This is a genomic window from Streptomyces sp. NPDC050315 (assembly GCF_040655775.1).
Taxonomy (GTDB): Bacteria; Actinomycetota; Actinomycetes; order Streptomycetales; family Streptomycetaceae; genus Streptomyces.
On sequence record NZ_JBFAKN010000005.1, the window covers coordinates 170,907 to 228,577 of the forward strand.

Below are 57,671 nucleotides of genomic sequence, written 5' to 3' on the forward strand. Positions count from 1 at the left end.
TGGCTCGCCGCCCCCTTCGAACAGGCCGACCCGCAGCGCGTCGTCTGCCGCTTCGACGTCAGCTCCGTCTTCGACGAAGAACTGGACTTCGTGGACGAGTCGGAGGAGGACGAGTCGGACGAGGACGTCGAGGATGTAGCGGACGACGAGGACGACGAAGACGTGGCGGACGTCGAGGACGACGAGGACGTGGACGCGGAGGGGGGCAAGGGCGCGAACGGAGCCCGGCGGGGCAACGGGAACGGCCGGGGCGGGAGCGCGGCCGACCCCGAGCTGGAGGTCATGGACCGGGAGCGCTGAGGGCCGCGGGCCGGGCCCCGGGACCGGACCGGGACCGGCCTGAGACCAGCAGTCCTGTGCGCCCTGGAGCGGGCCGGGCCCCGGGCCGGGCTCAAGACCGGCAGTCCTGTGTGCCCTGGAGCCTCGCCGCGACGGGGCTCCAGGGCGGCGGGCTCACTACCCCTCTGCCTGCCACTCGGCCTGCTGCACGTTGAGCAGGGTGCGCAGGCGGGTCGTGCGCTCCTTGGCCGGGATTTCGGCGACCGCGCGGGGGAGTGCCTGGTCGGCGCCCTGGACCACGGACAGATGGCGCTCGCCGCGTCCGAAGGCGGTGTAGACCCAGGCGCGGGTCAGTCCCGGGGCCGCGTCGCCCGGCACCACGACCACGGCCGCGGGCCAGCGCATTCCCGCGGCCTGGTGGGCGGTGAGCGCCCAGCCGTGCCGCAGCGCGCCGCCCGCCACCTCGTCACGGGGCACGACGACAGGGGCGCCGCCGCAGTCCAGGTGCAGCCCGTCCGCGTCCGCGCCGGTGACCTGCCCCGGCACCGTACGGCCGGGAGCCGGGCTGTACGCCACCCGGTCGCCGGGGTCGAAGCCGCCGAACCGGCCCGGGCCGGGGTTGAGCCGCTCCTTGAGCGCGGCGTTGAGCGCGCGGGTGCCCGCGGCGCCGCCGTGCCCCACGGTGATGACCTGCGTTTCCGCCGTCGGTACGCCGATCGCGCGCGGTACCGAATCGGCGACCAGCTGGACCGTACGGTGCACCGCCTCGCCGGCGTCCCGCACCGGCACTATCACGACCTCCTTCTCCGGCGCCTCGACCTCCGTCAGCTCGCCGATGCCGATGCCGGAGACCAGCTCGCCGATGGGGCCGAAGTCGGGCGTACGGGAGGCCACCTGCGGGCAGCAGCGGGCGGCGAGCAGGTCGGCGAAGAGCCGGCCGGGGCCGGCGGACCACAGCACGCCGGGGTCGCCGCTGAGCACGAGGCGGGTGCCGTCGGCCAGCGACTCGATGAGCAGCGCGGCGGTCTCCAGGTCCAGCTGCGGCGCGTCGAGCACGACGAGCAGGTCGAGGGCGAGGGAGCCGTCCGCGTCCCGGCCGGGGCCTTCGCGACCGGCCAGCAGCCCGCCGAGCGTGACGGCGGCGGGGTGCCCGGGGGTGGGCTGGCCGGTGGCTGCGGTGGGGCCGGGCTGCCCGGCGGCTGCCGCGGGGGTGGGCGCCGTCGGCACGCCGGAGGTGTCGTAGTGCGCGGTGGCTTCGGCGACCAGGTCGGCGAGCCGGCGGCGGCCGTCCGCGGTATGCGTGGCGCCGACGGCCCGCAGGCCGAGCGCGCGGGCGGCGGCGATCAGTGCGGCGGGCTCGGCGCGGGCGGCCTCGCCGCCGGTGTGCGCGACCAGGCCGCTGTGCGCGGCGGCCCGGATCAGCTCCCCGGCGGAGGACGAGGGCGCGGCCGCGGCGATGGCCTCCCAGCGGGCGGCCGAGACCTGCGGCGGGCGGGGGGCGATGGGGGCCGTGGTGTCAGGAGCGGTGTCGGGAGCGGTGGTGTCCGTGGTGGCGGCATCCGTGTCGGTACCGGCTTCCGCGGTGTCGGTACCGGCTTCCGCTGTCAGGTCCACGTCCACCTCGGCGGCTGCCTCTGCGTCCCCCTCCGGGGGCGCTTCGGCGTCGGCGGATGCGGGCGCGTCCGGGCCCTCCGCGGGGGACCCGCCGGCCGCTTCCGCGTCCGTCTCCGGGACCGGCTCGAAGGTGTTGAGCAGGCGGGAGAGACCGTCCGCGACGCTCTCCTCGGCCATCGCGAAGCGGTCGAGGCCGAACAGGAGCCGGACGGGCCGCTCCTCGTCGTCCTCGGCGTCCGCCGGGCGCGGCGGTGCCGACGGGTCGTCCAGGGCGTCCTGGAACACCAGCACCTCGCCCTCGGCGATCGCCGTCTGCAGGGCCTCGTCCGGGTCCGGAACGGCCCGGGCCGCCAGCGCGGCGCGCAGGGCACCGGCCTCCAGCGCCGAGTGGCCCGCCAGCGCCGCCTGCTCCAGCAGCCAGCCGATCAGGGCCTGGCCACGGCGCTCGTCGCCCGGGCCGCACTCGGGGCCGAGCAGGGCGCGGGCGAACGTGTCGGCCTGCTCCAGCCGCACGCCCGCGACGGCCAGAAGCCGCCAGGGGTCCTCGCGCAGCGTCTCACCGGCCTGCTCGCCGAGCGCCCGTACGGCCTTCTCGGCCAGCGCCTCGGGAGCGCCGCCCGCCGCGAGGACCTGGCGCGCCCCGCCGATACCGGGGGCGAGCGGCCCGCTCAGCGCCTCCCGCCCCGCGGTGGCCTGCGGGCTGGGAGCCTGCGCCCCAGGCCCCTGCGGACCGGGGCCCTGCGCACTGGGGCCCTGCTGGCCGCCCGGCCGCGCCCCCTGCGGGCCGCCGCTCGGCCCGTGCCCGCCGCCAGAAGCCGCGCCGGGACCGTACGCGCCACCCGCCGGCCCGCCGTCCGCGCGTGCCGGTCCGTCGGCGCCCCGTACGGCTCCAGGCCCGGCAGCCGCACCCGCACCCGCAGCCGTACCGGGGCTCTGCCCGGCCGGTGGCGTTGCGCCGGCCGCCGCCGGGCGGCCCCCAGGAGCGGCACCGGACTGTCCGCCCCTAGCCGCCGCTGCGGCTCCACCGGCCGGAGCGCCGGGTGCCCCCGAGGCACCCGGAGCCGCCGTGCCCGCCGCGTCCCGGGGCGTCGGAGCCGGGCCGCGCGGTGTCTCGTTGAAGAAGGACGCCGCCGACCGCTCGCCGCTCTCCACGGCCCGCACGGCGGCCGCCAGCGCGGCAGCCGAGGCCCTGCCCCCGGCCGCACCGCCACCGGCCGCACCGGCCCCGGCACCGGCGCCCGCACCGGCCTCAGCACCCGCCGCACTACCGCCCGTACCGGCCGCACCACCAGCGGACGCCGGACCCGCACCACCAGCGGACGCCGGACCCACGTCCTCGCCCTCGGGCCGCAAGCCGCCATCCCCCGCCGGACCCATTGGCTCCGGGGCCTCGGTAGGGGCGGGGGCGCCGGTGGGGTGGTCGGTGTTCACAGGGTGCTCCAGTCGTGGTCGGGGTAGCGGTGCACGGGCGCGGAGACGTCGTCCAGTGCACGCCGGATCTCGTCAGGAAGACTAAGGGTCTCCACTGACAATGCCGCTCTGAGCTGCTGCGCCGTGCGTGCGCCGACGATCGGCGCGGTCACGCCGGGGCGGTCCCGGAGCCAGCACAGCGCGACCTGGAGCGGGGTGACGGCGAGGCCGTCCGCCGCCGTGGCGACCGCGTCGACGATGCGCCCTGCGGCGTCGTCGAGATACGGCGCGACGAACGGCGCCAGATGCTCGGACGCGCCGCGCGAGTCCGGCGGTGTGGCATGCCGGTACTTGCCCGTGAGGACGCCGCGGCCGAGCGGGGAGGAGGGCAGCAGGCCGAGGCCCAGGTCGAGCGCCGCGGGCAGCACCTCGCGCTCGACGCCGCGCTGGAGGAGGGAGTACTCCATCTGCGCGCTCGCCAGCCGGGCGCGCACGGCCGGCGCGGCCAGCTGCCACGTGGCGGCCTTGGCGAGCTGCCAGCCGGAGAAGTTCGTGACGCCGACATAGCGCGCGCGGCCGCTGCTGACGGCGGTGTCCAGGGCCTGGAGCGTCTCTTCCAGCGGGGTGTGCGGGTCGAACGCGTGGACCTGCCAGAGGTCGACGTAGTCGGTGCCGAGGCGCTCCAGGGAGTCGTCGAGCGCGGCGAGCAGGTGGCGGCGCGAGCCGTCGACCCTGCGGTCCGCCTCCAGGACGCTGCCGGCCTTGGTCGCGATGACCAGATCGCGGCGCGGCACCATGCCCTCCACGAGGCGGCCCAGGAGGTACTCGGCGCCGCCGTCGGCATAGACGTCGGCGGTGTCGACGAGGGTGCCGCCCGCCTCCCAGAACGTCTTGAGCTGGTCGGCGGCGTCGCGGTCGTCCGTGTCGCGCGCCCAGGTCAGCGTGCCCAGGCCGAGACGGGACACGCGCAGGCCGGTGCGGCCGAGGTGCCTTTGCTCCATGGACCTTGAGATTACTGGCCCGTCCCGGACTTGCGGGGACCTGTGGACAACGCCGTGCGGGGACCTGTGGACAACCGGCAGCGCGGCGGCGGCCGGTGGACGTCTTACGCCGGGCGCGGAGCCCGCGTTACAGTCCCCGAGCAGCATCATTACCGATGAGTAATTCGAGTGAGGGAGCCGCATGAAGCTCGGGATCAACCTCGGCTACTGGGGTGCCGGCATGGACGGGGACAACCTCGCCGTGGCGCAGGAGGCCGACCGGCTCGGGTACGCGGTCTGCTGGGCGGCGGAGGCGTACGGCTCTGACGGGCCGACCGTGCTCTCCTGGGTCGCCGCGCAGACGGAGCGGATCGACGTCGGGTCGGCGATCTTCCAGATCCCGGCGCGTACGCCCGCCATGACGGCCATGACCGCCGCGACGCTGGACTCGCTCTCCAACGGCCGCTTCCGGCTCGGGCTCGGCGTCTCGGGGCCGCAGGTCTCCGAAGGCTGGTACGGCGTGAAGTTCGACAAGCCGCTGGCGCGTACCCGGGAGTACGTGGAGATCGTACGGAAGGCGATGTCCCGGGAGCGGCTGTCCTACGAGGGGCAGCACTGGACGCTGCCGCTGCCCGGCGGACCGGGCAAGCCGATCAAGCTCACGGTGCACCCGAAGCGCGAGCGCGTCCCGCTCTACATCGCGGCGATCGGCCCGAAGAACCTGGAGCAGACGGGCGAGATCGCCGACGGCGCGCTGCTCATCTTCCCGGCCGCCGAGCACCTCCAGGACACGGCGATCTCGCACCTCCGGGCGGGCCGGGAGAAGGCCGGGCTCACGATGGAGGGCTTCGACGTCTGCCCGACGCTGCCGATCGCCGTCGGCGAGGACAAGGACGTGCCGGCGCTCGCCGACACCTTCCGCCCGTACACCGCGCTCTACGTGGGCGGCATGGGCAGTCGCAAGCAGAACTTCTACAACCAGCTGGCGCGGCGGATGGGCTACGAGCAGGCGGCCGCCGACATTCAGGAGAAGTACCTGGCCGGTGAGAAGGACGCGGCGGCGGCCGCCGTCCCGCACGAGCTCATCGACTCCACCACCCTGCTCGGCTCGGTGGAGCGGATCGCGGACCGCATGCAGGCGTACGCGGCGGCCGGCGTGACCACGCTGACGCTGTCGCCCGCGGGCTTCACGCTGGAGGAGCGGATCGCCGCGCTGCGGGCCGGCACCGAGGCCCTGGAGCGGGCCGGGCTGGCCTGACACGAACGGCCCTGGGGCGGGGGTGGCCCCAGGGCCGGAGATCTGCGGCCGTGGTGGGGGCTCGGGGGTCTTCCCCGCCACGGCCGTCACACAGCACAACGCGCTGACGCCTGGGGTGGTTACGCCCCGCGCACCGCTCGCTGGTCCATCGTTCGGGCGAGTTCAGCGTCCTTCGTGTTGCCGGAGAGAGCGCAGCGCACTTGACTTTTCCTTTGCGGGTGTCCTGTTCGAGGTGGCGTCCTGGAGGTCCGTCGATGCTCACGGCGAAGAGTCTGTTCCAAGAAATCCTGGACCACGACGAGTCCTTCCGGCTGTTCTGTTCCATCGCCGCGAGCGGCGAGTCGCAGGGCGGCTGGGAGAACGGGCGGATCGCCGCGCTGGTCCCCGAGAGCCAGCGCGCGATGGCCCCGAAGGTGGCCCGGCACGGTGCGGACGAGGAGAAGCACGGCCGGATCTTCAACGCCCTGCTGCGCCGCCGCGGGCTGCAGGCCGTCGCGGTCCCCGCGGCCGCCGACTACACGATGCTCCTGGAGCGCCGCGGCATCGGGCTCGCGCACGAGAAGCTGCAGCGCGACGAGCCGCTGACGGAGCCCGACATCGTCGCCTACCTGGCGCACAGCCGGGTCACCGAGCAGCGGGCCGCCGAGCAGATGGCGATGCTCAAGAAGTACTTCGGCGACCACCCGGAGGTCGGCAAGGCCGTCCGGATGATCGCCAAGGACGAGGACAACCACCTCGCGTACTGCCACGAGGAGCTGCTGCGGCTGGCCGGTGCCGGGCACGCCGAAGAGATCCGGCGGATCCTGCGGGAGAGCGTGCGGGCCGAGATCGCCGTCTACCGTGACGTCAGCCTGGCCGTGATGGAGCGGATGGGGCACATCCTGCGCTGGCCCCGTGCGAAGCGGGCGCTGCTCACGGCCGGGATCCACGCCATGTACGCCTACGAGCGCGCGTACGGCTGGCGGCGCATGGTGAGCCTGCGGATGCCCGAGAGGCTGGACGCGCTGGGCGGCCCGGCCTCCTCGGCCCCCGAGTTCGCCTGACGGGCCCCTACAGCCACTCGCGGCGTTTGAAGAGGCGGTACAGCGACACTTCGATGGCGGCCATGACCAGCAGGCACGCCGGATAGCCGAAGGTCCATTTCAGCTCCGGCATGTGCTCGAAGTTCATGCCGTAGATGCCCGCGATCATGGTCGGTACGGCGGCCAGCGCGGCCCATGCCGAGATCTTGCGCATGTCGTCGTTCTGCCGCACGCCCATCTGCGCCAGGTGGGCCGAGAGGATGTCCGACAGCAGCCGGTCCATGCCCTCCACGGACTCGTTGGCCCGCGTGAGGTGGTCGTCCACGTCGCGGAAGAAGGGCCGGGCCTGGTCGTGCACGAACGGTACGCCCGGGTTCTGCAGGCGGGCCATCGGCTCGGCCAACGGGCCCGTGGCGCGCCGGAATTCCAGTACCTCGCGCTTGAAGGCGTAGATGCTCTGTGCGGTGCTCCGGGTGCTCCCGCCGCCCTTGGTGTCCGGGCCGACCGGCGCGAAGACGGATGCCTCCAACTCCTCCAGGTCGAGCTGGAGTTCCGCGGCCACGTCGATGTAGTGGTCGACCACCGCGTCGCTGACCGCGTACAGGACCGCCGTCGGGCCCTGTTTGAGGACGTCGGGGTCGTGTTCCAGGCGCGCGCGTACGGAGGCCAGCGGGCTTCCCTCGCCGTGCCGTACGGAGACGACGAAGGAGTCCCCTATGAAGAGCATCAGCTCGCCCGAGTCGATGCTGCCGTCGGAGTCGTCGTACACGATGGGCTTCAGCACCATGAAAAGGGAGTCGTCGTACACCTCCAGCTTCGGCCGCTGATGGGCCTTGAGCGCGTCCTCCACGGCCAGCGGGTGGAGCCCGAACTCCTCGCTGACCTGCTCGAACTCCTCCTCGGTCGGCTCATGCATGCCGAGCCACAGAAAGGAGTGCCCCTCCGCTCGGGCTTCGTCGAGCGCGGTGGAGTATCCCGCCGGCTTCTCGATCCGCCGGCCGTTCCGGTAGATGGCACAATCCACGATCACATGGGGCATTCTCGCTGCCGGGCGCCGCGCGTGCCAGGGAGGCCACCGTACGGCCCGCCTTCCGCTCGCTTCCGTAGAACGTAGGGTGGCTGCCATGCCCACGCTGCTCCTCGTACGGCACGGCCGCTCCACCGCCAACACGTCCGGCATTCTCGCGGGGCGCACGCCCGGCGTCGCCCTGGACGAGCGAGGCGCCGCGCAGGCCGCCGCGCTGCCCGGCCGGCTCGCCGCAGTGCCGCTCGTCGCGGCGGTGTCCAGCCCCCTCCAGCGCTGCCAGGAGACGCTGGCCCCGTTGCTGGCGGCCCGCCCGGGGCTGCCGCTGCACACGGAGGACGGCATCAACGAGTGCGACTACGGCGACTGGTCGGGGCGCAAGCTCGCCGAGCTGACCGACGAGCCGCTGATGCAGACCGTCCAGCAGCACCCGTCCGCGGCCGGCTTCCCCGGCGGCGAGACCATGCGCACCATGCAGAACCGTGCCGTCGACGCGGTCCGCGCCTGGAACGCGCGCATCGAGGACGAGCACGGCCCCGAGGCGGTGTACGTGATGTGCTCGCACGGGGACATCATCAAGTCCCTCGTGGCGGACGCCCTCGGCATGCATCTCGATCTCTTCCAGCGGGTGTCCGTCGAGCCCTGCTCGGTGACGGCCGTCCGCTACACGCCGCTGCGTCCGTACCTGATCCGGCTCGGCGACACAGGTGACCTCGGCTCGCTGGCGCCCAAGGAGGAAGGTTCCGGCGCGGTCCCGGAGCGCGACGCGGCGATCGGAGGTGGCGCGGGAGCATCGTGATCAGCAGGCGCAGTAGGGTGGTGCGACGGCGCTGCCCACCACGCCAATCCTGTGATCCGTTTCCCGTGACCACAGACCCCCGCAGTCGAGCAATCGGAGCAGGACCTTGTCCCGTCAGGTGTTCTTCTACGACGCGCCGGACCGCTTCGTGGCCGGCACGGTCGGGCTGCCTGGCCGTCGCAGCTTCTACCTCCAGGCCACGGCGGCCGGCCGCACCACCAGCGTCGCGCTGGAGAAGACGCAGGTCGCCGCGCTCGCCGAGCGCATGGACGAGCTGCTGGACGAGGTGGTGCGCCGCAGCGGCGGCAACGCCCCGGTCCCGGCCGTCGCCCCGTCGGAGATCTCCGACACCGCGCCGCTGGAGAGCCCGGTGGAGGAGGAGTTCCGCGTCGGCACCATGGCGCTGGCCTGGGACGGCGACGAGGAACGCATGATCGTCGAGGCCCAGGCGCTGGTCGAGCTGGACGCCGACAACGACGAGGACCTCGCCGAGGCCGAGGAGCGGCTGCTCCAGGACGACGAGAACGGCCCCCCGATGCTGCGCGTCCGGCTCACCGGCACCATGGCCCGCGCCTTCGCCAAGCGCGCCCTGGAGGTCGTGAACGCCGGCCGTCCGCCGTGCCCGCTGTGCAGCCTGCCGCTCGACCCGGAGGGACACGTATGTCCGCGCCAGAACGGATACCGGCGAGACGCCTGAGCCCCGCCGAGCTGGAGGAGCACCTCCGGCACGGCGAGCTCACCGTGCGCGGCCGGGTCCGCGAGGCGTCCAACGCCGTCCTGTACTGCACCGTCGAGCACGACGGCTGGTCCGGCGCGTGCGTCTACAAGCCGGTCGCGGGGGAGCGCCCGCTGTGGGACTTCCCCGACGGCACGCTCGCCGAGCGCGAGGTCGCCGCGTACGAGATCTCCCGGGCCACCGGCTGGGACCTGATCCCGCCCACCGTGCTGCGCGACGGCCCGTACGGGCGCGGCATGGTCCAGGAGTGGATAGAAGCGTCCGACGAGGACGACAGCCCCGAGCTGCTGGCGCTGATCGAGGACGAGGAGCCGGGGCCCGGCTGGAAGGCCGTCGGCTTCGCGGAGGTCGGCGAGGGGCGTACCGCACTCCTGGTGCACGCCGACGATCCGCGGCTGCGCCGGCTCGCCGTCCTGGACGCGGTGATCAACAACGGCGACCGCAAGGGCGGCCATCTGCTGCCCACCGCCGACGGTCGGGTGTATGCCATCGACCACGGCGTCACCTTCCACGCGGAGGACCGGCTGCGCACCCTCCTGTGGGGCTGGGCGGGCGAGCCGCTGACCGAGGAGGCCCTCGCGGTCCTGAAGCGGCTGGCCGCGGAGACCGCCGAGGGAGAGCCGCTCGCCGCCCGACTGGCCGAATGCCTCACCGGTACGGAGATCGCCGCACTGCGCGAACGGATCGCCGGAATGCTGCGCTCCGGCGTACATCCGCAGCCCAGCGGGGAGTGGCCGCCGATTCCCTGGCCGCCGGTGTGACCAGAACGACCCCGGAATGCACGGCCGGGCCGAAGACACAAGAGGGCCTTTCCGGCCAAGACCCACACTCCGGTTCGTATCCGGAACCTGCGTCCGGTTACGCTGCATGGCATGCATGCATGGCCCGCTTCTGAGGTCCCCGCCCTGCCCGGTCAGGGCCGCGACCTGAGGATCCACGACACCGCGACCGGCGGACGGGTGACCCTCGCCCCCGGTCCCGTCGCCCGAATCTACGTCTGCGGCATCACGCCGTACGACGCGACCCACATGGGGCACGCGGCGACCTACAACGCGTTCGACCTCGTTCAGCGCGTGTGGCTCGACACGAAGCGACAGGTCCACTACGTGCAGAACGTCACGGACATCGACGATCCGCTGCTGGAGCGGGCCGTGGCCACCGGCGACGACTGGACCGCGCTCGCCGAGCGGGAGACCGCCCTCTTCCGCGAGGACATGACCGCCCTGCGGATGCTGCCCCCGCAGCACTACATCGGCGCCGTCGAGGCCATACCGGGCATCGTGCCGCTGGTGGAGCGCCTCCGCGACGCGGGCGCCGCGTACGAGCTCGACGGCGACGTGTACTTCTCCGTCGAGTCCGACCCGCACTTCGGCGAGGTCTCGAACCTCGACGCCGAGGCGATGCGGCTGCTGTCCGCCGAGCGCGGCGGCGACCCGGAGCGCCCGGGCAAGAAGAACCCGCTGGACCCGATGCTGTGGATGGCGGCGCGCGACGGCGAGCCCAGCTGGGATGGCGGCTCGCTCGGCCGGGGCCGCCCCGGCTGGCACATCGAGTGCGTCGCCATCGCCCTGGACCACCTGGGCATGGGCTTCGACGTGCAGGGCGGCGGGTCCGACCTGGCCTTCCCGCACCACGAGATGGGCGCCTCGCACGCGCAGGCGCTGACCGGTGAGCACCCCTTCGCCAAGGCGTACGTGCACGCCGGAATGGTCGCCCTGCACGGCGAGAAGATGTCCAAGTCCAAGGGCAACCTCGTCTTCGTCTCCAAGGTGCGCCAGGACGGCACCGACCCGGCCGCCATCCGGCTCGCCCTGCTGGCCCACCACTACCGTGCCGACTGGGAGTGGACCGACCAGGTCCTGCCGGACGCGGTGGACCGGCTCGCCCGCTGGCGCGCCGCGGTCTCCCGCCCCGACGGCCCGTCCGCCGACGCGCTCGTCGAGGAGGTCCGCGAGGCGCTCGCCGACGACCTGGACTCGCCGGCCGCGCTCGCCGCTGTCGACCGCTGGGCCGAGCGGCAGCAGGCCGAAGGCGGCACGGACGAGGGCGCGCCCGGCCTGGTCTCCCGGACCGTGGACGCGCTGCTCGGCGTCGCACTGTAAGGCACCGACCGCCCATACGTAACGGGGCGCTTCCTCCGAGGAGGAAGCGCCCCGCTTGGTTCTCACACCGGGGTGACCGTCAGCCGGTCACCCGGTGCTCACCCGCTCCGAAGGTCAGACCTTGCGGATCTGGATGCTGCGCAGGATGTGCGGGGTCTGGCTGTCCCAGACACCGATGACCTGGAAGCCGCTGCGGAACGCCTCGGAGACCTGGTCGAAGGTGGTGTCGTTGGGGTTGTTGAGCACGCGGAACTGGTTCTCGATCTGCAGGAAGATCTGGCGGGGCTGACCCGGGATCGGCTGCGGGATCGCGACGAACGCGGTCGCCCGGCCGGCCCGCAGGACCTGCTGCTGAACCTGCTGCTGGACCTGCTGCACGGCCTGCTGCGTCACCTGGTGCAGGTGCTGCAGGACCTGCTGCTCCTGCTGCTGCTCCTGCTGCTGCATCTGGCCGCCGCCCTGCTGCCCGAACTGCTGCAGCAGCTGCTGGAAGGGCTGCTGCTGGCCGAGCTGCTGGAGCTGCTCCAGCATGCCGCCCTGCTGCTGCGGCTGCTGCATCTGGCCGTAGGGCTGCTGACCGTACTGCTGCTGGCCGTAGGGCTGCTGCTGCCCCATGCCCTGCTGGCCGAACGGGGACGTGCTCGGGCCCTGCTGGCCGAGCTGACCGAGCTGACCGAGGGGGCTCATCTGAGTGGTCATTAGGTGCTACCTTCCCTGACTTGTTGGTGTGTTTCAGCCGGTGACGACCAGCTCGTCAGCCTGTGATGACCAGACCCACGACCTCGTCGTCGGAGTACCACACACGTACGTCGGGCCGTCCCCCCGCGAAGGCGGAGTGCACCGCCTGGCGCACCTCGGGCGCCGGCCGGTTCAGGTTGCGCCACGCACCGGCCACGAAGAGCCGGAGCCGCGGGGGGAGTTCTCGGGGGTAGGGGAGCAGTTCGTCCCAGTACCGCTCGGCCTGGCCGGAGCCGACCGAGGAGGGCACCAGGTGCGTCACTGCCGCCCTGATGTCGGGCCGGTTGCCGATCCGTTGGGAGGCCGGCCGGCCCGGCGCGTCCTGCTGCGGGGACCCGGTGGTCCGCAGCACCTCACGCGCCTGCTCGGGATTCATCGGGGCCGCGCCCGCGGCCTTGAGCATGCCCTGCAGCGACGCCAGCGCGCCGACCACAAGGGGGGAGGCCGATGAGGTTCCCGAGAAGCTGTCGGTGTACCAGGCGATCTCCTCCGTACCGCCCTGCAGGTCGCCGGGCCGGTCCCAGAAGCCACCGGTGGTGGTGACCTCGCGGCCCCAGCCCTGGGCGTCCAGCCGCATACCGTAGTTGGAGAATCCCAGCCGCGACCGGTCCGGGCCGTGATCACGGCCGTGGGTGCCGGGCGGCGGGGCGCCCGCGCCGACCAGGATCGCGCCGGACGCCTGGTTGGAGGGGTTGAAGGGGTTGCGCCACCACTGCGGGAAGCGGTCGGGACGGCGTTCGTACAGCGCGTCGTCCAGGCTCTCCGCGCCGTTGCCGGCCGCCTCCACCACGACGACGCCCTTCGCGGTCGCCCAGCGGATCGCCGCGAAGTCGTCCGGCCACCACTCCAGCGCGATGTAGCCGCGCTGGTCGTCCCGGTGCTCGTAGTCGAACCGGGGCCCGGGCCGGTGGAGTTCGATCAGCAGGATGTCACCGCGCGAGAGCCGCTCGGCCGCCGCGTGGATCGCCGCCGCCGAACCGATGCCCTGGATGGAGGCCGCGGCGGTCACCGCGCCGGGCGCGACGCCCACCACTCCCCGGTCGTTGCGGTCGCCCCCGATGACACCGAGGACGGCCGTGCCGTGGTTGCGCCAGGCCAGGTCCTGGACCGGAGTGCCGACCACGATGCCGGCCAGCCGCTCCGCCAGGTCCTCGTGGCCCAGCTGCCAGGCGCCCTCGACGTCGACGATGGTGACGCCCTCGCCGTCACCGCCCTGCCGCTGCCACGCCCATACGGCGTTCACGCCCTCGGGCGCGGCGCCCAGGTGGCCCTGGCGGCCCGTGAAGTCGGGCGTCGCGGGCGCGCCCTCCTTCCGCCCCTGCTCCTCCGGGCCGCGCGCGGCCGAAGTGGCGGGCACGGCACCGGGCTTGAGGTACGCCGTCTCGATCTCCGGGAGGGCGGAGAGCCGGGCGGTCAGCTCCACGGCCCGGGTGTCACCGCCCCGTACCCGGTAGAAGAGCGAGAGGTCCGGGAGCGTGCCGGCGCCCGCCGACGGCTCCTGCGGCATGGCGGCGCGTATCCGCTCCTCGCTGCCGAACAACGGCTCCAGAGAGAGCTGCTGGTCGCTGAGGAACATCTCCAGCGCGGAGATGTCCGCTCCGGACGCCGACCGTATGCCGTCCGCGCCGGCGCGGAGGCCGGGCTCGGCCCGCGCGACGACGATCAGCTCCGGTTCGGCTCCTTGGTAGGTAAATCCCGCTCCGTCGGGTCCGGGGCCCGCCATGCCGGGGCCCGTACCGGGAGGTGCCTGGTCGGTCATCGCTGGGACCGCTCCCTTCGGGGGTGCTGCGCCGTGCCCTGCCGCCTGTGAGCACCGTTCCGTGCAACAGCGGTGTGTACCGGATGTTGCGGTTCGGTGTCGCCTGGCTCCGGGGCGTCACCCTGCTACCTCCGCTCGCCCCCGTCCAGCCCGTCGGCACCCCCTACGTTTGGGATTCGGTCGAATGGGAAGCGTGGTCAAATCGACCGGAAAGCGATGACACACCGTCAAGCGGTCAAACGCTACCGAGACGTATGCGCGGTGGCGGGGTGGAAGTGCCCGCGGACAGCCCGCCCGGCGGCGGAAACAACGGAGCGGGGCGGTGCTTCAGCACCGCCCCGCTCCGTTTCGGTCAGTCCTCCGAGGAATCGCCGTCCGGGGGATCCGTCTGCTCGTCCCCCTGCGCGCGCTCCTGGCCGTCCTGCTGCTTCGCGGGGCCGCCCTCCGTCTTCGGCGGCTTGGGCGGGCGGGTCCGGCCGCTGGGGGAGTCGCGCAGGTAGGAGCCGTCGCGGCCGTCGGCGACCCCGCCGTCGGTCGCCAGGCCCGGCCCGGCCTGCGGGTCCCGCCGCCGCAGGTAGCGCTCGAATTCCCGCGCAATGGCCTCGCCCGACGCCTCCGGCAGCTCAGCGGTGTCCCGGGCCTCCTCCAGCGACTGGACGTACTCGGCGACCTCGCTGTCCTCGGCCGCCAGCTGGTCCACGCCCAGCTGCCACGCCCGCGCGTCCTCGCTCAGCTCGCCGAGCGGGATGCGCAGGTCCAGCAGGTCCTCCAGGCGGTTCAGCAGGGCCAGCGTCGCCTTGGGGTTCGGCGGCTGCGAGACGTAGTGCGGCACGGCCGCCCACAGGCTCACCGCGGGCACCCCGGCGTGCGTGCACGCCTCCTGGAGGATGCCGACGATGCCCGTGGGGCCCTCGTACTTGCTCTCCTCCAGGTCCAGCGTGCGCGCCAGGTCCGCGTCGGAGGTGACGCCGCTGACCGGGACGGGGCGGGTGTGCGGGGTGTCGCCGAGCAGTGCGCCCAGTACCACCAGCATCTCCACGCCCAGCTCGTGCGCGAAGCCCAGGATCTCGTTGCAGAAGGACCGCCAGCGCATGCTGGGCTCGATGCCGCGGACCAGCACCAGGTCGCGGGGCTTGTCGCCGCCCACCCGGACGACGGACAGCCGGGTCGTGGGCCAGGTGATCTTGCGGACGCCGCCCTCCAGGAAGACGGTGGGCCGGTTCACCTGGAAGTCGTAGTAGTCCTCGGCGTCCAGCGCGGCGAAGACCTCGCCCTTCCACTCCCGGTCCAGGTGCGCGACCGCGGCGGAGGCGGCGTCGCCGGCGTCGTTCCAGCCTTCGAACGCGGCCACCATGACCGGATCGATCAGCTCGGGCACCCCCTCCAGCTCGATCACCCAGCGCCTCCTTCCGGCCGGTCGGCCCCTCGTCGGCGGCCGCCGGTTGCAGTTCCCGTTCCGTGCGCTCCCAGCCTACGGCGTCCGTGGTACCCGAACGCAGCCCCTCTGCACTAACGAGTACTCATTCATCCGATCTGTCCCTGTCAACTACCGGGCGCGACCTGCGGGATGGCGGGGGAGCGGGGTCCATACATCGGAGTGCGGGACAGATCGGATGTCCCTCCGTGCCACCGCCCGGAGCGGCCTCGTGGGAGGCCGGGCGGCGTTGCCCGGCCGCCCGGCACGACGTCCGGTTTCCGCAGCTTACGGACCGGCCCCGCCGCGGCCCGCCGGCCCCACCGGGCCACGGCCGTCACAGCGACGCCCGCAGCCACTGCTCCACGCCGGCGATGTGGACCGTCGCCCAGGCGCGCGCCGCCTCCGCGTCCCGGGCCCGCAGCGCGCCGAGGATCGCGCGGTGCTCGGTCAGGGTGCGGGCCACCGCGTCCTTCTGGGTCAGCCCGCGCCAGATGCGGGCCCGCGTGGTCGGCCCGGAGAGGCCGTCCAGCAGCGAGCAGAGCACGGAGTTGCCGGACGCGGCCGCGATGGCGCGGTGGAACTCCAGGTCGCAGGCGACCAGCTCCTCCACCGCGGGCGCGGTCCCGAGCGCGTCCAGCTGCGCGTCCAGCGCGTCCAGTTGCGCCGCGCCGATCCGGGCCGTGGCCATCGCCGTGGCGGGCGGCTCCAGGATGCGGCGGACGGCCAGGAACTCCAGGACGGTGTCGTCGCGGTGGAAGTCCACCACGAAGCTCACCGCCTCCAGGAGCAGCTGCGGGTCCAGGCTCGTGACGTACGTGCCGTCGCCCTGGCGCACGTCCAGGATGCGGATCAGGGCCAGCGCGCGGACCGCCTCGCGCAGGGAGTTGCGGGACAGGCCCAGCTCGGCGGCGAGTTCGCTCTCCTTGGGCAGCCGGTCACCGGGGCGCAGCGCGCCGGAGACGATCATTCCCTTGATCTTCTCGATGGCCTCGTCCGTGACCGCCATGGCCGACCTCCCCGCTTCGGAACGCTGAAAGCCCGAAAACCGTCCACAGACATCGGATGTCTGGAGTGCGGCCATTATGGCGTGCGAACGCCGAGGGGCGGGACTCCGATACCCCGGAATCCCGCCCCTGTACCGGCCGGCGGGATCCGCCGGCCGCCGGGCTCAGCTCTTGCGTGCCGACAGCACGTCCTCGACCTTCGCGCGGACGTCGTCCGTGGCCAGGCCGCGGATGGTCAGCGTCGTACGGCGGCGCAGCACGTCGTCCGCGGTCTCGGCCCACTCGTGGTCCCGCGCGTACACCACCTGCGCCCAGATCTCGGGGGCATCGGGGTGGATGCGCTCGGCCAGCGCCGGGTCCTCGTTCGCCAGCCGCGCGATGTCGAAGGACAGCGAGCCGTAGTGGGTGGCGAGGTGCCGGGCGGTGTCGGCGGACATCCGCGGGCCCGGCGTACCGCCGTCGACCAGCAGCCGGTGCGCGACCGCCTGCGGGTTGGCGATGCCCGGCAGCGGCAGCTTCTTCGGCAGCTCGGAGATCGGCTCCAGGTTCTCGCCGAGCGGGTGCCCGGGCAGCGCGGCGAGCTTGTTCATGACCGTACGTCCGATGTGCCGGAACGTCGTCCACTTGCCTCCGGCCACCGACAGCATGCCCCCGGAGCCCTCGGTCACGACCGTCTCGCGCTTGGCCTTGGAGGTGTCGCCGGGGCCGCCCGGCAGCACCCGCAGGCCCGCGAAGGAGTACGTGATCAGGTCGCGGGACAGCTGCTGGTCGCGGACCGAGAACGCGGCCTCGTCCAGGATCTGCTTGACGTCCTTCTCGGTGACCGACACATCCGCCGGGTCGCCCTCGTACTCCTCGTCGGTGGTGCCCAGCAGCAGCTGGTCCTCCCACGGCAGCGCGAAGGTGATGCGGTACTTGTCGATCGGGGTCGCCAGCGCGGCCTTCCAGGGGGAGGTGCGCTTGAGGACCAGGTGCGCGCCCTTGGAGAGGCGGATGGAGGGGGCCGCGTTCGGGTCCTCCATCTTGCGCAGGTGGTCGACCCACGGGCCGGTGGCGTTCAGTACGAGACGCGCGTTGACGCCGAACTCGGTGCCGTCGGTGCGGTCCTTCAGGTCCGCGCCGGTGACCCGGCCCTGCGTGAAGCGCAGCCCGGTGACCTCGGCGTGGTTCAGTACGGTCGCGCCCGCCGCGGCGGCCGCGCGGACCGTCATCAGCGCCATCCGCGCGTCGTTCATCTGGTCGTCGCCGTACACGGCCACGGCCTTGAGGTTCTCCGTGCGCAGCTCGGGCACGTCGCGCTGGGCCTTGGCCGGGCTGATCACGTGGCCGACGCCGTCGCCGAAGGCGGAGAGCGCGGAGTAGGCGAAGACGCCCGCGCCGAGCTTGGCCGCGCCGTGCGGGCCGCCCTTGTAGACCGGCAGGTAGAAGGTCAGCGGGTTCGACAGGTGCGGGGCGACCTGGCGGGAGACGGCGCGGCGCTCGAAGTGGTTCTCCGCCACCAGCTTCACCGCGCCGGTCTGCAGGTAGCGCAGGCCGCCGTGGAGCAGCTTGGAGGAGGCGGAGGAGGTGGCGCCGGCGAAGTCGCCGGCGTCCACCAGCGCAACCCGCAGCCCCGACTGCGCGGCGTGCCAGGCGGTGGAGATGCCCAGGATGCCGCCGCCGATCACCAGGAGGTCGTACGTCGCCTTGTCGAGCCGCTCCCGGGTCTCGGCGCGGCTCGGGAGTGAACCGTCGGCCGGGTGCGTCCCGAGTGCCGGGACGCTCTGCAGGGTGCTCATGTCTTACTCCTCGTCCTCGATCCAGCCCATGGTCCGCTCGACGGCCTTGAGCCAGCTCTTGTACTCGCGGTCACGGGTGGCCGCGTCCATGCGGGGGGTCCATTCGGCGGCCCGCCGCCAGTTGGCGCGCAGCTCGTCGGTGCCGGACCAGAAGCCCACGGCCAGGCCGGCCGCGTAGGCAGCGCCGAGGCAGGTGGTCTCGGCGACCATCGGGCGCACCACGGGCGCGTCCAGGAAGTCCGAGATCGTCTGCATCAGCAGGTTGTTGGAGGTCATGCCGCCGTCGACCTTCAGTGCGGTCAGCTCGACGCCGGAGTCCTTCGTCATGGCGTCGGTGATCTCGCGGGTCTGCCAGGCGGTGGCCTCGAGAACGGCGCGGGCGATGTGCGCCTTGGTGACATAGCGGGTCAGGCCCGCGATGACACCGCGCGCGTCCGAGCGCCAGTAGGGGGCGAACAGGCCGGAGAAGGCCGGTACGAAGTACGCGCCGCCGTTGTCCTCGACCGTGGAGGCCAGGGTCTCGATCTCGGCGGCGGAGTTGATCAGGCCCATCTGGTCGCGCATCCACTGCACCAGGGAGCCGGTGACGGCGATGGAGCCTTCCAGGGCGTAGACCGGGGTCTCGTTGCCGATGCGGTAGCCGACGGTGGTCAGCAGGCCGTTGTAGGAGTTGACCGGCTCGCCGCCGGTGTTCATCAGCATGAAGGTGCCGGTGCCGTACGTGGACTTGGCCTCGCCGCTGGCGAAGCAGGTCTGGCCGAAGAGGGCCGCCTGCTGGTCGCCGAGCGCGGAGGCGACCGGTACTCCTGCGAGCACACCGGAGGCGGTCTCGCCGTACACCTCGGCGGAGGACTTGATCTCCGGCAGTACGGCCTCGGGGATGCCCATCGAGCTGAGGATCTTGGGCTCCCACTGGAGGGTGCGCAGGTTCATCAGCATCGTGCGGGAGGCGTTGGTGACGTCGGTGACGTGCTTGCCGCCGTTGACGCCGCCGGTGAGGTTCCAGATGACCCAGGAGTCCATCGTGCCGAAGAGGATGTCGCCGGCCTCGGCGCGCTCGCGCAGGCCCTCGACGTTGTCCAGCAGCCAGCGGATCTTCGGCCCGGCGAAGTAGGAGGCGAGGGGGAGGCCGGTCTCGCGGCGGAAGCGGTCCTGGCCGACGTTGCGGCCCAGCTCCTTGCAGAGCGCGTCGGTGCGGGTGTCCTGCCACACGATGGCGTTGTGGACCGGCTCGCCCGTGTGCTTGTCCCAGAGCAGCGTGGTCTCGCGCTGGTTGGTGATGCCGATGGCCTTGACGTCGGCGGAGGTGATGCCGGCCTTCTCGATCGCGCCGGCCACGACCTGCTGGACGTTGGTCCAGATCTCGGTGGCGTCGTGTTCGACCCAGCCGGGCTTGGGGAAGATCTGCTCGTGTTCCTTCTGGTCGACCGAGACGATGCGGCCGTCGCGGTCGAAGACGATGCAGCGGCTGGAGGTCGTGCCCTGGTCGATGGCCGCGATGAACGGGCCGGTGGTGTGGGTGTCGCTCATGGTGTGTGCTCCAGGAGGTGCGGTGGGGGAGTGCGGCTCTTGCGTCTCGTACGGCTGCGGCTTCGGCTCCGTCGGCTGCGGCTCAGGCGAACGCGAGCTGGTAGATGCCGCCCGCGATGGCGCCGCCGATCAGCGGCCCGGCGACGGGGATCCAGGCGTAGCCCCAGTCCGAACCGCCCTTGTTGGGCAGCGGCAGCAGCGCGTGCACGATGCGCGGGCCGAGGTCGCGGACCGGGTTGATGGCGTAACCGGTCGGGCCGCCCAGCGAGAGGCCGATGCCGACGACCACGAAGGCGACCAGCAGGCTGCCGATCGGGCCGACGCCCTTGCCGTCGTCGCTCAGGCCCAGGGTCAGGATCGCCAGCACGAGCACGACGGTGGCGATGATCTCGGTGACGAGGTTCTGCCACGCGTTACGGATCTCCGGGCCCGTGGAGAAGATGCCGAGCACCGGGCCGGCCTTCGGGGCCTGGGCCTGGTCGACGAGACCCTCCTCACCCTTCGGGGGAGTGATGACCTCGGGGTCGGTGAGGTGCGCCTGGAACTGGCCGTAGTAGACGAGCCACACGCAGACCGCGCCGATCATCGCGCCGAGCAGCTCACCGGCGAAGTACACCGGGACCTGGCTCCACTCGATGCCGCCCTGGATGGCCAGGCCGACCGTGACGGCGGGGTTCAGGTGCGCGCCGGATTTGGCGGCGATGTACGCGCCGGTGAGGACGGCGAACCCCCACCCGAAGGCGATGGCCACCCAACCGGCCTCGTACGCCTTCGAGCGCTTGAAAGTGACGGCGGCGCACACGCCACCGCCCAGCAGGATCAGCACAGCGGTACCGATGGTCTCGCTGATGAAGATGTCGGAGCTGGACACCCGCGACTCCTTTGTCCTTCGTCCAGATGGACACCGAGATGCGCCGTACCCCGGGTCCCTCCGGTGGTGCGCGCCCTCGGTGAGGGCGTTTGTCGGCGATCCGGCACTGCCCACCATACGACAATCGTCGTACTGCGTTCGACAATGCCGACCGACGAACGGCAGTTTTGTTTACGCCCAGTAGCCCGTCAAGGGTTCTGTGAGGGAAAACCTAAGCGGAAAGAGCGGACAAAACGGTTAGAAGCGCTGAGCGCCCAGGTCCCTGGACACGGCGCGTGCGCAGTCCCGCACGGCGGCGACGATCTCCGGGCGCAGCTCCCCGTCCCGCCGCACCCGCTCCACGGCGCCGGTGATGCCCACCGCGCCCACCGGCATCCGCCGCCGGTCATGAATGGGCGCGGCCACCGACGCCACGCCCTCCCAGGTCTCCTCCACGTCCGCGGCCCAGCCCCGGGCGCGGGTGAGATCCAGCACGCCCTCGAAGTCCTCCAGGTCCGTGAGCGTGTGCACGGTGAACGCCTCCCGGGGCGCCTCCACCGCCTCGCTGTGCGCCACCGGGTCGTACGCGGAGAGGACCTTGCCCAGCGCCGTACTGTGCAGCGGCTGCATGGCCCCCACCTCCAGCACCTGCCGGCTGTCGTCGGGCCGGAAGACGTGGTGGACGATCAGTACGCCCTGCTGGTGCAGCACGCCCAGATAGGCGCTCTCGCCGGTGGAGCGGGCCAGGTCGTCGGTCCATACGAGGGCCCGAGCGCGCAGCTCGTGCACGTCCAGGTAGCTGTTGCCCAGTCGGAGCAGCTCCGCGCCCAGCTGGTACCGGCCCGAGGCCGCGTCCTGCTCCACGAAGCCCTCCTGCTGGAGGGTGCGCAGGATGCCGTGGGCCGTGCCCTTCGCCAGGTCCAGCGCCGAGGCGATGTCGGACAGCCCCAGGCGCCGTTCGCCGCCGGCCAGCAGCCGCAGCATGGCCGCGGCGCGCTCCAGCGACTGAATGGTCCGTGCCATGGAGCAACCTCCGGGAAGAGCGGTTCGACAATGCCAAACGATATCGGTCGATGCCGACCCCCAGAGAGAGGGTCGCGCACGACACCATGATCACCGCCTACCGGGCCGTACGAGTGCCACGGCCGTCCCACGCCGTGGGACGGCCGTCGCCGGAAGGTGTCCGGCGGTTACGCTGACCCGGTGCGCCCTCGTACCGGAAGGCGCAAAGCCGACAGCCGTCGCAACCACGGGAGCAGCTCCATGGCCTCGCATACGCCCACGACCACACCCTCAGCCCGCATCGACGCCTTCCGTGAGGCCCTCGCCTCGCGCGTCGTGGTCGCCGACGGAGCCATGGGCACCATGCTCCAGGCCCAGGACCCCACCCTGGACGATTTCCAGCAGCTCGAGGGCTGCAACGAGATCCTCAACATCACCCGCCCGGACATCGTCCGCTCCGTGCACGCGGAGTACTTCGCGGTGGGCGTCGACTGCGTCGAGACCAACACCTTCGGCGCCAACCACGCGGCGCTCGGCGAGTACGACATCCCCGAGCGGGTCTACGAGCTGTCCGAGTCCGGCGCCCGCATCGCCCGCGAGGTCGCCGACGAGTTCACCGCGTCCACCGGCCAGCAGCGCTGGGTCCTGGGCTCCATGGGCCCCGGCACCAAGCTGCCCACCCTCGGCCACGCCCCGTACCGCACCCTGCGTGACGCCTACCAGCAGAACGCCGAGGGCATGATCGCCGGCGGCGCCGACGCGCTCCTGGTGGAGACCACCCAGGACCTGCTGCAGACCAAGGCCGCCATCCTCGGCGCCCGCCGCGCCCTGGACGCCACCGGCACGAACCTGCCGGTCATCTGCTCCGTGACCGTCGAGACCACCGGCACCATGCTGCTGGGTTCCGAGATCGGCGCGGCGCTCACGGCCCTGGAGCCGCTGGGCATCGACATGATCGGCCTGAACTGCGCGACCGGCCCGGCCGAGATGAGCGAGCACCTGCGCTACCTCGCCCGCCACTCCCGCGTCCCGATCTCCTGCATGCCCAACGCCGGCCTGCCGGTCCTGGGCAAGGACGGCGCGCACTACCCGCTCACCCCCGGCGAGCTGGCCGACGCGCAGGAGACCTTCGTCGGCGAGTACGGCCTGTCCCTGGTCGGCGGCTGCTGCGGTACGACGCCCGAGCACCTGCGCCAGGTCGTGGAGCGGGTCCGCGGCGCTGCCCCCACCGCGCGCGAGCCGCGCCCCGAGCCGGGCGCCGCCTCGCTCTACCAGACCGTCCCCTTCCGCCAGGACACCTCCTACCTGGCGATCGGTGAGCGCACCAACGCGAACGGTTCGAAGAAGTTCCGTGAGGCCATGCTGGACGGCCGCTGGGACGACTGCGTGGAGATGGCGCGGGACCAGATCCGCGAGGGTGCGCACATGCTGGACCTGTGCGTGGACTACGTGGGCCGGGACGGCGTCGCGGACATGGAGGAGCTGGCGGGCCGCTTCGCCACCGCCTCGACCCTGCCGATCGTGCTGGACTCCACCGAGGTGCCCGTCATCGAGGCCGGCCTGGAGAAGCTGGGCGGCCGCGCGGTCATCAACTCGGTGAACTACGAGGACGGCGACGGCCCGGAGTCCCGCTTCGCCAAGGTCACCGCGCTGGCCAAGGAGCACGGGGCGGCGCTGATCGCGCTGACCATTGATGAGGAGGGCCAGGCCCGCACGCCGGAGAAGAAGGTGGAGATTGCCGAGCGGATCATCGCCGATCTGACCACCAATTGGGGCATCCGGGAGTCGGACATCCTCATCGACACCCTGACCTTCACCATCTGTACCGGTCAGGAGGAGTCCCGCAAGGACGGCATCGCGACGATCGAGGCGATCCGGGAGCTGAAGAAGCGCCACCCGGACGTGCAGACCACGCTGGGCCTGTCCAACATCTCCTTCGGCCTGAACCCGGCCGCGCGCATCGTCCTGAACTCGGTGTTCCTGGACGAGTGCGTCAAGGCGGGCCTGGACTCCGCGATCGTGCACGCGTCGAAGATCCTGCCGATCGCGCGCTTCGACGAGGAGCAGGTCAAGGTCGCGCTGGACCTGATCTACGACCGCCGCAGTGAGGGCTATGACCCGCTGCAGAGGCTGATGGAGCTCTTCGAGGGCGCCACGGCCAAGTCGCTGAAGGCCGGCGCGGCCGAGGAGCTGGCGCAGCTGCCGCTGGAGGAGCGCCTGCAGCGCCGCATCATCGACGGCGAGAAGAACGGCCTGGAGGAGGACCTGGACGCGGCCCTCCAGGACCGCCCCGCGCTGGACATCGTCAACGACACCCTGCTCGCGGGCATGAAGGTGGTCGGCGAGCTGTTCGGCTCCGGCCAGATGCAGCTGCCGTTCGTGCTCCAGTCCGCCGAGGTCATGAAGACCGCGGTGGCCTACCTGGAGCCGCACATGGAGAAGGTGGAGGGCGACGAGGGCAAGGGAACGATCGTGCTGGCCACCGTCCGTGGCGACGTCCACGACATCGGCAAGAACCTCGTCGACATCATCCTCTCCAACAACGGCTACAACGTCGTCAACCTCGGCATCAAGCAGCCGGTCTCCGCGATCCTGGAGGCCGCCGAGGAGCACAAGGCCGATGTCATCGGCATGTCCGGGCTGCTGGTGAAGTCCACGGTGATCATGAAGGAGAACCTGGAGGAGCTGAACCAGCGCAAGCTGGCGGCCGACTTCCCCGTCATCCTCGGCGGCGCCGCGCTGACCCGCGCGTACGTGGAGCAGGACCTGCACGAGATCTATGAGGGCGAGGTCCGCTACGCCCGCGACGCGTTCGAGGGCCTGCGCCTGATGGACGCCCTGATCGCGGTCAAGCGCGGAGTGCCGGGCGCGACCCTGCCGGAGCTCAAGCAGCGCCGCGTGCCCAAGCGCGACACCGCCGTACTGGAGGTCGAGGAGCCGGAGGGCTCGGTCCGCTCCGACGTGGCCACCGACAACCCGGTCCCGACCCCGCCCTTCTGGGGCACCCGCGTGGTGAAGGGCATTCAGCTCGCCGACTACGCCTCCTGGCTGGACGAGGGCGCGCTGTTCAAGGGCCAGTGGGGCCTGAAGCAGGCCCGTACGGGTGACGGCCCGACGTACGAGGAGCTGGTGGAGACCGAGGGCCGGCCGCGGCTGCGCGGCTGGCTGGACAAGCTGCAGACCGGGAACCTCCTCGAAGCGGCCGTGGTCCACGGGTACTTCCCCTGCCACTCCAAGGGCGACGACCTCATCCTGCTGAACGAGGACGGCACCGAGCGCACCCGCTTCACCTTCCCCCGGCAGCGGCGCGGCCGCCGGCTGTGCCTCGCGGACTTCTTCCGCCCGGAGGAGTCCGGCGAGACCGACGTGGTCGGCCTGCAGGTCGTCACCGTCGGCTCGAAGATCGGCGAGGAGACCGCGAAGTTGTTCGCGGCCGACTCCTACCGCGACTACCTGGAGCTGCACGGCCTCTCCGTCCAGCTCGCCGAGGCGCTCGCCGAGTACTGGCACGCCCGGGTCCGCGCCGAACTGGGCTTCCAGGGCGAGGACCCCGCCGAGATGGAGGACATGTTCGCGCTGAAGTACCGCGGCGCGCGCTTCTCCCTCGGGTACGGCGCCTGCCCGGACCTGGAGGACCGCGCGAAGATCGCGGACCTGCTGCAGCCCGAGCGGATCGGTGTACAGCTCTCGGAGGAGTTCCAGCTCCACCCCGAGCAGTCCACGGACGCCATCGTCATCCACCACCCGGAGGCGAAGTACTTCAACGCTCGCTGAGACCTCGCTTGGGGCCCGAAGCCGGGCTTCCGGTCGAGGACGAGAGCGTACGGACCGGCACAGTCGTACACTTATCGGTCCGGTAGCGGCCGGTCGTCTTCCCCGCAGGGGAGGCGGCCGGCCCTTTTGTCCCTCCGGGGACCCCTGCAACGGAGGTGTACGGATGACCAGCAGCATCCCCGCCGTCGGCACCCGAACGGCCGAAGGCTCCACCCTCCAGGCCGTCTTTCTCGATCTGGACGGCACCCTCGTCGACACCGAGAACTTCTGGTGGGAGGCAGAGGCCGAGGTCTTCGCCGACCTGGGATACGTACTGGACGAGGCGCACCGCCAAGTGGTGGTCGGCGGGCCGATGTCCCGCAGCGCCTCGTACCTGATCCAGGCCACCGGCGCGACGATCGCGCTCGCCGAGCTGACCGTGCTGCTCAACGCCCGCTTCACCGAGCGGATCGCGCGCGGCGTGCCGCTGATGCCGGGCGCCCGCCGGCTGCTGGCCGAGCTGGCGGCCCATCAGGTGCCGACCGCGCTGGTCTCCGCCTCGCACCGCGACATCATCGACCGCATGCTCGACTCGCTCGGCGCGGAGAACTTCCATCTCACGCTGGCCGGCGACGATCTGGCGCGCACCAAGCCGCACCCGGACCCGTATCTGACCGCCGCCGCCCGGCTCGGGGTGGACCCGGCGCGCTGCGCGGTCGTGGAGGACACCGTGACGGGCGTGACGGCGGCCGAGGCGGCCGGCTGCCGGGTGGTCGCCGTGCCGTCGGTACTGCCGATCGAGCCGGCCCCGACGCGGACGGTCGTCCCATCGCTGGAAGAGGTCGATCTGCCTTTTCTGCGGGCCCTCATCACGGAAAAACGATGACCGTGCACTGAGCGTTGTGGTGAGAAAGGCCGAACGGGGTCGGAAGGGACGCTGAGGAGTGGTCCGCTCATTTTCCGTGACGAATACCGGTGCTGAATTCCCATGTCACCGGTTGCATGGAAATCCGTGACGTTTGTCACGCGCCGACCCATCGACAAGTGGGGCGAAAGGTGTTCCATGAGGGTGGTGAGGGGGGCCGGGCGGGGGTAAGTGTCCGCATTGGTCAATCGGCGTACGAATCGTTCCAGTGTCCGGATATCGGTCACCCCAGGAGTGTTATCTGGGCGTGATATGCGCTCAACTCTGCTGTGTCACGGACCCCCAGACCGTTCCTACTAATGTCGACGCGAGCAACACCTCTGCGCTGATAAGGAACCTGCCGACGATGAATCGCACGACCTTGGTGCTGCCGGTCCTGGCCGGTCTGCTCGTCCCCGCACTGGCCGCCTGCGGAAGCGGCGACAGCGCGGACGGGGACGGTGAGGCGATCGTCGTGGGGACCACCGACACCATCGAGGCGTCGAAGGCGGCCCCGGCCCCCTTCGACCCCGTGCAGACCTACGACGTCGGCGCCTGGAACGTGCTGCGCGGCACCTTCCAGACCCTGATGCGGCTGCCCCGTACCGGTAACGCACCGGTTCCCGAGGCGGCCCGCTCCTGCGGCTTCCGCGACACCCAGAACGAGCAGTACCGCTGCACCCTGCGGGACGGCCTGAAGTTCAGCAACGGCGACTCCCTCACCGCCACCGACGTGAAGTTCTCCGTCGAGCGGATGCTGCGGATCAACTACGCCAACGGCCCGGTGTCGCTGATGGACAACATCGACACCGTCGAGACGGCAGGGAAGCACGAGGTGGTCTTCCACCTCAAGAAGCCCGACGCCACCTTCCCGCAGAAGCTCGCCACCCCCGCCGCCGCGATCGTCGACCACAAGGTCTACCCCCGCAACGCCCTCTACAAGGGCTTCGACCTGGTCGGCTCCGGCCCGTACCAGCTCGAGGCCGAGCACAGCGGCAACCGCGTCACCAAGGCCGTCTTCACCCGCAACCCCGACTACAAGGGGGGCATCGAGCCGCAGAACGACAAGGTCGAGATGCGGTTCTTCAAGGACTCCGATGCCATGGAGAAGGCGCTGCGCAAGGGCGACATCGACCTGATGAACCGCAGCCTGTCGCCGCATCAAGTGCAGGGCCTGGAGAACGCCCGGAGCTCCCACGTCGCCCTCCAGGAGATGCCCGGCCAGGAGATCCGCTACCTCGCCTTCAACACCGACGCGCCCGCCGTCCGCAACAAGGCGGTGCGCCAGGCCATGGCGCAGATGGTCGACCGTTCGGCGCTGGTCCGCGATGTGTACGCGCACACCGGCGACCCGCTGTACTCCCTGGTGCCGCCCGGCACCACCGGCCACGTCAACTCCTTCTTCAGCAAGTACGGCAACCCCGACCCCGCCGAGGCCAAGCGCATCCTGCAGCGCGCCGGCATCGACACCCCGGTAAAGCTCACCCTCGCCTACACCACGAACCACTACGGCTCGATCACCGAGGACGAGTTCAAGGAGCTGCAGAAGCAGTTGAACAAGGACGGCGTCTTCGACGTGACCCTCAAGGGCGTGGACAACTGGCAGACGTTCCGCGAGGACTCCGCCAAGGGTGAGTACCCGGTCTGGGGCATGGGCTGGTACGCCGACATCCCGGACGCCGACAACTACCTCGCGCCGTTCATAGGGAAGGGCAACTTCCTCGGCTCCCCGTACCGGAACCACCGGATCGAGGACCAGCTGATTCCGGCCACGCGTCAGCAGACCGACCGCAATGCCGCCGCCGGCAGCTTCAAGCAGGCGCAGAATATTGTGGCCGACGACGTTCCCGTCCTGCCCCTGTGGCAGGGCAAGCAGTACGTCGCCGCGCGCGACGACATCACCGGCGTGGAGTGGGCGCTCAACTCCTCCTCCGCGCTGCAGATCTGGGAACTGGGCCGCGGCGTCGCCGACTGACGCCCGAGCAACGGCCGGCCGGCGCCCGCACCACGGGCTCCGGCCGGCCGGCCCGCAGAGCGGGTTCCCCGCTCATCGGCCGACGGCCTCGTCGGCAGGCAACCGCGACACCAACTGTGAGGAACGCGCACGTGAGGAAACGTGACCAGCTGCTCGCCGCCCCCTTGTGTGCGGGGCTGGCCGCAGCCCTGCTGGCAGGCTGCGGCTCGGGCGACGACGAGGGTGCCGGGGTCGGTGAACCCGTGGTCATGGGCATGACGGACAAGATTCAGTCGATCGACCCGGCGGCCGGCTACGACCCCGGCTCCTGGCTGCTGTTCAACAATGTCTTCCAGTCCCTGATCAGCTTCCCCAAGGGCGGCACCACCCCCCAGCCGGAAGCCGCCAAGAGCTGCACCTTCACCGACACCAGCAGCAAGGTCTACCGCTGCAAGCTCAAGGACGGCCTGAAGTTCAGCAACGGGGACGCCCTCACGTCCAAGGACGTGAAGCACTCCTTCGACCGCACCCTGCGGATCAACGACAAGAACGGCCCCGCCGTCATGCTCGCCGGGCTCGACAAGATCGACACGCCCGACGACAAGACCGTCGTCTTCCACCTCAAGACGCCCGACGCGACCTTCCCCATGAAGATCGCATCCGGCGCCGGCTCCATCGTCGACCGCAAGGAATACCCGGCCGACAAGCTCCGCACCGACGGCGAGGCCATCGGCTCCGGCGTCTACAAGCTCGACAGCTACGGCAAGAAGCAGGCCGTCTTCTCCGTCAACGGCTCCTACAAGGGCCCCGCCAAGGTCAAGAACTCCGGCATGACCATGAAGTTCTTCGACTCCCAGACGGAACTGAAGCACGCCGTCCAGGACGGGAAGGTCGACGTGGCCTACCGCGGCCTCGCCAACAAGGACATCGCCGACCTGGACCACGCCGTCGACAGCGGCCGCACCCAGGTCGTCGAGGGCGACAGCGCCGAGGTCATGCACCTGGTCTTCAACATGAAGGACCCGGTCGCCGGCGAGCTCGGCGTCCGCAAGGCCATGGCGTACACCATCGACCGCGCCTCTCTCGTCCGCGACGTCTACCAGCGCACCGTCGAACCACTCTTCTCCATCGTCCCGGCCGGCATCACCGGCCACACCACGGCCTTCTTCGACACCTACGGCTCCCGCCCGCAGCCCGACAAGGCCGAGGAGGCGCTGCGCTCCGCCGGCGTCCAGGGCAAGGCGAAGGTCACGCTCTGGTCCACCCCGACCCGCTACGGCCCCGACACCGACGCGGCGGTCCAGGAACTCGCCCAGCAGCTCAACGCCAGTGGCCTCTTCGACGCCAAGGTCAAGAGCGTGCCGTTCGAGGAGTACGAGAAGGGCGTCGCCGACGGCAAGTACGGCGTGTACGTCAAGGGCTGGGTCCCGGACTACCCGGACCCGGACAACTTCACCCAGCCGTTCTTCGGCAAGGGCAACGTCCTGAACAACGGCTACGACTCGAAGCGCATCACCGAGAGCCTGCTGCCGAGGACCGCCGCCGAGCCCGACCGCGGCGCCACCAAGAAGGACTACCGCGAGGTGCAGCAGACCGTCGCCGACGAGCTGCCGCTCCTTCCGCTGTGGCAGGGCAAGCAGTACGCCGTCGCCCGGGACACCGTCTCCGGCCTGGAGTGGACGCTGGACTCCTCGACGGTCTTCCGCTTCTGGGAGATCAGCAAGAGCGCGGAGGAGTAACCGGACCGCGGCCGTCGGCCGCAACGACACGGGGAAGGCCCGGCGCGATCACTCGCGCCGGGCCTTCCCCATGCGTCCGGGGCGTGCGCGCCGGGCCTTTCCGCGTGTGCGGGGTTACTGCGCGCCCGGGCGCACCAGCCCGCTCTCGTACGCGTACACCGCGGCCTGCACCCGGTCCCGCAGGCCCAGCTTCGTCAGCACATGGCCCACATGCGTCTTCACCGTCGTCTCGCTCACGAACAGGTCCGCCGCGATCTCCGCGTTCGACAGGCCCCGCGCGACCAGCTTCAGGACCTCCACCTCGCGCTCGGTGAGCGTGCCGAGCGCGTCCGGCACCGGCTCCTCGCCCGACGGCAGATGCGTCGCGTACTTGTCCAGCAGCCGGCGCGTGATGCTCGGCGCGAGCATCGCCTCGCCCGCCGCCACCACCCGGATGGCCTGCACCAGCTCGTTCGCCGGGGCGTCCTTGAGCAGGAAGCCGCTGGCGCCGGCCCGCAGCGCCTCCACGACGTACTCGTCCAGATCGAACGTCGTCAGCACCAGGACCTTCGCCGGGCCGTCCTTCGCCGGACCCGTGATCCGGCGGGTCGCCTCCACCCCGTCCATCCGCGGCATACGGATGTCCATCAGCACCACGTCGGGCTGCAGCGCCCGCACCTGATCCAGCGCCTGCACGCCGTCACCGGCCTCGCCGACGACCGCGAGGTCCTGCTCGGCCTCCAGGATCATCCGGAAGCCCGTACGCAGCAGGGGCTGGTCGTCGACCAGCAGGACGCGGATAGTCACGAACTCTCCTTCGATTGGCCTGCTGCCCCATTCTGCCCTGCCGCGTCCGGTCCGGGCGGCGGTCCCGGGATCACCGGCAGCGTCCCTGCTGCGGCCTCCGCGCCCGGCCCCAGCGGATACGGCGGGGGAGTGCCGCCGAACTCCGGACACACCGCCTGGTGGTCGCACCAGTTGCACAGCTTCGTCGGCCGCGGCCGCCAGTCGCCCGAGTCCGTCGCCTTCTGGATCGCGTCCCACAGCGCCAGCAGCTTGCGCTCCACGGCCAGCAGATCCGCCTCGGACGGGTCGTACGTCAGCACATCGCCGCCGCCCCCCAGATACACCAGCTGCAGCCGCCGCGGCAGCACGCCCTTCAGCCGCCACACCACCAGCGCGTAGAACTTCATCTGGAAGAGCGCGCCCTCGCTGTACTCCGGGCGCGGGGCCTTGCCCGTCTTGTAGTCGACGATCCGGACCTCGCCCGTCGGCGCCACGTCCACCCGGTCGATGAAGCCGCGCAGCTGCAGCCCTGATTCGAGCACCGTCTCCACGTACAGCTCGCGCTCCGCCGGCTCCAGGCGCGTCGGGTCCTCCAGCGTGAACCAGCGCTCCACCAGCCCCTCGGCCTCCGCCAGCCAGCGCGCGAGCCGCTCGCCCTCCGGATCGTCCGCGAACAGCTCAGCGAGCTCCGGACGCTTCTCCAGCAGCTTCTGCCACTCGCCCGGCACCATGGACCGCGCGCTCGGCGCCGTACGCTCCGCCGCGGGCGCGTCGAAGAGCCGCTCCAGGACCGCGTGCACCACCGTGCCCCGGGTCGCCGCCTCGCTGGGCTTCTCCGGCAGCTTGTCGATCACCCGGAAGCGGTACAGCAGGGGGCACTGCATGAAGTCGCTCGCGCGGGAGGGCGACAGCGCCACCGGGCGCGCCGGAGCAGGCGCGGCCCGTACGGCCTTCTCGGTGCTCGTGTCCATAGCCCTAGACCCTACGGCCCGCCACTGACAACCCTCCGCATACCATCGACGGCGGACCGCTTCGCCCTGCATGATCGTGGTATCGGGCCGGACAGACCGGTCAGGAGCGAAGGCCGTACACCGACGAGGGGACGCCGTGGACGAGAGCGGGAAGCCGCAGGGCCCGCAGGACGCCCAGGAGTCCGCCACCGCACCGGACACCGCCAAGGAGGCGGGGCCGGAGGCCGGCAAGGGCCTGCCCGAACGGACGCCGGACGAGCCGAGCGGCACCGATACCGGTACTGCTGGGGAGAACGCGTCCGGTACCGGTACTGCTGCGGAGAGCGCGTCCGGGAAGTCGCGGCGCGGCGCCACGCCCGGCTCCGTCGACGGCGCCGCCAACGGACGCCGCGGCATCGGCGGCGGCATCCTCATGGGCAAGCCCTTCGGCGTGCCCGTGTACGTCGCCCCCAGCTGGTTCCTCGTCGCGGCCCTCATCACCTGGGTCTTCGGCGGCCAGCTGGAACGCGTACTGCCCGAGCTCGGCGGCGCCCGTTACCTCGTCTCCCTCTTCTTCGCCGTCGCCTTCTACGCCTCCGTCCTGGTGCACGAGCTGGCGCACACCGTTGCCGCGCTCCGCTTCAAGCTCCCCGTGCGCCGCATCCAGCTCCAGTTCTTCGGCGGCGTCTCGGAGATCGAGAAGGAGTCCGAGACCCCCGGCCGCGAATTCATCCTCGCCTTCGTGGGCCCGCTGCTCTCCCTCGTGCTCGCCGGCGTCTTCTACGGCGCGATGTACCTCGTCGAGCCCGGCACCGTCCCCGGCGTCCTGATCGCCGGCCTGATGATCTCCAACCTCATCGTCGCGATCTTCAATCTGCTGCCCGGGCTCCCGCTTGACGGCGGCCGGATGCTCCGCGCCGTCGTCTGGGCCGTCACGGGCAAGCCGATGACCGGCACCGTCGCCGCCGCCTGGGTCGGCCGCGCACTGGCCGTCGCCGTCCTCATCGGACTGCCGCTGCTCACCCACACCGGGGCGCTGGGCAACGAACGCCCCGACATCGGCGGCGTCGACTCCCTCACCGACGCCCTGCTCGCCGCGATCCTCGCCGCGATCATCTGGACCGGCGCCGGCAACAGCCTGCGCATGGCCCGGCTCCGCGCACACCTCCCGGACCTCCGCGCCCGTACGCTCACCCGGCGCGCCGTCCCCGTGGAGTCGCACACGCCGCTCTCCGAGGCGCTGCGCCGGGCCAACGACGCGGGCGCCCGCGCGCTGGTCGTCGTCGACGGACACGGCACACCCACCGCCGTCGTCCGCGAGGCCGCCATCGTCGGCATCCCCGAACACCGCCGCCCCTGGGTCGCGGTCAGCGGCCTCGCCCAGGACCTCAAGGAGGGCATGCGGGTCCCGGCCGAGCTGGCCGGCGAGGACCTGCTGGACCACCTCCGCGCCACCCCGGCGACCGAGTACCTCGTCGTGGAGGACACCGGCGAGATCTACGGCGTCCTCTCCACCGCCGACGTCGAAAAGGCCTTCGTGGCAGCGATGGCCCGCCCGTCCTGACCCGACCCGGGGCGCACCGTCGCACACTCCGCTTCCGCCCGCCCCCCTCCCGGGTAACCCCCAGCCGGGGGGCCGCGCCTGTTCGACCCGCCCCGTATGCGCCGCGCCCGCCCCGGCCCGCCCTGTAAGCCCCGCCCCCCGCCCCGCCCTGGTACGGAGCGCTCCCCACGCCCGGTAGGCTGGTCACATGTCCGAACCGACCGGTGCCGCCCGCCGTCGCGGGCCCTTCAAGGTCGGGGACCAGGTCCAGCTCACCGATCCCAAGGGTCGCCACTACACGTTCACGCTCGAAGCGGGGAAGAGCTTCCACACCCACAAGGGAGCCTTCCCCCACGACGAGCTGATCGGCGCCCCCGAGGGCAGTGTTGTCCGTACCACCGGGAACGTCGCCTACCTCGCGCTGCGCCCCCTGCTCCCCGACTACGTCCTGTCCATGCCCCGCGGTGCCGCCGTGGTCTACCCCAAGGACGCGGGGCAGATCCTGGCGATGGCCGACATCTTCCCCGGCGCCCGCGTCGTCGAGGCGGGAGTGGGATCCGGGTCGCTCAGCAGCTTCCTGCTGCGCGCCATCGGCGACCAGGGCATGCTGCACAGCTACGAGCGGCGCGCCGACTTCGCCGAGATCGCCACCCAGAACGTCGAGCGGTACTTCGGGGGCCCGCACCCCGCCTGGACGCTCACCGTCGGTGACCTCCAGGACAACCTCTCCGACACCGACGTCGACCGCGTCATCCTGGACATGCTCGCCCCCTGGGAGTGCCTGGACGCCGTATCCAAGGCGCTCGTCCCCGGCGGCATCCTGTGCGCGTACGTCGCGACGACCACGCAGCTGGCCCGCACCGTCGAGGCCATCCGCGACCACGGCACCTTCAACGAGCCGTCGGCCTGGGAGACCATGGTCCGCACCTGGCACGTCGAGGGCCTGGCCGTCCGCCCCGACCACCGCATGATCGGCCACACCGGCTTCCTGCTCACCGCCCGCCGCCTCGCGGACGGCGTCGAGCCGCCGCTGCGCCGCCGCCGGCCCGCCAAGGGCGCGTACGGCGAGGACTACACCGGCCCCGGTGGCCAGTCCGCGCCCGCCGAGGAGCAGCCGGTGCACAAGAGCCCGGCCCAGAAGCTCCGCGAGAAGAAGGAACGCGAGCAGCGGGAGCAGCAGGCCGCCCAGGACGCCGCCGAGAGCTGACGCGCTCGCGGCCGTACTGAGCCGCCGAGAGCTGAGGCACTCGCGGCCGTACTGAACCGAACCGCACGGCGCCGCCGGTGAGTTCCCCCAGGGAACCCCGGCGGCGCCGACGCGTTTCCCGATATGGCCGTGTTTCTGGAGATGTGGGAACTACCGCTGTGGGCCCCGCGTTCCAAGGGCAAGGACCGAGTTCCTCAAGTTTTCTTCTTGGTCCGGACTTGTTGGTTCCGTGACGGGGCGTCGTGTGGAACGATGCCGGGCAACCCCCACCGCCACAGCTCTTCCCAGGAGTTATTCCGCGTGCAGTCCTTGGCAGGCCCGGACCTTCCGCACACCGGCACGACCCCCATGCAGTGGCTCGCCACCGCGACCGCCGTCGCCGGTGTGGTGGCCCTGGCCTCCTTCGTCCAGCCCGCCGGCGCCGCGGTCCCCACCGCCTCCGCCGCGACCTCGGCCGCCGGCCGCCCCGCCCCCGCGGCCACAGCCCCGGACGCCGGCGCCGCCCATTACCCGCTCGACTGCGGACCGAACAAGGTCGATGTGGCCGACGAGCTCTCCGGCGATCTCGACGGCGACGGCGGCCCCGAGACCGTCGCCGTGGTCCGCTGCCACGCCGAGATGGGCACCCCGCCCAGCGGCGTGTACGTCCTCGCCGCACCGTCCGTGAAAGGCGCCGCGCCGCGCGTCGTGGCCACTCTCGTCGACCCCGCCGACAAGCTGAGCGTGCGGGACCTCACACTGACCGGCCGCGCGCTGAGCGCCACGCTCTCGGGATACTCCAGCACCGACGTGCCGCGCTGCTGCCCCGATGTCCACAAGGCCGCCAAGTGGCAATGGCAGAACGGCAAGTTCGTCCAGAGCGAACTTTCCGCCGGGGAGGACGCGGAGGGCGGGCTTCCGGCCGCCCGGGGAGTCTGATCGCGCCACTGCGTGACCGCGGCATCACCGCGCGTCCGGCCGTCGGTTTCCGGCCGGACGCGCTTCGTTGCTCTCTGTTGCCGGGCCGCCCGTCCGGTTACCCGGCGTCCCGCTGCCCGGCGGCCGGTTACTCGGCGTCCGGCCCGTACACCTCGGCCTTGTCCGACACGCGGCGCACGTGAATGCAGTCGCCTGGGCACTCCTTCGCGGAGTCCCGCACGTCGTTGAGCAGCGGCAACGGGACCGGCGTGGTGGCGCCCTTGTCCTGCAGCAGCTCGTCGTCGGCGCTCTTCACGTACGCCAGCCCGTCGATGTCGAGCTCGAAGACCTCCGGCGCGTACTGCGCGCAGATGCCGTCCCCGGTGCAGAGGTCCTGGTCGATCCAGACCTCGAGCTCGGTGGCTTCTTCCTGGGCGCTCATCTCGCCTGCCGTTCCTGCGTACGTTTAACCGATGTTGTCTAAGTAGTGCCAGCACTGACGGGTGTTGACCGTGTCGACGATACAACCGGTCGCTTTCCGATGTTGTCGGGTGGGTATCACCCCAGGGTGAGGACGTGCGCAAGGGTGAAGATCGGACACACCCCGACAGTCTTTTCGATCTAGGGGTTTCAACCTGCACCGGCCCAGGTAGGGTCAGGAAGCGTCCAGCTCCCCTTGGAGGAGGTGAGGACCGTGGCAGCCCACGACGACGACATCAACCGCGGCATCCGGCCGGGGCGGGGGTCTGAAGACCCTGCCGGCCAGGTTGCCTATCTCGAGCAGGAGATCGCCGTCCTGCGACGCAAGCTCGCCGACTCTCCGCGTCACACGAGGATTCTCGAAGAGCGGATCGTCGAGCTGCAGACCAACCTGGCCGGCGTATCGGCTCAGAACGAGCGACTCGCCAACACTCTCCGTGAGGCCCGCGACCAGATCGTCGCGCTCAAGGAGGAGGTCGACCGGCTCGCTCAGCCGCCGGCCGGCTTCGGTGTCTTCCTGCAGGCGAACGAGGACGGCACGTGCGACATCTTCACCGGAGGCCGAAAGCTCCGCGTGAATGTCAGCCCGAGCGTCGAGCTCGAAGAGCTCAGGCGTGGCCAGGAGGTCATGCTCAACGAAGCGCTCAACGTGGTCGAAGCCATGGAGTTCGAGAGCGCCGGGGACATCGTCACCCTCAAGGAAATCCTGGAGGACGGCGAGCGGGCCCTGGTCATCGGGCACACCGACGAGGAACGGGTGGTGAGGCTCGCCGAGCCGCTGCTGGACATCACCATCCGCCCCGGCGACGCCCTGCTCCTCGAGCCCCGCTCCGGCTACGTCTATGAAGTCATTCCCAAGAGCGAGGTCGAAGAGCTGGTCCTCGAAGAGGTACCGGACATCGACTACACCAAGATCGGCGGTCTGGGCGGCCAGATCGAGATGATCCGGGACGCCGTCGAGCTCCCGTATCTCTACCCCGATCTGTTCAAGGAGCACGAACTGCGCCCGCCCAAGGGCGTCTTGCTCTACGGCCCGCCCGGCTGCGGCAAGACGCTCATCGCCAAGGCGGTCGCCAACTCCCTCGCCAAGAAGGTCGCCGAGGTGACCGGCAAGCCCGCGGGGAAGAGCTTCTTCCTCAACATCAAGGGCCCCGAGCTCCTCAACAAGTACGTCGGCGAGACCGAGCGGCACATCCGCCTGGTCTTCCAGCGGGCGCGGGAGAAGGCCAGCGAGGGCACGCCCGTCATCGTCTTCTTCGACGAGATGGACTCCCTCTTCCGCACCCGTGGCTCGGGCGTCAGCTCGGACGTGGAGAACACCATCGTCCCGCAGCTGCTCTCCGAGATCGACGGCGTGGAGGGCCTGGAAAATGTGATCGTCATCGGTGCCTCGAACCGTGAGGACATGATCGACCCGGCGATCCTGCGGCCCGGCCGACTCGACGTAAAGATCAAGATCGAGCGTCCGGACGCCGAAGCCGCCAAGGACATCTTCTCGAAGTACCTCACCGACCGGCTCCCGCTGCACTCCGACGACCTCGCCGAGCACGGCGGCTCGAAGAAGGCCGCGGTCAGCGGCATGATCCAGTCGGTCGTCGAGCAGATGTACGCGGAATCGGAGGAGAACCGCTTCCTGGAGGTCACCTACGCCAACGGTGACAAGGAAGTCCTGTACTTCAAGGACTTCAACTCCGGCGCCATGATCGAAAACATCGTCGGACGCGCCAAGAAGATGGCCATCAAGGCATTCCTCGAACAGAACCAGAAGGGTCTCCGCGTCGCCCACCTGCTCCAGGCATGCGTGGACGAGTTCAAGGAGAACGAGGACCTGCCCAACACGACCAACCCGGACGACTGGGCCCGCATCTCCGGCAAGAAGGGCGAGCGGATCGTCTACATCCGCACCCTCGTCACCGGCAAGCAGGGCGCGGACACCGGTCGCTCCATCGACACGGTGGCGAACACCGGACAGTACCTGTAACACCGCTCACCGGCTGCGGATGTCCCAGGCGGGGCGTCCGCAGCCGGACGCTTTCCAGGGGCCGGGACGCACCCTGGAGATCCCCCGGCGGAACAGGGAAAACCGGACTGGAGCAATGACTGTAATGATCTCCCCAGCGCCGCATCGGCGTTCTAGGCTCTTCGGTACCGCCGCACCACACAGTGCGGAAGCGGGGACCGGATTCGGACCGGAAGCGCAGCGGTACTTGAGCGCCGACCCCACCCGGGGGCGCCGCCGGGCAAGGAGGGCCGCATGACCGTACGGCGAGTAATGGGCATCGAGACGGAGTACGGCATCTCCGTCCCCGGCCACCCGAACGCCAATGCCATGCTCACCTCGTCCCAAGTCGTCAACGCCTACGCGGCGGCGATGCACCGGGCGCGCCGCGCCCGCTGGGACTTCGAGGAGGAGAACCCGCTGCGGGACGCCCGTGGCTTCGACCTCGCACGTGAGAACGCCGACGCCAGCCAGCTCACGGACGAGGACATCGGTCTGGCCAACGTCATCCTCACCAACGGCGCGCGGCTCTACGTCGACCACGCGCACCCCGAGTACAGCGCCCCCGAGGTCACCAATCCGCGCGACGCCGTCCTGTGGGACAAGGCCGGCGAGCGCATCATGGCCGAGGCCGCCGAGAAGGCCGCCCAGGTCCCCGGCGCCCAGCCGATCCACCTCTACAAGAACAACACCGACAACAAGGGCGCGTCCTACGGCACGCACGAGAACTACCTGATGAAGCGGGAGACCCCCTTCTCGGACATCGTGCGCCACCTGACGCCGTTCTTCGTCTCCCGGCAGGTCGTCACCGGTGCCGGACGCGTCGGCATCGGCCAGGACGGCCACGAGCACGGCTTCCAGCTCAGCCAGCGCGCCGACTACTTCGAGGTGGAGGTGGGCCTGGAGACGACGCTCAAGCGGCCCATCATCAACACCCGCGACGAGCCGCACGCGGACGCCGAGAAGTACCGCCGGCTGCACGTGATCATCGGCGACGCGAACCTCTCCGAGATCTCCACGTACCTGAAACTGGGCACGACGGCGCTGGTCCTCTCCATGATCGAGGACGGCTTCATCAACGTCGACCTCGCCGTCGACCAGCCCGTACGCACTCTCCACCAGGTCTCGCACGACCCCTCGCTGCAGCATCTGATCACGCTCCGCAGCGGCCGGACGCTCACCGGTGTGCAGCTCCAGATGGAGTACTACGAGCTGGCGCGCAAGTACGTCGAGGAGCGCTTCGGGGCCGACGCGGACGAGCAGACCAAGGACGTCCTCACCCGGTGGGAGGACGTGCTGGGCCGGCTGGAGAACGACCCGATGAGCCTCTCCGGCACGCTGGACTGGGTCGCCAAGCGGGAGCTCATGGAGGGCTACCGGCGCCGCGACAGCCTCGACTGGGACGCGGCGCGGCTGCACCTCGTCGACCTCCAGTACGCCGACGTGCGGCCCGACAAGGGCCTGTACAACCGTCTGGCGGAGCGCGGCAAGATGCAGCGCCTCCTGGTCGAGGCGGACGTCGAGAAGGCGGAGATCAAGCCGCCGGAGGACACGCGGGCGTACTTCCGGGGCCGCTGCCTCGAGCAGTACGCGGACGACGTGGCCGCGGCGTCCTGGGACTCGGTGATCTTCGATCTGCCGGGCCGCGACTCGCTCCAGCGCGTGCCGACACTGGAGCCGCTCCGCGGCACCCGGAACCACGTCAAGGAGCTCCTGGACCGCTGCCGCACGGCGGAGGACCTGGTACGGGTGCTCAGCGGCGGCTGAGGCGGCAAAGCCGCGTACGGGCCGCTCACGGCCTGGCCGCGGTCCGATCGTGACCGATCCGGGGCCCGCCGGGCGGCTGAAATGTCCGCCCGGCGGGAATCATCGAGGTGAGTCCCGGACGTTGAGGGAAAGTGCAGGGCCGATGTCGGACCCAGCTTGTAGGGTCTGATCTTGACAGTCACATCGAGCGGGGCGAACCGAGCGGGGTGAGGGATATGGCGACCAAGGACACCGGCGGCGGGCAGCAGAAGGCTTCGCGTACCACCGAAGAGGTCGAGGAGCAGACCCAGGACGCAGAAGCGTCCGAGGACCTCAAGGAACGCCAGGAAAAGCTGTCGGACGACGTGGACTCCGTGCTGGACGAGATCGACGATGTCCTCGAGGAGAACGCCGAGGATTTCGTGCGGTCCTTCGTTCAGAAGGGCGGACAGTAAGGCGGTTTTGCCTTCGAATCGAAGGTGAAGGGGCGGGGTTGCAGTGCGAGGAGCGTGCGAGTCGGAGTGCTGCTCGCGGCGTCGCGAAGACACGCCGCGGGCGGCCTCCGCTCGTCGCACGGCGCCCGCGCCCGCAGTGCCGGGCCGTGCATGTGGATCACGATCACGAGCCGGGTAAAGTCCCGGGCGTACCGGGCTTCAACTGCAACTCGGCATTCGGCAAGTTGAAGGATGGTCCCGGCGTACTCCGTCGGGACATCGCATATCTGGAAGGAAACGTGTGGAAGCCAATACTCGAAGCACCGGGCGTCTACCAGCTGCCTTCCTGACGCCTGGGTCCTCCTCGTTCATGGACTTTCTCAGTGAGCACTCGCCGGAGCTGTTGCCGGGGAATCGGCCGCTGCCGCCCGTGCAGGGGGCGATCGAGGCGCCGCACGGCACGACGATCGTGGCGGCGACATTCCCCGGGGGTGTCGTGCTCGCCGGTGACCGCCGGGCGACGATGGGCAACGTCATCGCGCAGCGGGACATCGAGAAGGTCTTCCCGGCGGACGAGTACAGCGCGGTCGGGATTGCCGGCACGGCGGGGCTCGCCGTGGAAATGGTGAAGCTCTTCCAGCTGGAGCTGGAGCACTTCGAGAAGGTCGAGGGCGCGCAGCTGTCCCTGGAGGGCAAGGCGAACCGCCTCTCGACGATGATCCGCAGCAATCTCGGCATGGCCATGCAGGGCCTGGCCGTGGTGCCGCTGTTCGCCGGGTACGACATCGACCGCGAGAAGGGCCGTATTTTCTCGTACGACGTCACCGGCGGGCGGTCGGAGGAGACGGGGTACGCCGCGACCGGTTCCGGTTCGGTGTTCGCCCGGAGCGCGCTCAAGAAGCTGTTCCGGGACGACTTCTCCGAGAGCGACGCGGCGACCGCGGTCGTGCAGGCGCTGTACGACGCCGCGGACGACGACTCGGCGACCGGTGGCCCGGACCTGGGCCGGCGGATCTATCCGATCGTCACCGTGATCACCGATGAGGGCTTCAAGAGGCTCACTGAGGACGAGGTCTCCGAGATTGCCCGAGCGATTCACGCGCGGCGCCTGGAGCAGCCGGACGGCCCGCGGGCGGCGCTGCTCTGACGGGGCGGCAGCGGACTTGCGGATGACGGATGATCCGGAGGTGCTTTCGCCAGTGAGAGAGCCATTGACAGAAAGGGACGGATAGCCGGTGTCGACGCCGTTCTATGTCTCACCCCAGCAGGCCATGGCGGACCGCGCCGAGTACGCCCGCAAGGGCATCGCGCGCGGACGCAGTGTTGTCGCTCTGCAGTATGCCGACGGCGTCGTTTTCGTCGCCGAGAATCCTTCCCGTGCACTGCACAAGGTCAGCGAGATTTATGACCGGATCGCCTTTGCGGCGGTCGGTAAATACAACGAGTTCGAGAACCTCCGGATCGGTGGGGTGCGCTACGCCGATCTGCGGGGGTACACCTACGACCGTGAGGACGTGACGGCGCGCGGGCTGGCGAACACCTATGCCCAGACGCTCGGTGCGATCTTCTCCAGTGCGGCCGAGAAGCCGTACGAGGTGGAGCTGCTGGTCGCGGAGGTGGGCAACACCGCCGAGGACGATCAGATCTACCGCCTGCCGCATGACGGTTCGATCGTGGACGAGCACGGTTCGGTCGCGGTCGGCGGCAATGCCGATCAGATCAGCACCTACCTCGATCAGCACCACCGGGACGGCATGTCGCTGGGCGAGGCGCTGAAGCTCGCCGTGGAGTCGCTGTCGCGGGACAACAACGGCGGGGAGCGCACGCTGACCGCCGAGCAGCTGGAGGTCGCGGTCCTGGACCGCAAGCGGCCGCAGCAGCGGAAGTTCAAGCGGGTGCTGGGCCGTCAGCTGTCCCGGCTGCTGGCTTCGGAGGGGGCGTCGGCGTCGGCAACCGAGGCCGGTTCACCCGAGGATGCGGCGTCGGAGTCGGCCGAGGAATCCGACACCGGCTCCGGATCCGGCTCCGCGGGCTCGGAGGAGTAGCCCGCTCCCGTCCGCACGTTTCGCGCCGCCTCGGTGGGTCACAGCCCGCCGGGGCGCGCGGCATTTCAGGGGCTGCTTCAGGGGCTTCTCAGCGGCGTTTCAGGGCCGCGCCGACTCGCGCGGCGGGGCGGCCGTCGAACCGCGGGTGATCAGTTCGACCGGGAGCGTGGTGGGCGCGGCGGGCGGGCGGCCGTCCAGGACGTCGATGAGGGCGCGCATGCCGGCCGCCCCGAACTCCTCGGCGGGCAGCCGTACGGTCGTCAGCTCCGGCTCGACGGCGGTGGCCAGCGCGAGGTCGTCGAAGCCGGTGACGGAGACGTCCTCGGGGACGCGCAGCCCGAGCCGGCGGGCGGCCTTGCAGGCGCCGGCGGCGAGGATGTCGTCGTCGCAGATCAGGGCGGTGGGGCGGGGCCCGGGGGCGGTGAGGGCGGCGTGTGCGGCGTGCAGCCCGGCGTCCACGCTGAGCGGCGTGGCCTGTACTTCCAGCGACGCGCCCGGGACGGCGGTCACGGCCTCCGCGAGGGCCCGCGCCCGGAGGCGGAAGGTCCAGGAGTCGACGGCGGCGGCCAGGTGGGTGAGCCGGCGGTGGCCGAGGCCGAGCAGGTGGCGGGCGGTCTGCCGGGCGCCGTCGGCGATATCGAGGTTGACGGTGGCGGCGGCCGGGGTGTCCTCGGGGTCGTTGTCGAGCATGACCAGGGGCAGGCCCTCGCCGTAGAGGGCGGTGAGCGCGTCGGTGGCCATGGAGGAGGCGATGACGCCGTCGAGGGTGGCGCGCGCGGAATCGAAGGGGTCGCGGGCCGGGCCGATGCCCTCGGGGGAGGGGTACAGGACGAGGCCGAAGCCACTGTCGGCGGCGATGCGGGCGGCGCCCGTGTAGACGCGGGCGAAGAATTCGGTGGTGAGCGCGGGGACGACGAGGAGCGCCGTGCGGGTGCGGCCGAGGCGGAGGCTGCGGGCGGCGAGGTTGGGGCGGTAGCCGAGCTCGCGCGCCGCGGCGCGTACGGCGTCGGCCTTGGCCTGTGAGACGCGGCCGCGCCATTTGTCGCCGAGTACGAGGGAGACGGCCGCCTGGGAGACGCCGGCGGCGCGGGCGACGTCCTTGCTGGTGATGCGTCCGGACGCCGTTGCCTGCTCGGTCACTGGTGTGGCTGCCCCTTCGTACGGCGTCGTGCCTGTCGCGCGCTCGTCTGTACCGCATTGCGGTGGACCGGCGGTCAGCGGCCATGGTACGTATGACGGGCCACGTTATACGTAACACTAAAACGTCCACCGGACGGCTCCCGGCCCGTACGGCCGGCGGAGAGGGGCGGGTATGGCCGCGGGATACGCGGAGCTGCTCAGGACGCGCCACGCCGCGCGGCTGCTGACCGGCACCTTGATCGGTCGGCTGCCGAACGCCACGGCGGCGCTGGCGGTGGTCCTCTTCACCCGCGCCGAGGGCGGCAGCTACGCCCTGGCGGGTGCGCTCTCGGCCGTGTACGGCCTCTGCAACGCCGTAGGACAGCCGCTGCTGGGCCGCGCGGTGGACCTGTGGGGACAACCCAGGGTCATGCTGCCGTCGGCCGTCCTGTCGGCGCTGGGCATGGTTCTGCCGGCCGTCGTCGGCATCGACCCGCTGTGGCCGGCGTACGCGGCCATGGTGGTCGCCGGTTTCTTCACGCCGCCCCTGGAGGGCGGGCTGCGGGCGCTGTGGCCCGGGGTGCTGAAGCGCCCGGAGCGGGTGCACGCGGCGTACGCGCTGGACGCGGTGGCGCAGGAAGTGATGTTCGCGGTCGGTCCGTTGCTGGTGACGCTGAGCGTCGCGGTGTGGTCCGAGCGGGTGGCGCTGCTGGTCATCAACGTACTCGGGGTGCTGGGCGCGCTGTCGGTGGTGGTCTCGCCGCCGTCCCGGCAGTGGCGCAGCGCGCCGCGCGAGGCGCACTGGCTGGGCGCGCTGCGCTCGTCCGGGATGCTCGTGCTGATCGGGTCGTTCTTCTTCGTGGGGCTGGCGCTGGGGTCGATCGCGGTGGCGGCGGTGGCGTACGCCGACACGCACGGCGGGCAGATGGTTTCCAGCTATCTGCTCTCCGCGTTGGGTGCGGGGGCGCTGGTCGGTGGTGTGGTGTACGGAGCGCGGGAGTGGCCGGGGGCGCCGGAGAACCGGCTGCGGGTGCTGATCGGGCTGCTGGCGCTCGGGTACCTGCCGTTGGCGCTGGTCCCGGGGGTGGCGGGGATGACGGCGCTGACGGGGCTCGCGGGGGTGTTCCTGGCGCCGGCGCTGGCGTGCGCGTTCATCGTGGTGGACCGGCACGCGCCGCGCGGCACGGTGACGGAGGCGTTCTCGTGGCTGGTCACGACGTTCGGGGTGGGGGCCGCCGTGGGTACGTCGGTGGTGGGCCCGGCGGTGGAGCTGGGCGGCGCGGCGGCGGGTTTCGCGGTCGCGGGCGGTGGTGGTCTCGCCGCGCTGGCGGTGATGGTGGCGGCGCGGCGTTTTCTGCTGCCGTCCGGGATGCGTACGGTGAGTGGCGTCCAGGCGGAAAATGATCGAAACGGTACTGTCGAACCCGGTTTCAGAGCAGGCCATCAGGCGTAATGTTCAGTCATGGACCGCCGCATTTTCGGGCTGGAGAACGAGTACGGCGTCACGTGTACGTTCAGGGGACAGCGCCGCCTGTCTCCTGACGAAGTGGCGCGGTACCTCTTCCGCCGTGTCGTGTCATGGGGCCGCAGCAGCAATGTCTTCCTGCGGAACGGTGCCCGCCTGTACTTGGACGTGGGATCGCACCCGGAATACGCAACTCCCGAGTGCGACAACGTGACCGAGCTGGTCACCCACGACAAGGCCGGCGAGCGCATTCTCGAAGGCTTGCTCGTCGACGCCGAACGCCGCCTGCACGAGGAGGGAATCGCCGGAGACGTCTATCTCTTCAAGAACAACACCGATTCGGCGGGAAACTCCTACGGGTGTCACGAGAACTACCTCGTGGCGCGGCACGGGGAGTTCTCCAGGCTCGCGGACATCCTCATTCCGTTCCTGGTGACCCGTCAGCTGCTGTGCGGCGCCGGAAAGGTGCTGCAGACGCCGCGCGGCGCGGTGTACTGCGTCAGTCAGCGCGCCGAACACATCTGGGAAGGGGTCTCCTCTGCGACGACCCGCTCCCGGCCGATCATCAACACCCGTGACGAGCCGCACGCCGACGCCGAGCGGTACCGCCGGCTGCACGTCATCGTGGGTGACTCCAACATGTCCGAGACGACCATGCTGCTGAAGGTCGGCGCCACCGACCTCGTACTGCGCATGATCGAGGCGGGCACGGTGATGCGGGACCTGACGCTGGAGAACCCGATCCGGGCGATCCGCGAGGTCAGCCACGACATCACCGGTCAGCGCAAGGTGCGGCTGGCGAGCGGCCGGGAGGCGTCGGCGCTCGAAGTCCAGCAGGAGTACTACGAGAAGGCGGTGGACTTCTGCGACCGCCGCGGCATCCGTACGGGCACCGTCGAGCGGGTCCTGGAGCTCTGGGGCCGCACGCTGGACGCGATCCGGGAGGAGGACCTGGACCGGGTCGCGACGGAGATCGACTGGGTGATGAAGTACCAGCTGATCGACCGTTACCGTGCCAAGAACAACATCACGATGTCGCATCCGCGGGTCGCGCAGATAGACCTCGCGTACCACGACATCCACCGTCGCCGGGGCCTGTACTACCTCCTGGAGAAAAAGGGCCAGGCGGCGCGGGTGTGCAATGATCTGAAGATCTTCGAGGGCAAGTCCGTGCCGCCGCAGACGACGCGGGCGAGGCTGCGCGGCGATTTCATCCGCCGGGCACAGGAACAGCGCAGGGACTTCACGGTCGACTGGGTGCATCTCAAGCTCAATGACCAGGCGCAGCGCACGGTGCTGTGCAAGGACCCGTTCCGGTCGGTGGACGACCGGGTGGAGAAGCTCATCGCGGGAATGTGACCCGTTTCGCGACGCGGCGGTGTGTCAACGGCCTTTGTGCCGGGGCACACCGCCGTGTTGTCTCCTGCCGTGTTGTCTCCGCCGGTGTTGTCTCCGGCGGTGTTGTCTATGGAAATGCGGTGGGGGTCAGGTCGTAGAGTGGCGGGCATTGCCCACCCACCCCTCTAGCCCGAGTTGGACTGATGAAGCTCACGAAGAACACCCGCCGTGCCGCGGCCGCGGCGATCGCCGTGCCCGTCCTGCTGTTCACCGCCGCGTGCGGGTCCGACGAGGGCTCCGACGCGAGCATCGCGTCGGTGGAAGGCAAGGCCGGCGAGCAGCCCAAGATCAAGGTCGACAAGAAGGCCAAGGCACCGGACAAGGCGGTCGTGAAGACGCTGTCCGAGGGCAAGGGCGCGGCCGTGAAGAAGGGCGACTTCGTCCGGCTGGACTTCGTGGGCCAGATGACGAAGGGCCAGTCGCTGGGCAGCAGCTGGGCCAAGCAGCCGGGTGCGAGCGCCAAGGCGCCGCGCATGCAGGCCGTCGGCACGGCCGGGCAGGCCACCCCGCAGCTGCCCACGAAGGTGATGGAAGCGGTGACGGGCAAGAAGGTCGGCTCCCGCTTCGAGATCGAGGGCACCGCCAAGGCGCTCATCGGTGACCAGCTGAACCCGCAGGCGGGCGTGAAGCCCAGCGACGGCCTGGTGTGGGTCGTCGACGTGGTCGCCGCCAAGAAGGCCGACAAGAACGGCGAGGTGAAGGGCGAGCAGGCGGCGCCGGAGGCCGGTATGCCGGAGGTGAAGTCGCCGAGCCGCAAGCCCGCGGAGATCACCGTCCCCAAGGGCGAGAAGGCCCCCAAGGAGACCAAGAGCCAGGTGCTCATCAAGGGCGACGGCCCGAAGGTGAAGGCCGGTGAGGGGCTGATCGCGCAGTACACGGGCGTGAAGTGGGAGGACGGCAAGATGTTCGACTCCTCCTGGAAGCACGGCGGCGCGACCGCCTTCCAGATCGGCACCAACGCGGTCGTCAAGGGCTGGGACAAGGCGCTGGTCGGCAAGAACGTCGGCGACCGTGTCGAGATCGTCGTACCGCCCAAGGACGGGTACGGTACGAACCCGCAGGGCGGCGAGCTGGCCAACCACACGTTGGTCTTCTCGGTGGACATCCTCGACACGTTCTGAGGGCACCGGGGCCGTACCCCGCCCGCCGCGATGATCACGGCCCGGCCACCTGCGAGACTGTCCCGCGTTGTAGAACGATTCGTTCGTAGGAGCACATACGTGAGCATCGACAAGCCCGAGATCGACTTCCCCGAGGGCCCCGCGCCCACCGATCTGGAGATCGTGGACCTGTGGGAGGGTGACGGGCCGGTCGCCAAGGCGGGGGACAACGTCTCCGTCCACTACGTCGGCGTGTCCTTCAGCACCGGCGAGGAGTTCGACGCGAGCTGGAACCGCGGCAAGCCGCTGCAGTTCCAGCTGGGCGCCGGCCAGGTCATCGAAGGCTGGGACAAGGGTGTGCAGGGCATGAAGGTCGGCGGCCGCCGCCGGCTGACCATTCCGGCGCACATGGCGTACGGCGAGCGCGGCGCCGGTGGCGGCCGCATCGCGCCGAACGAGACGCTGATCTTCGTCTGCGACCTGGTCTCGGTCTGAGACCGGACGTCGTCGGCGGCCGGGCAGCGGCCCGGCGCTGATCTTCGCCCACGCGGACACCGTGTCCGGACGCCGGTTACGTCCTTGTGCGGCGCCGGCGCGGCGCGTGGCGCGAGCCTTATGGGCCCATGCCCCCTCGGGGGTATGGGCCCTCGGCTTTTGAAGCGGCTCCCGGTAGCGGTACGGTCATCGGTCGAGACCACAGAGAGAAGGGCGTCGATGGCCATTGCCAAGGCCGAGCGGTTGATGAACCTGGCGCTGTGCCTGCTGGGGACCCGGCGCCCGCTCACCAAGCGGGAGTTGCGCGGGTCCATCGAGGCGTACGTCGAGGCGTTCGGCCCGGGGGACGGTCCGGCGGGCGCGGGCGACGACGCGTTCAACCGCATGTTCGAGCGGGACAAGGACGACCTGCGGGAGCTCGGGATGGTCATCGAGACCGTCGAGGGCCTGGAGGGGGACACCGGATACCTCGCCCGCCGCGACTCCAACCGGCTCCCGCCGATCACCCTGGACGCCGAGGAGGCCGCGGCCCTCGGCCTGGCCGCGAAGATCTGGCAGCAGGCCCGGCTCGCGGGCGCGGCCAGCGGCGCGCTCCAGAAGCTGCGCGCCGCCGGGATGCCGCTGGGCGGCCAGGAGGGGGAGTACGACCCCGCGCAGCCGCACAGCGCCCTGGAGCCGCGCATCCCCGCGCACGAAGCGGCCTTCGAACCGCTGATGCTGGCCTGCCGGGACCGTCGCCCCGTCGTCTTCGACTACCGCAAGGCCAACGCCGCCCGGCCCGAGCAGCGCCAGGTGGAGCCCTGGATCCTCGAATGCTGGCGCGGCCACTGGTACCTCGCGGGCTGGGACCGCGACCGGCAGGCCGAGCGGGTCTTCCGGATCTCCCGCATCACCGGCAAGGTCCGCTCGCGCGCGGGGAAGTTCACCGCCGAGGTGCCCGACCACGTGACCGTACGGGAGACGGTGGAGAGCTGGGCGGGCGAGACCGCCACCGGCACCGCCCGCATCAAGCTGCGCGCCGACCACGGCTACCCGCTGCGCGCCCGTGCGCTGTCCGTGCGCGAGGCGGGCGAGGGCTGGGACGAGCTGGAGATCCCGTACGGGCACGGGCTGGACGCCTGGCTCGTGGAGCTCGGGCCGGACGTGGTCGTACTGGAACCGGCCGAGCTGCGGGCCGACGTGGTGGACCGGCTGCGTGCCGTGGCCAAGGGCTGAGGGGGAGCGACCAGACCATGGCGATCAACGCCATCGACCAGACCCGCCGGATGCTGTCCCTGGTGACGTATCTGCGCGAGCGCCCCGGCGCCCGCGTCAGCGACGTGGCCCGGGCCTTCGGCATCACCGAGGACGAGCTGATCGCGGACCTCGACGTACTGCCCATGTGCGGTACGAGCTTCCGCGGCGGCGACCTGCTGGACATCGACACCGACGGCGACCGCATCTGGTGGCACAACCCCGACGACGTCGCCGAGCCGCTGCGGCTGGCCGCCGACGAGGCGACCGCGCTGCTGGTCGCGGCGCGCGCGGTGTCGACCCTGCCGGGCCTGCGCGAGGGCGACCGGCAGGCGCTGCTGCGCGCCACCGCCAAGCTGGAGGCTGCGGCGGGCGAGGCGGCGGGCGCCAGCTCCCGCCTCTCCGTCACCTTCGAGTCCGAGGGCGGCGTCTTCGCCGACGTGGACCGGGCCATCGCCGAACGCCGCCGGCTGTGGCTGAAGTACTACTCGCCCGCCCGCGACGAGCTCACCGAGCGCGAGGTGGACCCCATCCGCCTCTTCGCCGTCGGCCACACCTACGTGGAGGCGTGGTGCCGGCTCTCCGAGGCGCGCCGCACCTTCCGGCTGGACCGGGTCGCCGAGATCAAGCTGCTGGACGCGCCCTCCGACCCGCCGCCGATCGAGCTGCGGGACCTGTCGGAGGGGCTGGTGCAGCCGGCCGCCGAGGACCCGGAGGTCGTGATCGAGGTGGGGCCCGGCGGCCGCTGGGTCGCGGAGTACTACCCGCACGACACCGCCGAGGAGCTGCCCGAGGGCGGCCTGCGCATCACCCTGCGTACCCCGGACCCCGCCTCGCTGCGCCGCCTGGCGCTGCGACTGGGCCGGGACGGGCGGATCGTCGCCCCGCAGGAGCTGGCGGACAGCGCGCGGGACGCGGCGGCGCGGGCGCTCGCGGCGTACGGCGGCTGAGCGGCAGGCCCGGAGCAGGGACAGTCGAGGAAACCGCAGGGAGCTGTGAGTGCGATGACGACCGTGACCACCCCGGCCGCGCCCGTGATCTTCAAGGCGGCCTGCCCGGACTGCCGGAGCCGCTTCGAGCTGGCCTCGGACGCGCTGCGGCTGGCGATCGGCGGCAGCCGCCGTACCACCTTCTACTCCTTCACCTGCCCCGACTGCGGCTCCGCCGTCCGCAAACCGGCCGGCGAACGGATAGTGGAGCTCCTGACCGGCGGCGGGGTACGGACACTGCGGTTGCATACGGGGTGAGCGTCATGCGGGGGAGCACCATACGGGGTTGAGCGTCATACGGGGTGAGCGCCAGCCGCATACGGGGTGCGCGACAGTCGCATACCGCTGCCTCCGGTTCTCGCGCGGCTGCGCTGGGTAATCCCCCGGTGGGGGCACGGGTTCGTTCGATTCGCCCCGTAGGCGGCGAGTAGGCTCGCCCCATGCTCTGGCCCATGATCGCCATCGCCCTCGGCTTCCTCGGCCTCGCCGTGCTCGGTGTACTGGCCGTCCGCGTCTTCGTGGAAGTGCGCAGGCTGGCCCGGCAGGTGGACGAGACCTCCCGCCGGATCCAGTACGCCGCGCAGGACTTGGAGCGGGCCGCCGGGCCGCTGGCCCAGGACGCCGGAGCGATGGCCGGCCCCGGGGCCGAGAGGGTCTGAAATCGGCCGCGCCGGGGCGGTACGCTGCTGGAAGCGGGCCGACGGACGAGGCACGGCCCGCAATCGGGAGTATGCACAGGGATTGCCGTCGGTTAACCCCCGCGCGTTACGATCGCTGACAGCACGGCGAAACGGACGCTTGTCCGACCAGTCGGGCCAGCCCCACCCCAGCCGCCTCGGTGAGAAGGTAAACACTTATGTTCACTGGCAAGATCGGCGCTCCCGAGATCATCCTCATCCTCGTCGTCGTCATCCTCCTGTTCGGTGCCAAGAAGCTTCCCGAGATGGCCCGCTCCCTCGGCAAGTCGGCGCGCATCCTGAAGAGCGAGGCCAAGGCGATGAAGTCGGAGGGCTCGCAGTCGCAGTCCGCGCCGTCGGACCCGCCGAACGACGCCCAGGCCGAGACCCCCAAGACGATCCAGGCGTCGCCCGGTGATGTGAACAGCTCCCGCCCGGTCGCCGAGCCGACCGACAGCACGACCAAGCGCTGACCCAGGGCCGACTGGGGCGGCGGTCCGGTGCCGCTGCCCGCCGCACGAGATGAGGACGTGGGTTGCTCAAGTCTGCCCCGAAGAAGGACAAGAAGGACAGGGACCCCGAGGGCCGGATGCCCCTCGCGGAGCACCTGCGCGAGCTGCGCAACCGGCTCGCGAAGTCCGTGCTGGCCATCGTGGTGGCGAGCGTCATCTCGGCGTTCTTCTACAACGACATCATCAACCTGATCACCAAGCCGGTGCTTCAGTCGGTGGGCTGCAACCTCTCCTTCGGCGAGCTGGCGCAGAAGGGCGGCGGTGAGACCTGCGCCCGCATCGTGATGATGGACCTGCTCGGGCCCTTCACCCTGGCGCTCAAGGTCTCCCTGATGGCCGGCCTGATCCTCTCCTCGCCGGTCTGGCTGTACCAGCTCTGGGCGTTCCTCGCGCCCGGTCTGCACCGCAGCGAGAAGAAGTACGCGCTCAGCTTCGTGGGCGCCGGCTTCCCGCTCTTCATGATCGGCGGTTACTTCGCCTACGCCGTGCTGCCGACCACGGCCAAGGTCCTCATCGACTTCACGCCGATCGGCATCGACAACCTCCTGCCGCTGGACAAGCTGCTCGACCTGGTGACCAGGATGGTCGTCGTCTTCGGCCTGTCCTTCGAGCTGCCGCTGCTGCTGGTCCTGCTGAACTTCGGCGGTGTGATCTCCGGCAAGCGGATGCTCGGCTGGTGGCGCGCCATGATCATGGGCATCACGCTCTTCTCGGCGATCGCCACGCCGAGCACGGACCCGCTCACGATGATCGCGCTTGCCGCGCCGATCGTGGTCCTCTACTTCGCCGCGGTGATCGTCTCCCTGGTGAACGACGGCCGCAGGGCGCGTGCCGTCGCCGCGGGCCCCGCCGACGACGAGGCCTCCGATCTGGACCTCACGCCCGACGACATCGGCGCCATCGAGTCCGTCGACGCCCCGCGCGCCCTCCCGGAGCAGTCCGGTACCGGCCGCGGCGCCCTGGAGTCCCGCCGGGACGACATGGACGACATCACGTAGGCCTGATCCAAAAGACCCGCCCTGACGCTCCCACCTCCCGGGAAGCGGGCGCAGGCGGCGTGGGTCGGGGCGCGGGTCATTAAAGATCGCGTGACTGTCAGAGGTGGCCGGTAGGCTCGTAGACACGATGACCGAGGACATGTCCCCTGCTGAGCGCTATGCCGCCGCGCGTGAGCGCGCGGCCGAGCAGGCCACCGCACTCTTCCCTTTCAAGGAGATGTACGACTTCGCGCTGGACGCGTTCCAGATCGAGGCGTGCGAGGCCCTGGAAGCGGGGAAGGGCGTGCTGGTCGCCGCTCCGACCGGATCCGGTAAGACGATTGTCGGCGAGTTCGCCGTCCACCTGGCCCTGAGACAGGGCCGCAAGTGTTTCTACACCACCCCCATCAAGGCCCTCTCGAACCAGAAGTACCAGGACCTCGTCAAGCGGTACGGCGCCGAGAAGGTCGGCCTGCTGACCGGCGACAACAGCGTCAACGGCGACGCACCGGTGATCGTGATGACCACCGAAGTGCTGCGCAACATGCTGTACGCCGGTTCGCAGGCGCTGAACGGCCTCGGCTATGTGGTCATGGACGAGGTGCACTACCTCTCCGACCGCTTCCGCGGCGCCGTCTGGGAAGAGGTGATCATTCACCTCCCCGACTCCGTGACGCTGGTGTCGCTCTCCGCGACGGTGTCCAACGCCGAGGAGTTCGGCGACTGGCTGGACACCGTACGCGGCGACACCGAAGTGATCGTCTCCGAGCACCGCCCCGTGCCGCTGTGGCAGCACGTGCTCGCGGGGCGGCGGATGCACGACCTCTTCGAGGAGCGGGACGGCGCCGAGCCCGGCCAGGGAAAGCGCGAGGTCAACCCCGACCTGGTGCGGCTGGCTCGGATGGAGAACAGCCGCCCCACCTTCGGCCGCGACAAGCGGCGCGGCCGCAACAATCTGCGGGAGGCCGACCGCGAGCGCGAGCGGCGGCAGCGCAGCCGGATCTGGACGCCCAGCCGCGCCGAGGTGATCGACCGGCTGGACAATGAGGGCCTGCTCCCGGCGATCACGTTCATCTTCAGCCGGGCCGGCTGCGAGTCGGCGGTCCAGCAGTGCCTGTACTCGGGCCTGCGGCTGAACGACCAGGCGGCGCGGGAGAAGGTCCGCAAGATCGTCGAGGCCCGCACGGCCGGCATCCCCGACGAGGACCTGCACGTCCTCGGCTACTTCGAGTGGCTGGAGGGCCTGGAGCGCGGCATCGCGGCGCACCATGCCGGCATGCTGCCCACCTTCAAGGAGGTGGTCGAGGAACTGTTCGTGAAGGGCCTGGTCAAGGCGGTCTTCGCGACCGAGACCCTGGCCCTGGGCATCAATATGCCGGCCCGTTCGGTGGTCCTGGAGAAGCTCGTCAAGTGGAACGGCGAGCAGCACGCGGACATCACCCCCGGCGAGTACACCCAGCTCACCGGCCGGGCCGGGCGGCGCGGCATCGACGTCGAGGGCCACGCGGTGGTGCTGTGGCAGCGCGGCATGGACCCGGCCGCGGTCGCGGGCCTGGCGGGCACGCGTACGTATCCGCTGCGCTCCTCCTTCAAGCCGTCGTACAACATGGCGGTCAACCTCGTTTCGCAGTTCGGCCGGCACCGCTCGCGCGAGCTGCTGGAGATGTCCTTCGCGCAGTTCCAGGCCGACAAGTCGGTCGTCGGGATCTCGCGGCAGGTGCAGAAGAACGAAGAGGGGCTGGAGGGCTATCGCGAGGCGATGACCTGCCACCTCGGGGACTTCGAGGAGTACTCGCGGCTCCGCCGGGACCTGAAGGACCGCGAGACGGAGCTGGCCAAGCAGGGCGCGGCGCAGCGCCGGGCGGCCGCCGCGGCGGCGCTGGAGAAGCTGAAGCCGGGCGATGTGATCCACGTACCGACGGGGAAGTTCGCGGGGCTGGCGCTGGTGCTCGACCCGGGGATGCCCTCGGGGCGGACCAACGGCCATCGCGGGTTCCACTCCGAGGACGGGCCGCGGCCGCTGGTGCTCACCGCGGAGCGGCAGGTCAAGCGGCTGGCGTCGATCGACTTCCCGGTGCCGGTGCAGCCGCTGGACCGGATGCGCATCCCGAAGTCCTTCAATGCGCGCAGCCCGCAGTCGCGCCGCGACCTGGCGTCCGCGCTGCGTACGAAGGCGGGGCACATCCCGCCGGAGCGGCACCGCAAGCAGCGGTCGGAGGCCGCCGACGACAAGGAGATCAGGCGGCTGCGGACGGCGCTCCGGGCGCATCCGTGCCACGGCTGCGACGAGCGCGAGGACCATGCGCGCTGGGCGGAGCGGTATCACCGGCTGCGGCGGGACACCCGCCAGCTGGAGCGCCGCATCGAGGGCCGTACGAACACCATCGCGCGCACCTTCGACCGGATCTGCGCGCTGCTGACCGAGCTGGACTATCTGCAGGGCGACACGGTCACGGACGAGGGCCGGCGGCTGGCGCGGCTGTACGGCGAGCTGGACCTGCTGGCGAGCGAGTGCCTGCGCGAGGGCGTCTGGGAGGGCCTGTCGGCTCCGGAGCTGGCGGCGTGCGCGTCGGCGCTGGTGTACGAGGCGCGGCAGGCGGATGACGCGGTCGCGCCGAAGCTGCCGTCGGGGAAGGCGCGGGCCGCGCTGGGCGAGATGGTGCGGATCTGGGGGCGGCTGGACGCCCTGGAGGAGGACCACCGGATCAGCCAGGCGGAGGGCGTCGGCCAGCGCGAGCCGGATCTGGGCTTCGCGTGGGCGGCGCACCAGTGGGCGTCCGGGGTCGGGCTGGACGCGGTGCTCCGCGAGGCGGAGATGCCGGCCGGCGACTTCGTCCGCTGGTGCAAGCAGCTGATCGATGTACTGGGCCAGATCGCGGCGGCCGCTCCTCCCGGGGGGACGGTTCCGAAGGCGGCGCGGAAGGCGGTCGAGGGCGTGCTGCGGGGGGTTGTGGCGTACTCGTCCGTCGGCTGAGCGCGTGTGCGCGTTGTGCCGCCCGGCGGCCGGCGGGTTCCCTGCGGGGCGCCCTCGGTCGCCGGGCGGCTCGTCCTCAAACGCCGGACGGGCTTGATTGGGCTGGGGGTTGTCCTCAAGCGCCGGCTGAGTCGGTCCGGCCCTTCTCCTGTTCCGCCTCCACCGTCGCGTTCCACTCCGACTTCGAGGCCTGCCAGCCGTCCTCGTCGTGGCCGCGGCGCCAGTAGCCGGAGATCGAGAGGTCGGCGCGGGGGATCTCGCGCTCGACGCGCAGCAGGCGGCGGAGCTCCTTCACGAAGCCCGCCTCGCCGTGGACGAAGGCCTGCACCCGGCCCGCGGGCCACTCCAGTGCCCGTACCGCGTCGACCAGCCGCTCGCCGACCGGCGCACCGTCGCGGTGCAGCCAGACGATCTCCGCGCCGGCCGGCGCCGGCAGCTTCTGCTCCTCGCGGGCGTCCGCCACCTCGATGAAGGCGCGCACCACCGCGTCCTCCGGCATCCCGGCGAGCGACGCCGCGATGGCCGGCAGCGCGCTCTCGTCACCGGCGAGCAGGTGCCAGTCGGCCGCGGCGTCCGGGGCGTACGCGCCGCCCGGACCGGCGAAACGGATCTCCTCGCCCGCCTCGGCCTGCTGCGCCCACGGCCCGGCCACCCCCTGGTCGCCGTGGATCACGAAGTCGATGGTCAGCTCCAGGGACTGCGGGTCCCAGGCGCGCACCGTGTACGTCCGGGTGCGCGGCCACTGGTCGCGGGGGAGGTCGGCACGGATCTGCGCGAGGTCGAACGGCTCCGGATAGGTCACGCCCGGCACCGGGAAGAGCAGCTTCACGTAATGGTCGGTGTACTCGCCCGCGGGGAAGTCCGCCAGCCCCGCGCCGCCCAGCACGACCCGCATCATGTGCGGGCTGAGGCGCTCGGTGTGGATCACACGGGCGCGGTAGGTGACGACCTTCTTGCGGGCGGGACGTTCGGCGGGACGGTCTGCTGCCACGGTGGGCTCCCTGGGCGCTCTCAGAATAAGTTAGGTACACCTAACCTAACAGGCACTTCATGAGAGCACGCTGAGGACACGCTGCAGCGAGCCGCCCAGGCCCCACTGTCCGGCCAGCTCCTCCAGCGTCGCGGGATCGGCCGGCTCCTTCGGCACCGCCGGGTCGAACGAGGGCAGCGCGACGTCCGTGGCGACGCGCACGACCGTGGGCGCGACCTCCAGATACGGGCGGGCCTCGGCCAGCCGCTTGCGCTGCGTGGGCGTGAGCTTGGCAGCCGGGTCGTCGACCGCCGCGATGATCCCGGGCAGATCGCCGAAGGACGCCAGCAGCTTGGCCGCGGTCTTCTCGCCGATGCCCGGCACGCCCGGAAGGCCGTCGCTGGGGTCGCCGCGCAGCAGCGCCAGGTCCGCATAGCCCGCGCCGTCCACGCCGTACTTCTCGCGGAGCCACGCCTCGTCGGTGACCTGGAGAGTGCCGACGCCCTTGAGCGGATACAGCACGCGGACGCCGCGGCGGTCGTCCACGAGCTGGTACAGGTCCCGGTCGCCCGTGACGATGTCGACCGGCCCGGCGGCGCGGGTGGCGAGCGTGCCGATGATGTCGTCCGCCTCGTACCCCGCCGCGCCCACGCGCGCGATGCCCAGTGCGTCCAGTACCGCCTCGATCACCGGGACCTGCGGCGAGAGCGTGTCCGGGACCTCCTCGACGTCCGGCGCCGCGGAGCCCTCGGGGGCCTCCTCGGCGACGCGGTGCGCCTTGTACGTCGGGATGAGGTCGACCCGCCACTGGGGGCGCCAGTCGGCGTCCATACAGGCCACGAGGTCGTCCGGGTGGTGGTCCTGGAGGAGGCGGGCGATGAAGTCGAGCAGGCCGCGGACGGCGTTGACGGGCGTGCCGTCCGGGGCGCGGACGGAGTCCGGCACGCCGAAGTAGGCGCGGAAGTACAGCGAGGCGGTGTCGAGGAGCATCAGGCGTCGAGTCACACGCCGATGATGCCGCACGCCACTGACAAGCCCGGACGCACGCCACTCACGCCGTGAGTCGCGTATGGGTCGCGAGCCGCCGTGTGCAGGTCGCGTGTGACGCATCGTCAAATGCGCGCTGCTTGTGACGCGAGTCACTGTTGTGTTTGCAGTGAATAAAGGGGGGCAGGCGCGCATCCGGAGCGGAACCGGTAAGGGATTCAACTTCTTTCTTTCCCGGCGCAGGCGGCCCGAAGCCGTGCCGCTCCACGGCCCCTCCCCAGCCTTTCGGCCTGGGGATCACCCATGGCTGGGAGGGCCGTTCCTTGGTTCGACCAGAGAGGTGTATGTGTCCAGGCTGCAAGCCGAGCACCTGTACAAAGTGTTCGGCAGACGACCCGATGACGCCGTGCGGAAACTCGAGAACGGGGCGACCCGGGACGAGCTGCGCGCCGAGGGTACGACGGCAGCGGTGATCGACGCGTCGTTCACCGTGGACGAAGGCCAGATCTTCGTCGTCATGGGTCTGTCGGGTTCCGGCAAGTCCACACTGCTGCGCATGCTGAACGGGCTGCTGGAGCCGACCGCGGGCAGTGTGCGGTTCGACGGCCAGGACCTGACCACGCTCAGTCCCAAAGAGCTGCGCAGGGTCCGTTCCCAGAAGATCTCCATGGTCTTCCAGCACTTCGCGCTCTTCCCGCACCGCAGCGTCCTGGAGAACGCCGCGTACGGCCTGGAGGTCCAGGGCGTACCGAAGGCGGAGCGCCAGAAGCGCGCCCATGAGGCGCTGGAGCTCGCGGGTCTGAAGGGCTGGGAGAAGTCCTGGCCCGACGAGCTGTCCGGCGGTATGCAGCAGCGCGTGGGCCTGGCCCGCGCGCTGGCGACCGACGCGGACCTGCTGCTGATGGACGAGTCCTTCAGCGCGCTGGACCCGCTGATCCGCCGCGACATGCAGGACCAGCTGCTGGAGCTGCAGAAGACGCTGAAGAAGACCATCGTCTTCATCACCCACGACCTGAACGAGGCCATGCGGCTCGGCGACCGGATCGCCGTCATGCGC

Annotated in this window: 50 protein-coding genes (2 of these 50 cut by a window edge); 33 read left to right on the forward strand and 17 right to left on the reverse strand. The window is 71.0% G+C overall.

Annotation, left to right across the window (positions count from 1 at the left end):
• On the forward strand, positions 1–300 hold the 3' end of the coding sequence (locus tag AB0I82_RS19665) for a hypothetical protein (protein ID WP_363258573.1). 570 nt of this gene lie to the left of the window's left edge; the window shows 300 of its 870 coding nt (coding positions 571–870); its start codon lies beyond the left edge, outside the window; the stop codon is at positions 298–300.
• Positions 301–456: 156 nt separating this feature from the next.
• Here the strand turns inward: AB0I82_RS19665 and AB0I82_RS19670 are convergent, their stop codons facing one another.
• Together AB0I82_RS19670 and AB0I82_RS19675 are read right to left on the reverse strand one after the other, a co-directional pair.
• A complete protein-coding gene (locus AB0I82_RS19670) occupies positions 457–3,246 on the reverse strand; it encodes a helix-hairpin-helix domain-containing protein (protein WP_363258574.1) in 2,790 nt (929 codons plus the stop codon).
• Between the two features lie 74 nt (positions 3,247–3,320).
• Positions 3,321–4,304, reverse strand: a complete 984-nt coding sequence (locus tag AB0I82_RS19675; RefSeq protein WP_363258575.1) for an aldo/keto reductase — start codon at positions 4,302–4,304, stop codon at positions 3,321–3,323.
• 181 nt (positions 4,305–4,485) lie between these two features.
• Between AB0I82_RS19675 and AB0I82_RS19680 the strand changes: the two genes are divergently transcribed.
• Together AB0I82_RS19680 and AB0I82_RS19685 are read left to right on the forward strand one after the other, a co-directional pair.
• A complete protein-coding gene (locus tag AB0I82_RS19680) occupies positions 4,486–5,541 on the forward strand; it encodes an LLM class F420-dependent oxidoreductase (protein ID WP_363258576.1) in 1,056 nt (351 codons plus the stop codon).
• A 254-nt stretch (positions 5,542–5,795) separates the two neighbouring features.
• Complete coding sequence (locus AB0I82_RS19685) at positions 5,796–6,584, forward strand: ferritin-like domain-containing protein (RefSeq protein WP_363258577.1); 789 nt, start codon at positions 5,796–5,798, stop codon at positions 6,582–6,584.
• Positions 6,585–6,591: 7 nt separating this feature from the next.
• Here the strand turns inward: AB0I82_RS19685 and corA are convergent, their stop codons facing one another.
• Positions 6,592–7,602, reverse strand: coding sequence for a magnesium/cobalt transporter CorA (corA, locus tag AB0I82_RS19690; protein WP_363258578.1), 1,011 nt, complete (start codon positions 7,600–7,602; stop codon positions 6,592–6,594).
• An 85-nt stretch (positions 7,603–7,687) separates the two neighbouring features.
• Here corA and AB0I82_RS19695 point away from each other — a divergent pair, with 85 nt between their 5' ends.
• The 4 genes from AB0I82_RS19695 (at position 7,688) to mshC (ending at position 11,224) form a co-directional block, all read left to right on the forward strand.
• A complete protein-coding gene (locus tag AB0I82_RS19695) occupies positions 7,688–8,386 on the forward strand; it encodes a histidine phosphatase family protein (RefSeq protein ID WP_363258579.1) in 699 nt (232 codons plus the stop codon).
• A 106-nt stretch (positions 8,387–8,492) separates the two neighbouring features.
• The gene (locus tag AB0I82_RS19700; protein ID WP_030252096.1) at positions 8,493–9,083 is read left to right on the forward strand and encodes a DUF3090 domain-containing protein; all 591 of its coding nucleotides are present in this window, start codon (positions 8,493–8,495) and stop codon (positions 9,081–9,083) included.
• Complete coding sequence (locus AB0I82_RS19705) at positions 9,047–9,883, forward strand: SCO1664 family protein (RefSeq protein WP_363258580.1); 837 nt, start codon at positions 9,047–9,049, stop codon at positions 9,881–9,883. Before AB0I82_RS19700 ends, AB0I82_RS19705 begins: the two co-directional genes overlap by 37 nt.
• A gap of 111 nt (positions 9,884–9,994) precedes the next feature.
• Complete coding sequence (gene mshC, locus AB0I82_RS19710; RefSeq protein ID WP_363258581.1) at positions 9,995–11,224, forward strand: cysteine--1-D-myo-inosityl 2-amino-2-deoxy-alpha-D-glucopyranoside ligase; 1,230 nt, start codon at positions 9,995–9,997, stop codon at positions 11,222–11,224.
• A 114-nt stretch (positions 11,225–11,338) separates the two neighbouring features.
• Here the strand turns inward: mshC and AB0I82_RS19715 are convergent, their stop codons facing one another.
• A complete protein-coding gene (locus AB0I82_RS19715; RefSeq protein ID WP_363258582.1) occupies positions 11,339–11,671 on the reverse strand; it encodes a hypothetical protein in 333 nt (110 codons plus the stop codon).
• On the opposite strand from AB0I82_RS19715, the gene AB0I82_RS19720 reads away from it, so the two are divergent.
• Positions 11,627–11,926, forward strand: coding sequence for a hypothetical protein (locus AB0I82_RS19720; protein WP_363258583.1), 300 nt, complete (start codon positions 11,627–11,629; stop codon positions 11,924–11,926). The two genes, AB0I82_RS19715 and AB0I82_RS19720, sit on opposite strands and share 45 nt — an antisense overlap.
• 52 nt (positions 11,927–11,978) lie before the next feature.
• On the opposite strand, the gene AB0I82_RS19725 is transcribed toward AB0I82_RS19720, so the two are convergent.
• The 7 genes from AB0I82_RS19725 to AB0I82_RS19755 form a co-directional block, all read right to left on the reverse strand.
• Entirely contained in the window at positions 11,979–13,721 is a 1,743-nt protein-coding gene (locus AB0I82_RS19725; RefSeq protein WP_363258584.1) for a S8 family peptidase, read from the reverse strand.
• A 352-nt stretch (positions 13,722–14,073) separates the two neighbouring features.
• Positions 14,074–15,117: a PAC2 family protein gene (locus AB0I82_RS19730; RefSeq protein ID WP_363258585.1), complete on the reverse strand. Its 1,044-nt coding sequence runs from the start codon at positions 15,115–15,117 to the stop codon at positions 14,074–14,076.
• A 355-nt stretch (positions 15,118–15,472) separates the two neighbouring features.
• Positions 15,473–16,144, reverse strand: a complete 672-nt coding sequence (locus tag AB0I82_RS19735; RefSeq protein ID WP_363258586.1) for an FCD domain-containing protein — start codon at positions 16,142–16,144, stop codon at positions 15,473–15,475.
• A 162-nt stretch (positions 16,145–16,306) separates the two neighbouring features.
• Positions 16,307–17,920 (reverse strand): glycerol-3-phosphate dehydrogenase/oxidase, encoded by a 1,614-nt coding sequence (locus tag AB0I82_RS19740; protein ID WP_363258587.1) that lies wholly within the window; start codon positions 17,918–17,920, stop codon positions 16,307–16,309.
• A gap of 3 nt (positions 17,921–17,923) precedes the next feature.
• Complete coding sequence (glpK, locus tag AB0I82_RS19745) at positions 17,924–19,450, reverse strand: glycerol kinase GlpK (RefSeq protein ID WP_363258588.1); 1,527 nt, start codon at positions 19,448–19,450, stop codon at positions 17,924–17,926.
• 82 nt (positions 19,451–19,532) lie between these two features.
• Positions 19,533–20,321, reverse strand: coding sequence for an MIP/aquaporin family protein (locus AB0I82_RS19750; protein ID WP_363258589.1), 789 nt, complete (start codon positions 20,319–20,321; stop codon positions 19,533–19,535).
• Positions 20,322–20,558: 237 nt separating this feature from the next.
• Entirely contained in the window at positions 20,559–21,323 is a 765-nt protein-coding gene (locus AB0I82_RS19755; RefSeq protein ID WP_363258590.1) for an IclR family transcriptional regulator, read from the reverse strand.
• A 240-nt stretch (positions 21,324–21,563) separates the two neighbouring features.
• On the opposite strand from AB0I82_RS19755, the gene metH reads away from it, so the two are divergent.
• From metH to AB0I82_RS19775, 4 genes are all read left to right on the forward strand, one after another.
• Entirely contained in the window at positions 21,564–25,076 is a 3,513-nt protein-coding gene (gene metH / locus AB0I82_RS19760) for a methionine synthase (protein ID WP_363258591.1), read from the forward strand.
• 163 nt (positions 25,077–25,239) lie between these two features.
• Positions 25,240–25,941 (forward strand): HAD family phosphatase, encoded by a 702-nt coding sequence (locus AB0I82_RS19765; protein ID WP_363258592.1) that lies wholly within the window; start codon positions 25,240–25,242, stop codon positions 25,939–25,941.
• A gap of 385 nt (positions 25,942–26,326) precedes the next feature.
• Positions 26,327–27,934 (forward strand): ABC transporter substrate-binding protein, encoded by a 1,608-nt coding sequence (locus tag AB0I82_RS19770; RefSeq protein ID WP_363258593.1) that lies wholly within the window; start codon positions 26,327–26,329, stop codon positions 27,932–27,934.
• Between the two features lie 131 nt (positions 27,935–28,065).
• On the forward strand, positions 28,066–29,652 hold the full coding sequence (locus AB0I82_RS19775) for an ABC transporter substrate-binding protein (protein ID WP_363258594.1): 1,587 nt from the start codon (positions 28,066–28,068) through the stop codon (positions 29,650–29,652).
• Positions 29,653–29,766: 114 nt separating this feature from the next.
• Here AB0I82_RS19775 and AB0I82_RS19780 read toward each other — a convergent pair whose 3' ends face one another.
• Entirely contained in the window at positions 29,767–30,438 is a 672-nt protein-coding gene (locus tag AB0I82_RS19780; protein ID WP_363258595.1) for a response regulator transcription factor, read from the reverse strand.
• Positions 30,435–31,388 (reverse strand): RecB family exonuclease, encoded by a 954-nt coding sequence (locus tag AB0I82_RS19785; protein ID WP_363258596.1) that lies wholly within the window; start codon positions 31,386–31,388, stop codon positions 30,435–30,437. Before AB0I82_RS19785 ends, AB0I82_RS19780 begins: the two co-directional genes overlap by 4 nt.
• Before the next feature lie 136 nt (positions 31,389–31,524).
• Here AB0I82_RS19785 and AB0I82_RS19790 point away from each other — a divergent pair, with 136 nt between their 5' ends.
• The 3 genes from AB0I82_RS19790 (at position 31,525) to AB0I82_RS19800 (ending at position 35,035) form a co-directional block, all read left to right on the forward strand.
• Positions 31,525–32,931 carry a site-2 protease family protein gene (locus tag AB0I82_RS19790; protein WP_363258597.1) on the forward strand — a complete coding sequence of 469 codons (1,407 nt, stop codon included), beginning with the start codon at positions 31,525–31,527 and terminating at the stop codon, positions 32,929–32,931.
• Between the two features lie 187 nt (positions 32,932–33,118).
• On the forward strand, positions 33,119–34,117 hold the full coding sequence (locus AB0I82_RS19795; RefSeq protein ID WP_363258598.1) for a tRNA (adenine-N1)-methyltransferase: 999 nt from the start codon (positions 33,119–33,121) through the stop codon (positions 34,115–34,117).
• Positions 34,118–34,417: 300 nt separating this feature from the next.
• Positions 34,418–35,035, forward strand: a complete 618-nt coding sequence (locus AB0I82_RS19800) for a hypothetical protein (RefSeq protein WP_363258599.1) — start codon at positions 34,418–34,420, stop codon at positions 35,033–35,035.
• 127 nt (positions 35,036–35,162) lie between these two features.
• Here AB0I82_RS19800 and AB0I82_RS19805 read toward each other — a convergent pair whose 3' ends face one another.
• Complete coding sequence (locus AB0I82_RS19805) at positions 35,163–35,456, reverse strand: ferredoxin (protein ID WP_030252045.1); 294 nt, start codon at positions 35,454–35,456, stop codon at positions 35,163–35,165.
• Between the two features lie 252 nt (positions 35,457–35,708).
• Between AB0I82_RS19805 and arc the strand changes: the two genes are divergently transcribed.
• From arc to prcA, 6 genes are all read left to right on the forward strand, one after another.
• Positions 35,709–37,475: a proteasome ATPase gene (arc, locus tag AB0I82_RS19810; protein WP_363258600.1), complete on the forward strand. Its 1,767-nt coding sequence runs from the start codon at positions 35,709–35,711 to the stop codon at positions 37,473–37,475.
• A gap of 273 nt (positions 37,476–37,748) precedes the next feature.
• Positions 37,749–39,260 carry a depupylase/deamidase Dop gene (gene dop, locus AB0I82_RS19815; RefSeq protein ID WP_363258601.1) on the forward strand — a complete coding sequence of 504 codons (1,512 nt, stop codon included), beginning with the start codon at positions 37,749–37,751 and terminating at the stop codon, positions 39,258–39,260.
• Positions 39,261–39,475: 215 nt separating this feature from the next.
• Positions 39,476–39,694 (forward strand): ubiquitin-like protein Pup, encoded by a 219-nt coding sequence (locus AB0I82_RS19820; protein ID WP_363258602.1) that lies wholly within the window; start codon positions 39,476–39,478, stop codon positions 39,692–39,694.
• A 38-nt stretch (positions 39,695–39,732) separates the two neighbouring features.
• Positions 39,733–40,023: an endonuclease domain-containing protein gene (locus AB0I82_RS19825; protein WP_363258603.1), complete on the forward strand. Its 291-nt coding sequence runs from the start codon at positions 39,733–39,735 to the stop codon at positions 40,021–40,023.
• On the forward strand, positions 39,975–40,820 hold the full coding sequence (gene prcB / locus AB0I82_RS19830) for a proteasome subunit beta (protein ID WP_363258604.1): 846 nt from the start codon (positions 39,975–39,977) through the stop codon (positions 40,818–40,820). Before AB0I82_RS19825 ends, prcB begins: the two co-directional genes overlap by 49 nt.
• 88 nt (positions 40,821–40,908) lie before the next feature.
• Positions 40,909–41,718, forward strand: coding sequence for a proteasome subunit alpha (prcA, locus tag AB0I82_RS19835; protein WP_363258605.1), 810 nt, complete (start codon positions 40,909–40,911; stop codon positions 41,716–41,718).
• 99 nt (positions 41,719–41,817) lie between these two features.
• Here prcA and AB0I82_RS19840 read toward each other — a convergent pair whose 3' ends face one another.
• Complete coding sequence (locus AB0I82_RS19840; RefSeq protein WP_363258606.1) at positions 41,818–42,858, reverse strand: LacI family DNA-binding transcriptional regulator; 1,041 nt, start codon at positions 42,856–42,858, stop codon at positions 41,818–41,820.
• 172 nt (positions 42,859–43,030) lie between these two features.
• Here AB0I82_RS19840 and AB0I82_RS19845 point away from each other — a divergent pair, with 172 nt between their 5' ends.
• The 11 genes from AB0I82_RS19845 (at position 43,031) to AB0I82_RS19895 (ending at position 54,657) form a co-directional block, all read left to right on the forward strand.
• Entirely contained in the window at positions 43,031–44,290 is a 1,260-nt protein-coding gene (locus tag AB0I82_RS19845; RefSeq protein ID WP_363258607.1) for an MFS transporter, read from the forward strand.
• Between the two features lie 9 nt (positions 44,291–44,299).
• Positions 44,300–45,661 (forward strand): Pup--protein ligase, encoded by a 1,362-nt coding sequence (gene pafA, locus AB0I82_RS19850; RefSeq protein WP_030252024.1) that lies wholly within the window; start codon positions 44,300–44,302, stop codon positions 45,659–45,661.
• A 182-nt stretch (positions 45,662–45,843) separates the two neighbouring features.
• A complete protein-coding gene (locus tag AB0I82_RS19855) occupies positions 45,844–46,821 on the forward strand; it encodes an FKBP-type peptidyl-prolyl cis-trans isomerase (protein ID WP_363258608.1) in 978 nt (325 codons plus the stop codon).
• 99 nt (positions 46,822–46,920) lie between these two features.
• Positions 46,921–47,295, forward strand: a complete 375-nt coding sequence (locus AB0I82_RS19860; RefSeq protein WP_363258609.1) for an FKBP-type peptidyl-prolyl cis-trans isomerase — start codon at positions 46,921–46,923, stop codon at positions 47,293–47,295.
• A gap of 219 nt (positions 47,296–47,514) precedes the next feature.
• Positions 47,515–48,510: a WYL domain-containing protein gene (locus AB0I82_RS19865; RefSeq protein ID WP_363258610.1), complete on the forward strand. Its 996-nt coding sequence runs from the start codon at positions 47,515–47,517 to the stop codon at positions 48,508–48,510.
• Between the two features lie 17 nt (positions 48,511–48,527).
• Entirely contained in the window at positions 48,528–49,478 is a 951-nt protein-coding gene (locus AB0I82_RS19870; RefSeq protein ID WP_363258611.1) for a WYL domain-containing protein, read from the forward strand.
• 54 nt (positions 49,479–49,532) lie between these two features.
• Positions 49,533–49,775, forward strand: a complete 243-nt coding sequence (locus tag AB0I82_RS19875; protein ID WP_363258612.1) for a hypothetical protein — start codon at positions 49,533–49,535, stop codon at positions 49,773–49,775.
• A gap of 182 nt (positions 49,776–49,957) precedes the next feature.
• On the forward strand, positions 49,958–50,176 hold the full coding sequence (locus AB0I82_RS19880; RefSeq protein ID WP_363258613.1) for a hypothetical protein: 219 nt from the start codon (positions 49,958–49,960) through the stop codon (positions 50,174–50,176).
• A 197-nt stretch (positions 50,177–50,373) separates the two neighbouring features.
• Positions 50,374–50,667, forward strand: coding sequence for a Sec-independent protein translocase subunit TatA (gene tatA / locus AB0I82_RS19885; protein ID WP_030252003.1), 294 nt, complete (start codon positions 50,374–50,376; stop codon positions 50,665–50,667).
• Between the two features lie 62 nt (positions 50,668–50,729).
• Positions 50,730–51,704 (forward strand): twin-arginine translocase subunit TatC, encoded by a 975-nt coding sequence (gene tatC / locus AB0I82_RS19890; protein ID WP_363258614.1) that lies wholly within the window; start codon positions 50,730–50,732, stop codon positions 51,702–51,704.
• 127 nt (positions 51,705–51,831) lie between these two features.
• A complete protein-coding gene (locus tag AB0I82_RS19895; protein ID WP_363258615.1) occupies positions 51,832–54,657 on the forward strand; it encodes a DEAD/DEAH box helicase in 2,826 nt (941 codons plus the stop codon).
• Positions 54,658–54,772: 115 nt separating this feature from the next.
• Here AB0I82_RS19895 and AB0I82_RS19900 read toward each other — a convergent pair whose 3' ends face one another.
• Both AB0I82_RS19900 and AB0I82_RS19905 read right to left on the reverse strand, forming a co-directional pair.
• Complete coding sequence (locus tag AB0I82_RS19900; RefSeq protein ID WP_363258616.1) at positions 54,773–55,648, reverse strand: siderophore-interacting protein; 876 nt, start codon at positions 55,646–55,648, stop codon at positions 54,773–54,775.
• A gap of 57 nt (positions 55,649–55,705) precedes the next feature.
• A complete protein-coding gene (locus tag AB0I82_RS19905; RefSeq protein ID WP_363259065.1) occupies positions 55,706–56,617 on the reverse strand; it encodes a 5'-3' exonuclease in 912 nt (303 codons plus the stop codon).
• A gap of 343 nt (positions 56,618–56,960) precedes the next feature.
• Here AB0I82_RS19905 and AB0I82_RS19910 point away from each other — a divergent pair, with 343 nt between their 5' ends.
• Positions 56,961–57,671, forward strand: partial view of a glycine betaine/L-proline ABC transporter ATP-binding protein gene (locus AB0I82_RS19910; protein ID WP_363258617.1) — the 5' portion only. Its footprint extends 507 nt past the window's final position; 711 of the gene's 1,218 nt are visible here — the first part of the coding sequence; the start codon lies at positions 56,961–56,963; its stop codon lies beyond the right edge, outside the window.

Coding starts and splice junctions, on each gene's coding strand:
- AB0I82_RS19675 (WP_363258575.1), bottom strand. CDS start 4,304: ATGGAGCAAAGGCACCTCGGCCGCACCGGCCTGCGCGTGTCCCGTCTC.
- AB0I82_RS19680 (WP_363258576.1), top strand. CDS start 4,486: ATGAAGCTCGGGATCAACCTCGGCTACTGGGGTGCCGGCATGGACGGG.
- AB0I82_RS19685 (WP_363258577.1), top strand. CDS start 5,796: ATGCTCACGGCGAAGAGTCTGTTCCAAGAAATCCTGGACCACGACGAG.
- corA (WP_363258578.1), bottom strand. CDS start 7,602: ATGCCCCATGTGATCGTGGATTGTGCCATCTACCGGAACGGCCGGCGG.
- AB0I82_RS19695 (WP_363258579.1), top strand. CDS start 7,688: ATGCCCACGCTGCTCCTCGTACGGCACGGCCGCTCCACCGCCAACACG.
- AB0I82_RS19705 (WP_363258580.1), top strand. CDS start 9,047: ATGTCCGCGCCAGAACGGATACCGGCGAGACGCCTGAGCCCCGCCGAG.
- mshC (WP_363258581.1), top strand. CDS start 9,995: ATGCATGCATGGCCCGCTTCTGAGGTCCCCGCCCTGCCCGGTCAGGGC.
- AB0I82_RS19715 (WP_363258582.1), bottom strand. CDS start 11,671: ATGCAGCAGCAGGAGCAGCAGCAGGAGCAGCAGGTCCTGCAGCACCTG.
- AB0I82_RS19725 (WP_363258584.1), bottom strand. CDS start 13,721: ATGACCGACCAGGCACCTCCCGGTACGGGCCCCGGCATGGCGGGCCCC.
- AB0I82_RS19735 (WP_363258586.1), bottom strand. CDS start 16,144: ATGGCGGTCACGGACGAGGCCATCGAGAAGATCAAGGGAATGATCGTC.
- AB0I82_RS19740 (WP_363258587.1), bottom strand. CDS start 17,920: ATGAGCACCCTGCAGAGCGTCCCGGCACTCGGGACGCACCCGGCCGAC.
- glpK (WP_363258588.1), bottom strand. CDS start 19,450: ATGAGCGACACCCACACCACCGGCCCGTTCATCGCGGCCATCGACCAG.
- AB0I82_RS19755 (WP_363258590.1), bottom strand. CDS start 21,323: ATGGCACGGACCATTCAGTCGCTGGAGCGCGCCGCGGCCATGCTGCGG.
- metH (WP_363258591.1), top strand. CDS start 21,564: ATGGCCTCGCATACGCCCACGACCACACCCTCAGCCCGCATCGACGCC.
- AB0I82_RS19765 (WP_363258592.1), top strand. CDS start 25,240: ATGACCAGCAGCATCCCCGCCGTCGGCACCCGAACGGCCGAAGGCTCC.
- AB0I82_RS19770 (WP_363258593.1), top strand. CDS start 26,327: ATGAATCGCACGACCTTGGTGCTGCCGGTCCTGGCCGGTCTGCTCGTC.
- AB0I82_RS19785 (WP_363258596.1), bottom strand. CDS start 31,388: ATGGACACGAGCACCGAGAAGGCCGTACGGGCCGCGCCTGCTCCGGCG.
- AB0I82_RS19795 (WP_363258598.1), top strand. CDS start 33,119: ATGTCCGAACCGACCGGTGCCGCCCGCCGTCGCGGGCCCTTCAAGGTC.
- AB0I82_RS19805 (WP_030252045.1), bottom strand. CDS start 35,456: ATGAGCGCCCAGGAAGAAGCCACCGAGCTCGAGGTCTGGATCGACCAG.
- dop (WP_363258601.1), top strand. CDS start 37,749: ATGACCGTACGGCGAGTAATGGGCATCGAGACGGAGTACGGCATCTCC.
- AB0I82_RS19820 (WP_363258602.1), top strand. CDS start 39,476: ATGGCGACCAAGGACACCGGCGGCGGGCAGCAGAAGGCTTCGCGTACC.
- AB0I82_RS19845 (WP_363258607.1), top strand. CDS start 43,031: ATGGCCGCGGGATACGCGGAGCTGCTCAGGACGCGCCACGCCGCGCGG.
- pafA (WP_030252024.1), top strand. CDS start 44,300: ATGGACCGCCGCATTTTCGGGCTGGAGAACGAGTACGGCGTCACGTGT.
- AB0I82_RS19855 (WP_363258608.1), top strand. CDS start 45,844: ATGAAGCTCACGAAGAACACCCGCCGTGCCGCGGCCGCGGCGATCGCC.
- AB0I82_RS19865 (WP_363258610.1), top strand. CDS start 47,515: ATGGCCATTGCCAAGGCCGAGCGGTTGATGAACCTGGCGCTGTGCCTG.
- AB0I82_RS19870 (WP_363258611.1), top strand. CDS start 48,528: ATGGCGATCAACGCCATCGACCAGACCCGCCGGATGCTGTCCCTGGTG.
- AB0I82_RS19875 (WP_363258612.1), top strand. CDS start 49,533: ATGACGACCGTGACCACCCCGGCCGCGCCCGTGATCTTCAAGGCGGCC.
- AB0I82_RS19880 (WP_363258613.1), top strand. CDS start 49,958: ATGCTCTGGCCCATGATCGCCATCGCCCTCGGCTTCCTCGGCCTCGCC.
- tatA (WP_030252003.1), top strand. CDS start 50,374: ATGTTCACTGGCAAGATCGGCGCTCCCGAGATCATCCTCATCCTCGTC.
- AB0I82_RS19895 (WP_363258615.1), top strand. CDS start 51,832: ATGACCGAGGACATGTCCCCTGCTGAGCGCTATGCCGCCGCGCGTGAG.
- AB0I82_RS19905 (WP_363259065.1), bottom strand. CDS start 56,617: ATGCTCCTCGACACCGCCTCGCTGTACTTCCGCGCCTACTTCGGCGTG.